At 63.5% G+C, this 57671-nt stretch carries 46 protein-coding genes (1 of these 46 running past the window's edge); 28 read left to right on the forward strand and 18 right to left on the reverse strand.

Annotated features, from left to right (window positions below; all coding sequences use genetic code 11):
• From STE01S_RS15915 to STE01S_RS15930, 4 genes are all read right to left on the reverse strand, one after another.
• Positions 1-708 (reverse strand): ArdC family protein (locus tag STE01S_RS15915; protein WP_062769628.1); only part of this gene is annotated, 708 nt, incomplete at its 3' end.
• Between the two features lie 127 nt (positions 709-835).
• Positions 836-2935, reverse strand: a complete 2100-nt coding sequence (locus STE01S_RS15920; RefSeq protein ID WP_120694209.1) for a ParB/RepB/Spo0J family partition protein — start codon at positions 2933-2935, stop codon at positions 836-838.
• 140 nt (positions 2936-3075) lie between these two features.
• Positions 3076-7299, reverse strand: coding sequence for a strawberry notch family protein (locus STE01S_RS15925; RefSeq protein ID WP_062769524.1), 4224 nt, complete (start codon positions 7297-7299; stop codon positions 3076-3078).
• 78 nt (positions 7300-7377) lie between these two features.
• Entirely contained in the window at positions 7378-8232 is an 855-nt protein-coding gene (locus STE01S_RS15930) for a DUF7146 domain-containing protein (RefSeq protein ID WP_062769527.1), read from the reverse strand.
• 578 nt (positions 8233-8810) lie between these two features.
• On the opposite strand from STE01S_RS15930, the gene STE01S_RS15935 reads away from it, so the two are divergent.
• The 3 genes from STE01S_RS15935 to STE01S_RS15945 all read left to right on the forward strand — a co-directional run bounded on the left by STE01S_RS15935 (position 8811) and on the right by STE01S_RS15945 (position 12504).
• Entirely contained in the window at positions 8811-10037 is a 1227-nt protein-coding gene (locus STE01S_RS15935; RefSeq protein ID WP_174531847.1) for a replication initiation protein, read from the forward strand.
• Positions 10038-10202: 165 nt separating this feature from the next.
• The gene (locus STE01S_RS15940) at positions 10203-11408 is read left to right on the forward strand and encodes an AAA family ATPase (protein ID WP_062769530.1); all 1206 of its coding nucleotides are present in this window, start codon (positions 10203-10205) and stop codon (positions 11406-11408) included.
• Between the two features lie 79 nt (positions 11409-11487).
• Positions 11488-12504: a ParB/RepB/Spo0J family partition protein gene (locus STE01S_RS15945; RefSeq protein ID WP_062769533.1), complete on the forward strand. Its 1017-nt coding sequence runs from the start codon at positions 11488-11490 to the stop codon at positions 12502-12504.
• 2 nt (positions 12505-12506) lie between these two features.
• Here STE01S_RS15945 and STE01S_RS15950 read toward each other — a convergent pair whose 3' ends face one another.
• Positions 12507-13322, reverse strand: a complete 816-nt coding sequence (locus tag STE01S_RS15950; RefSeq protein ID WP_255265980.1) for a hypothetical protein — start codon at positions 13320-13322, stop codon at positions 12507-12509.
• Between the two features lie 330 nt (positions 13323-13652).
• Here STE01S_RS15950 and STE01S_RS15955 point away from each other — a divergent pair, with 330 nt between their 5' ends.
• The 9 genes from STE01S_RS15955 (at position 13653) to STE01S_RS15995 (ending at position 24637) form a co-directional block, all read left to right on the forward strand.
• Positions 13653-14813, forward strand: coding sequence for a site-specific integrase (locus tag STE01S_RS15955; RefSeq protein ID WP_255265992.1), 1161 nt, complete (start codon positions 13653-13655; stop codon positions 14811-14813).
• Positions 14814-15247: 434 nt separating this feature from the next.
• The gene (locus STE01S_RS15960) at positions 15248-15748 is read left to right on the forward strand and encodes a sigma-70 family RNA polymerase sigma factor (protein ID WP_255265981.1); all 501 of its coding nucleotides are present in this window, start codon (positions 15248-15250) and stop codon (positions 15746-15748) included.
• A 104-nt stretch (positions 15749-15852) separates the two neighbouring features.
• Positions 15853-16824, forward strand: a complete 972-nt coding sequence (locus STE01S_RS15965; protein WP_255265982.1) for a FecR family protein — start codon at positions 15853-15855, stop codon at positions 16822-16824.
• Positions 16825-16957: 133 nt separating this feature from the next.
• Positions 16958-20092: a TonB-dependent receptor gene (locus STE01S_RS15970; RefSeq protein ID WP_255265983.1), complete on the forward strand. Its 3135-nt coding sequence runs from the start codon at positions 16958-16960 to the stop codon at positions 20090-20092.
• Positions 20093-20204: 112 nt separating this feature from the next.
• Positions 20205-20984 (forward strand): Slam-dependent surface lipoprotein, encoded by a 780-nt coding sequence (locus STE01S_RS15975; protein WP_255265984.1) that lies wholly within the window; start codon positions 20205-20207, stop codon positions 20982-20984.
• Between the two features lie 146 nt (positions 20985-21130).
• The gene (locus tag STE01S_RS15980) at positions 21131-22564 is read left to right on the forward strand and encodes a surface lipoprotein assembly modifier (RefSeq protein ID WP_255265985.1); all 1434 of its coding nucleotides are present in this window, start codon (positions 21131-21133) and stop codon (positions 22562-22564) included.
• Between the two features lie 27 nt (positions 22565-22591).
• On the forward strand, positions 22592-23362 hold the full coding sequence (locus STE01S_RS15985; RefSeq protein ID WP_255265986.1) for a biliverdin-producing heme oxygenase: 771 nt from the start codon (positions 22592-22594) through the stop codon (positions 23360-23362).
• On the forward strand, positions 23340-23768 hold the full coding sequence (locus STE01S_RS15990) for a YbaN family protein (protein ID WP_082813377.1): 429 nt from the start codon (positions 23340-23342) through the stop codon (positions 23766-23768). Before STE01S_RS15985 ends, STE01S_RS15990 begins: the two co-directional genes overlap by 23 nt.
• Positions 23765-24637, forward strand: coding sequence for an energy transducer TonB family protein (locus tag STE01S_RS15995; protein ID WP_255265987.1), 873 nt, complete (start codon positions 23765-23767; stop codon positions 24635-24637). Before STE01S_RS15990 ends, STE01S_RS15995 begins: the two co-directional genes overlap by 4 nt.
• Before the next feature lie 377 nt (positions 24638-25014).
• Here STE01S_RS15995 and STE01S_RS16000 read toward each other — a convergent pair whose 3' ends face one another.
• Positions 25015-26811, reverse strand: a complete 1797-nt coding sequence (locus STE01S_RS16000; protein WP_062769550.1) for an ABC transporter ATP-binding protein — start codon at positions 26809-26811, stop codon at positions 25015-25017.
• Positions 26801-28306, reverse strand: coding sequence for an MFS transporter (locus STE01S_RS16005; RefSeq protein ID WP_062769553.1), 1506 nt, complete (start codon positions 28304-28306; stop codon positions 26801-26803). The genes STE01S_RS16000 and STE01S_RS16005 overlap by 11 nt, the downstream gene beginning before the upstream one ends.
• Positions 28307-28738: 432 nt before the next feature.
• Between STE01S_RS16005 and STE01S_RS16010 the strand changes: the two genes are divergently transcribed.
• The gene (locus STE01S_RS16010) at positions 28739-29140 is read left to right on the forward strand and encodes a hypothetical protein (RefSeq protein WP_062769556.1); all 402 of its coding nucleotides are present in this window, start codon (positions 28739-28741) and stop codon (positions 29138-29140) included.
• On the forward strand, positions 29137-30150 hold the full coding sequence (locus STE01S_RS16015) for a pyridoxamine 5'-phosphate oxidase family protein (protein WP_062769559.1): 1014 nt from the start codon (positions 29137-29139) through the stop codon (positions 30148-30150). Before STE01S_RS16010 ends, STE01S_RS16015 begins: the two co-directional genes overlap by 4 nt.
• A gap of 53 nt (positions 30151-30203) precedes the next feature.
• Here the strand turns inward: STE01S_RS16015 and STE01S_RS16020 are convergent, their stop codons facing one another.
• On the reverse strand, positions 30204-30479 hold the full coding sequence (locus tag STE01S_RS16020) for an HU family DNA-binding protein (RefSeq protein ID WP_062769562.1): 276 nt from the start codon (positions 30477-30479) through the stop codon (positions 30204-30206).
• On the reverse strand, positions 30479-30718 hold the full coding sequence (locus STE01S_RS20855) for a hypothetical protein (protein ID WP_255265994.1): 240 nt from the start codon (positions 30716-30718) through the stop codon (positions 30479-30481). Before STE01S_RS20855 ends, STE01S_RS16020 begins: the two co-directional genes overlap by 1 nt.
• Here STE01S_RS20855 and STE01S_RS20860 point away from each other — a divergent pair.
• The 3 genes from STE01S_RS20860 to STE01S_RS16030 all read left to right on the forward strand — a co-directional run bounded on the left by STE01S_RS20860 (position 30650) and on the right by STE01S_RS16030 (position 34052).
• Complete coding sequence (locus STE01S_RS20860) at positions 30650-30790, forward strand: energy transducer TonB (RefSeq protein WP_082813378.1); 141 nt, start codon at positions 30650-30652, stop codon at positions 30788-30790. The two genes, STE01S_RS20855 and STE01S_RS20860, sit on opposite strands and share 69 nt — an antisense overlap.
• 308 nt (positions 30791-31098) lie before the next feature.
• Positions 31099-33267: a TonB-dependent siderophore receptor gene (locus STE01S_RS16025; protein ID WP_062769565.1), complete on the forward strand. Its 2169-nt coding sequence runs from the start codon at positions 31099-31101 to the stop codon at positions 33265-33267.
• A gap of 143 nt (positions 33268-33410) precedes the next feature.
• Positions 33411-34052, forward strand: coding sequence for a DUF4198 domain-containing protein (locus STE01S_RS16030; RefSeq protein ID WP_255265988.1), 642 nt, complete (start codon positions 33411-33413; stop codon positions 34050-34052).
• 168 nt (positions 34053-34220) lie between these two features.
• Here the strand turns inward: STE01S_RS16030 and STE01S_RS20465 are convergent, their stop codons facing one another.
• From STE01S_RS20465 to STE01S_RS16055, 5 genes are all read right to left on the reverse strand, one after another.
• Positions 34221-34577 (reverse strand): hypothetical protein, encoded by a 357-nt coding sequence (locus STE01S_RS20465; RefSeq protein ID WP_162928302.1) that lies wholly within the window; start codon positions 34575-34577, stop codon positions 34221-34223.
• Between the two features lie 144 nt (positions 34578-34721).
• Positions 34722-35051 (reverse strand): SMR family transporter, encoded by a 330-nt coding sequence (locus STE01S_RS16040; protein WP_062769650.1) that lies wholly within the window; start codon positions 35049-35051, stop codon positions 34722-34724.
• Positions 35052-35082: 31 nt separating this feature from the next.
• Entirely contained in the window at positions 35083-36477 is a 1395-nt protein-coding gene (locus tag STE01S_RS16045; protein WP_062769571.1) for an efflux transporter outer membrane subunit, read from the reverse strand.
• Between the two features lie 2 nt (positions 36478-36479).
• The gene (locus STE01S_RS16050) at positions 36480-39608 is read right to left on the reverse strand and encodes a multidrug efflux RND transporter permease subunit (protein WP_062769574.1); all 3129 of its coding nucleotides are present in this window, start codon (positions 39606-39608) and stop codon (positions 36480-36482) included.
• A 15-nt stretch (positions 39609-39623) separates the two neighbouring features.
• Positions 39624-40679, reverse strand: coding sequence for an efflux RND transporter periplasmic adaptor subunit (locus STE01S_RS16055; RefSeq protein ID WP_082813379.1), 1056 nt, complete (start codon positions 40677-40679; stop codon positions 39624-39626).
• Positions 40680-40905: 226 nt separating this feature from the next.
• Between STE01S_RS16055 and STE01S_RS16060 the strand changes: the two genes are divergently transcribed.
• The 8 genes from STE01S_RS16060 to STE01S_RS16095 all read left to right on the forward strand — a co-directional run bounded on the left by STE01S_RS16060 (position 40906) and on the right by STE01S_RS16095 (position 49309).
• Positions 40906-41601, forward strand: a complete 696-nt coding sequence (locus STE01S_RS16060) for a response regulator (RefSeq protein ID WP_062769580.1) — start codon at positions 40906-40908, stop codon at positions 41599-41601.
• Positions 41598-42668, forward strand: a complete 1071-nt coding sequence (locus tag STE01S_RS16065) for an ATP-binding protein (RefSeq protein ID WP_062769583.1) — start codon at positions 41598-41600, stop codon at positions 42666-42668. Before STE01S_RS16060 ends, STE01S_RS16065 begins: the two co-directional genes overlap by 4 nt.
• A 113-nt stretch (positions 42669-42781) precedes the next feature.
• Entirely contained in the window at positions 42782-44902 is a 2121-nt protein-coding gene (locus STE01S_RS16070) for a TonB-dependent siderophore receptor (RefSeq protein ID WP_062769586.1), read from the forward strand.
• A gap of 10 nt (positions 44903-44912) precedes the next feature.
• Positions 44913-45191, forward strand: a complete 279-nt coding sequence (locus tag STE01S_RS16075; protein WP_062769589.1) for a hypothetical protein — start codon at positions 44913-44915, stop codon at positions 45189-45191.
• Between the two features lie 29 nt (positions 45192-45220).
• The gene (locus STE01S_RS16080; protein ID WP_062769592.1) at positions 45221-46720 is read left to right on the forward strand and encodes a PepSY-associated TM helix domain-containing protein; all 1500 of its coding nucleotides are present in this window, start codon (positions 45221-45223) and stop codon (positions 46718-46720) included.
• On the forward strand, positions 46717-47049 hold the full coding sequence (locus STE01S_RS16085; RefSeq protein WP_062769595.1) for a DUF3325 domain-containing protein: 333 nt from the start codon (positions 46717-46719) through the stop codon (positions 47047-47049). The genes STE01S_RS16080 and STE01S_RS16085 overlap by 4 nt, the downstream gene beginning before the upstream one ends.
• A 233-nt stretch (positions 47050-47282) precedes the next feature.
• Positions 47283-48434: an agmatine deiminase family protein gene (locus tag STE01S_RS16090; RefSeq protein ID WP_218016998.1), complete on the forward strand. Its 1152-nt coding sequence runs from the start codon at positions 47283-47285 to the stop codon at positions 48432-48434.
• Positions 48435-48949: 515 nt separating this feature from the next.
• Positions 48950-49309: a bleomycin resistance protein gene (locus STE01S_RS16095; protein WP_062769598.1), complete on the forward strand. Its 360-nt coding sequence runs from the start codon at positions 48950-48952 to the stop codon at positions 49307-49309.
• 308 nt (positions 49310-49617) lie between these two features.
• Here the strand turns inward: STE01S_RS16095 and STE01S_RS16100 are convergent, their stop codons facing one another.
• Complete coding sequence (locus STE01S_RS16100; RefSeq protein WP_062769601.1) at positions 49618-50799, reverse strand: DUF418 domain-containing protein; 1182 nt, start codon at positions 50797-50799, stop codon at positions 49618-49620.
• 305 nt (positions 50800-51104) lie between these two features.
• On the opposite strand from STE01S_RS16100, the gene STE01S_RS16105 reads away from it, so the two are divergent.
• Positions 51105-53039: an FTR1 family protein gene (locus STE01S_RS16105; RefSeq protein WP_409371993.1), complete on the forward strand. Its 1935-nt coding sequence runs from the start codon at positions 51105-51107 to the stop codon at positions 53037-53039.
• 54 nt (positions 53040-53093) lie between these two features.
• Positions 53094-53816, forward strand: coding sequence for an SIMPL domain-containing protein (locus STE01S_RS16110; RefSeq protein ID WP_062769604.1), 723 nt, complete (start codon positions 53094-53096; stop codon positions 53814-53816).
• A gap of 236 nt (positions 53817-54052) precedes the next feature.
• On the opposite strand, the gene STE01S_RS16115 is transcribed toward STE01S_RS16110, so the two are convergent.
• The gene (locus tag STE01S_RS16115) at positions 54053-54679 is read right to left on the reverse strand and encodes a TetR/AcrR family transcriptional regulator C-terminal domain-containing protein (RefSeq protein ID WP_062769607.1); all 627 of its coding nucleotides are present in this window, start codon (positions 54677-54679) and stop codon (positions 54053-54055) included.
• A gap of 56 nt (positions 54680-54735) precedes the next feature.
• Here STE01S_RS16115 and STE01S_RS16120 point away from each other — a divergent pair, with 56 nt between their 5' ends.
• Complete coding sequence (locus tag STE01S_RS16120) at positions 54736-56208, forward strand: FAD-dependent oxidoreductase (protein ID WP_062769610.1); 1473 nt, start codon at positions 54736-54738, stop codon at positions 56206-56208.
• A 220-nt stretch (positions 56209-56428) separates the two neighbouring features.
• Here STE01S_RS16120 and STE01S_RS16125 read toward each other — a convergent pair whose 3' ends face one another.
• On the reverse strand, positions 56429-57661 hold the full coding sequence (locus tag STE01S_RS16125) for a glycosyltransferase family 4 protein (protein ID WP_082813381.1): 1233 nt from the start codon (positions 57659-57661) through the stop codon (positions 56429-56431).
• 2 nt (positions 57662-57663) lie between these two features.
• Positions 57664-57671, reverse strand: partial view of a glycine zipper domain-containing protein gene (locus STE01S_RS16130; protein WP_082813382.1) — the end only. The gene runs 424 nt beyond the window's last position; only the last 8 of its 432 coding nucleotides appear in the window; the start codon falls outside the window, past its right edge; it ends in the stop codon at positions 57664-57666.

Genomic DNA, 57671 nt, shown 5'->3' on the forward strand with positions numbered 1-57671 from the left:
GACCAGCTCCTCGAAGCTGTAGGCCCTGTCTCCGAACCGCTTTCCGAAGGTCCGGGCCAGACGGGCCGTCCCGCCCGACCAGTGGACGGTCTCATGTGCCCGGGTCGAGGCGTAGTGGTCCATTGTCTTGAACGACCGTTGATGCGGCATCTGGATAAAGTCGAAGGTGGGGTGAAAGAATGCCCGGTCTCCGCCATGGCGCACGTCCGCAGGGATCGCGTGGAAGAAGTCATCGATCTCAGCCTGGCGGGCAGAAGGACCGATCGGTGCCGGATCTTCGTCAGCGGGATAGAAATAGGCCGGCAGACCGTCGATCTGATCGGCGTTGAAGACGATGTAATGGCGCAGGAAGCGGATGCTCCGCTCGGTCTCGGCGCCAGTGATGGGGTCAGCTTCGGTCTTCTTGAAGCTGGAATAGTAGACCGAGAGGGAGCCTTGCTCGCCTCGACGGACGTTTCCGCCCAAGGTTTCCGCCTGGCGATATGTCATCCAGTAGCGCGAGCGGTATCCCTGCGCGTCCGCAATCGCCCAGAGATAGAGGACATTGATGCCGGTGTAGGGCGTGCCGCAATGACGGAGCGGGCGGTCGCCGGCGCCGCTCACCCGCCACGGGCGGCTCCAAGGTGCAACGCCCTCTTCGAGCTTGCGGATGATCAGGTTGGTGATTTCGGCCGCGACATCGCGGCTCGGCTTCTGCTTCGTGGGCATGTCGGTCGATCCCATGGCTGGAAAGGGAGACCGCCGATGCTGGGGAGCACCGGCGGTCTGTCACTCGGTGGCGAAATGGCCGGCGGCGAAGCCGGGCGGCCTGCCGGGTCGGCGCCGTGATCGCGGATCAGGCGGCCACGGATTCCCCGAGCTCTTCGTCGGCGATGGGCGCCACCTCGTCACTGGCCACCTCGTCCTCGTCCTCGGCCTCGGGAGCCTCGTCAGCTCGTTCTCCGGTCGGATCGACGGGAGTTTCCGACGTCCGATCGAGGAACATCATCGCATTGGGCACCCAGGCAAGAGCGGCTTCCTTGACCTCGGGCTCGACGATCACCTCACCGGCGAACAGCTTCTGACAGCTCTCCGAGATCTCGGTCTTCTTGAGAGAGGCGTGACGAACGGTCAGCGCTGGACCGCCGATCTCCGTGAGCAGGCTGAGGATGCTGCCCTTGTTGACCCGGTCGAAGAAGTTCTCCGAGGTCGGCCGCCACCAGCTCGCGACGTCAATCTCGAGGATCGAAGCGAGGCGGTTGTGCAGCGCGATCTGCTCGTTCGAGTAACCTGGTTTTGCCTCGAGCGAGAGCGCGACGATGTAGGCGAGCCAATTAGCCTTGCTGTCATCGTCGAGCGCCCGGAATGCCTCGAACCGGTCGACCTCGCACTCGGGCTCCGTCCAGGCCGCGTCCAGCCCGTCCCGAGCCTCGGCGAGATAGTCGCGGGCGCGGGACGCCGGCAGGTCGCCCGAGACCGGATCCTGAGGGCTGCTCGCGCGGATGGTGGTCCCATATTTGACCGAGCTGAGATAGCGCGACGCCGAGTTCGTTCGCGCGTCGACCATGACGAACAGCGCATAGTCGAGCGCGAGCGCCGGTTGGGCGAGGATACAGGACGCGAGGATGTCGCGGCGCTGGACCGAGAGCTCGTCGTAGAGCCGGGCGCTGAGCGGCTTGCCACCGGGCGCGACAGCCTCGGGTCGGTATTTCGGCTCGGAGCTGCTGTTGCCCCGCTCGCGGGCGCCCTCGCCCCCACCGTCCCCCTGATCGTCGCCGTCCTCGCCGTCAGGTTCGTCGATCACCAGCTCCTGCTCGCTGTAATACTGGGTATCCAACCGCATTTCGCCCTGCGGCGTGAGGAGCAGGAAGGCGCCGACATGGCCCTTCATGGCTTCGGGAAGGACCGGAGGACGGTTTTCGATCGTCTCGGCCTCGACGATGAGGCGATCATCTTCCTGATCCAACAGCTTGAACGCCTCGTCGGAGAGGTCGCCCTCCTCCATCTCGGCTTCGAGCATGGTGCGCCGCTCCTCGATCTCGGCCAGGCGCGCGGCCTGCTCCTCCGTAAGGGGAGGCTGCTGCAAGATCGCTCGGTACAGCCCATGTGCGGCGTTGTGGGCATAGTTGCTGGCGATGGGCCGGATCCAGGCGAGACCGGTCTCCTCGCCGATACGCTTCGCTTCGGCTTCCATGATCTCGCCGGCGAGACGATGCGCGATCTCCGGATCAATCCAGCGGTCGTTGCCGTCGGTGAACAGATCGCCATCGATCTTGCCGCCGGCTTCCCGATAGCGCGCCTCGCCGACCAGGACTGCGATCGGATCGCTGGCCTTCATCGTCTCGTTCGCGATGACGCGGCGGATCGTGTCGGCCGTGACATAGTTCGTCTGATACCCATTCCAGACGAGGAGCTGCTTCTCCTGGTTCTCCGTCGAAGCATAGGCCTTGGCGATGTCGAGGGTGATCTCGCCGCGGCTGAGCGCTTCAAAGATCGGCTCGGCGAGCGACGCCAGACGCAAGCGACCCTCGACGAACCGACGCGTGACGCCGAAGCGCTTGGCGACGGCATCGAGATCACCGGTCGCCCCGATGAAATGTTGGAACGCACGGCATTCCTCGGCAGGCGTCATCTTGAGCTGGTGGAAGTTGGTCGCGGTCGACTTCTCGGAGAGCTCCGCGTCGTTGCCCGTCAGCACCATGACGGGGACGTCAAAGTCGGCGTCCGAAATCGTGCCGCGATCGGCAAGGAGGCGCAGAGCCCGCCACCGGCGGCCGCCGTCGAACACCTCGAACATGCCGCGCGGCTTTTTGGCCGGCGTGATGAGAAGGTTCTGCAGAACGCCCTCGGCTTCGATGCTCGCCGCCATCGGTTCGATCTGAAGCTGCTCGTCCGGCGCGGTGCGGACGTTGACGGGCGAAAGACGCAGTTTGTTGAGCTTGATAGTCCGGATCACTGGGGTCACTCCTTCTAGCGTCCGGCAAATCCCGGACACCATCCCAGCTCCCCCTTCCCTCTCTCTCTCAGGCATGCCTGAGGACGATGATGCTCACGCCCCGCGTGGGGCGGCTCGAACCGTCAAACCAGGGGACCGGACTAGCCGGCCCCGGCAATAAGCCGCTCGACGATGTCGGCCGCGCTCGGGACGGGCAGGAATACCCGCGTGCGATACTGGATCACCTCGGTGAAACAGCCGAGCGACTTGAGCCAAGCAAGCTGACTGGGCGGCGCGCCGACCAGTTCGATGCGCGACGACCCATTCACGAGCGCACGCTTGATGGTCATCGGGAACGGGCGCGTGAGATCGACGCTTCGACCAGACATTGCCGATTTGACGATATTGGGTGCCGGCAGGGTCTCGGCCTGACCGATGCCGAGTTTCGTGAAGAGCTGAACGACGTGCTCGTCGAAGACGAGGCGGCCAAGCCAGGAATTACCAGCCTTGTCGGCGATCCTGTTGACCACGAGATGATCGCTCGGAAGCGCGGACCAGATCGGAAGGAGAAGACCGGTAGCAAGGCGGATGGTTTCGGTGTCGACCTTGTTCGCGGCCTCCTCAGCTTCTTCGAGCCACTTCGCACAGAAGGCCTCGCGGTCGATCGGCGCCCAGGCGCTCTCATAGAGGTCGTCCTCGCGCATATATTCCCGGCGGGTCGGACGCGTGAGCTCGATGCGCGGAATGGGCGTGCCCTCCTTCTCTTCCATGAGCGCGCGGGCCCGCGTTTGAAGTGCCACCTTTCCGGATTTGGCGTTGACCATGAACTCTGCCGTGCCGTCGCAGTCTCCGATCCTGAGTATCCGCTCCAGTGAAACGGGCGTCCGGCGCCGGGCGATCTCGATCGTAAGGAGATGGGAAGTCGCGCCGCTCACCGGATCGGTCCGCAGCAAGGTGTCGTCGGTCAGGGTTGCCGTGTCGACGAGGATGGTCTCGACGCCGACATCCAGGCGACCGGCCTCGCGCGCGGCGGAGACACGGGTCTCGACGAGCGAGAGGAACTCGTCGAAGATCTTGTTCTGCAAAGCGATCGGCAGCGCGAGTATCCGGTTGAGCCACCGCTGGATGGGCGGGAGATCGTCCTTCATGACGCCATCCATGTCGCAGAGCTCAAGGCCGGTGCGACGCTCGAACTCGGCGTGGGAGATGCTAGTCAGCTTTCCACCGACAAGCAGATGGAACCAGCTCACCAAGGCCGCGCAGGCATATTCGCTTTCAAGGTTGTCGGCGGGGTCGAAGAGGTTCTGACCGCCGGTCTGGCGCTGCCCGCGCGTCAATGCGCCCAAGCTGTCGAGGCGGCGGGCGATCGTGCTTGTGAATCGCAGCTCACCCTTGCAGTCGGTGGTCACCGGCCTGAACAGCGGTGTGCTCGCCTGGTGGGTGCGATGGGTACGCCCCAGGCCCTGGATCGCGCGATCGGCACGCCACCCCGGCTCGAGCAGCAGATGAACACGCTGCTCCTGATTGGGGACATCGCGCGAGGCGTGATATGAGCGCCCCGTCCCACCGGCATCCGAAAAGACGAGGATCCGCTTGCGGCCCTGCATGAACGCGGCAGCCTCGGCCTGGCTGGTCCTGGCTGAGCGGTTTTCGAGCTTCTGCCGCCCGTCAGCGGTCGAAACGAGGCGCTTGGTTCGTCCAGTCACCTCGGCGACGTCGTCGGGTCCGAACTGCTCGAGGATGCCATCGAGCGCGGAGGTAATCGGCGGCAAAGCGCAGAGATGTTCGATAAGGCGAGCCCGCGCGGCCTCGGCCTCGGGATTGTAGACAGGATTGCCCGCGTCATCCTCCATCGGAAGCGAGCGCTGCGCGCCGGTATCGTCCGTGAAGACCCGCATCTGCCGTGTCGGAAAGGCGCGTTCGAGATAGTCGATCACATATTCGCGGGGAGACAGATCGATCTCCAGTTCGGCTCGTTCATCTGGACTGAGCGCACCCAGGCGCCGGTCGAGGATGGATTCGGCGGTGGTGACGAGTTGCATCACGACCGACTGGTTCGCCTTGAGGTGCTCCCGGACGGCGGCGATCACGGTTGGCAGCTTCATCGAGAGGAGCACTTGGCCGAAGAAGCGCTGCTTGGTGGATTCGAAGCGCGAGCGGGCGGAGGCTTTGGCCCCGCTATTGAGTGTCGCATTTTCGAGTCCGTCGACCACGCCCGTCAGTTCGAGCGCCCGCTCCATGTTCTGATGGATGATCGACCAGGCGTCGGCGTAGGTGTCGTAGATCTCGATCTGGGCGGGGGTCAGCTCGTGCCGCAGGATCTCATACTCGACGCCAGCGAAGCTGAGGGCCCGGGCCACATAGAGACCCGTCGCCTTGAGGTCGCGCGCGACAAGCTCCATCGCTGCGATACCGCCCTTGCTGATCCCGCTGATGAATTGCTCGCGATCGGGAAAGGCCGTGCCCGGTCCCCAAAGCCCGAGCCGCACGGCATAAGCGAGATTGTTGACGACTGACGCGCCGGTGGCCGAGGCATAGAGAATCCGTGCCGCCGGTAGATGGTTCTGTAGCAGCACCCCGCAGATGCCCTGCTGGGATCCGTCCTTGGCGCCAAGAGCCCCCTCCCCGCCTGCGACGCCGCCCATCTCATGAGCTTCGTCGAAAGCGATGACACCCTCGAAGTCAGCACCGGCCCAATCGATGATCTGCTTCAACCGCGTCGAATCGCCCCGCATGGAGCGCAGAGTCGGATAGCTTACGAACAACACACCCTGATCGAGGGCGATCGGCTCATCGATTTTCCAGTTGGAAAGTGGCTGAATGTCACCGCTGAGACCGCCCAACGCCGTCCAATCGCGGCGCGCATCTTCGAGGAGAGGGGCGTTCTTGGAGATCCAGATATTGCGGCGACGGCCCTGCAGCCAGTTGTCGAGTATGCAGGCCGCAATCTGGCGTCCCTTGCCGGCGCCGGTGCCGTCGCCAAGAAAGAAGCCTTTGCGATAGGTATGACCGTCCTCGGCGAGGATCAGGCCGACGCCCTCTTTGTCGGGTTTGAAGTTTCCGGGGATCCATTGAGCCCAGGCGTGACCGGCATAGACAACGGTCTCGAGCTGCGAGGCCGATAGGAGACGTTCGCTGACGGTCCGTTCGGGGAGAGATGGCACGTAGTCCGGGATCGGTGCCGGGATCGACCCCATCGCAACGGATTCGACGAGGGCTGTCGGATGCTCGCCAGCCTTGGCGAAGCTAATGCGGCTCGGGCGGTAGGGCAGATAGACGCCGGTCTGCTCGAGCAGCGGAGCAGCAACCTCGAGCTTCGAATATTCGACCGGCAGGACGTTGTTGCGTGTCGGGGCGTGATAGGCACGAGGCGCTGGTCGGCTGCTCTTGACCGCGCGGAAGAGGGACACCCCCGTCGATCGCTTCGGAGCGGGCACCACCACATTGGGCCGTGCGGACGATCGTTCGGGAATGACGAGGACATCGATGAGATCGGCGATCGACCCGCGCTGGATGACCGCGGGCGGCGATTTGCCCGGGACCTTGTCGATGACGAAGATGCGAACCGCGATCGAGGTCCCGTGCTTCTGGTAGCATTTTTCCAGGCGGATGGCGGTTCGGACGGTCACGTCGCGCAAAACGGTTTCGTACTGGTCGCGCATCCGGGCGCCCGGGCCAAACCAGTCGGGCATGATTGCAACCAGTCGGCCACCCGGGACCAGGCGACGCAGTGCCGCCTGCAGATGGCGAACAGCGGCATAGTCGTCAGCTCCGCGGCCGATGGACCGTGAGAATGGCGGATTCATCAGGATCAGCGTGGGCCGATCAAGCGAAGCGAGTGTCGAGTTGATCGTCGCGCCATCGTGCGCGGTGACGATCGCCGCAGGGAAAGCCGCGTGAAGCCGCCCCCGACGGAGCGAGTCCAGTTCGTTGAGATGGAGCGCCTTGTGGGTCGGGAGCTGCGCGACCAGGAGCCCGTTACCGGCACTCGGTTCGAGGATGACATCCTCCGGCTGCACGTCAGCTAGCAAGGTGAGGATGGCCGCGATATCGATGGGGGTCGAGAATTGCTGCCATTCGATCTGATCTTCGCTGCGGACGGTCTGGGTCGGCAGGCGCTCGGAGAGGGCGATCAGGGGACGGACATCCGCCATCCCGGAGAGAATTGACCCGCTTGCCTGCAGATGGATGGAAAGCGCGTGCTCGAGGAGTTCAAAGCTACCGTGCTGGGTCCAGTGACCATCGGCATCGGACCCACCGAAAGCCGCCGACATCGCCTGGTTTAGTACGCGGCGGTGGACGGGAGCGCCGGACTGGAGATGAGGAAGGAGGAGGCGGACAGCCTCGCGATCAGCCTGGGCGGCCGCGTCGAAGAGATTGGACATTTTTGGGGGCTCCTGCGTGGCTGCACCTTCGGCAGCGACACATTCCCGGCCCCCCTCCCCTTTTTCGGCGCTCGGCGCCTAGATGCGGCGAAGCCGCTCGTGAGCATCAAGTGCCTGGGCCCAATCCTTGTAGATGGAGGGCGGCGGCACACGTTCGATCGAGAGACCTGGCCGGATGTAGCACTGTTGAGCGTTGGCCGCGGCTCGCCGTCCCTCCAGATCGTTGTCTTCGGCAATCAGGAGCGTGGTGACGCCGGGAGGAATGATCAGTTGGTCGAGGCGGCGGGCCCCGAGCGATGCCCAGCACGGGATGTCGTGCATTCGGGTGAAGGCGTCCGCCGTTTCGAAGCCCTCGGCGATGGCCAGGACCGAACTCCCTGCCCTACCCCGCCATGCGCCGCTGCCCGGGACGCCAAGCATGACCTTGCGCACATAGTCGGCGGACGCGGGGTCGAGGAAGATCCGCTGAATGGCGACGAGCTGGCTGATTTCGCGCACCGCGACGAGCAGAGCCGGTTGATAGACCGTTCTCGGCTTCGGCATATAGGGGCATTGCGGGTGATAGCGGACGTCGGGCGGCGCTGGGAGCAGATTGCGTCGATCCAGATAGCGCTCAGCAAGCGTTCCGGTAATCTCGATAGCCTGGTCCCAGATGTGCGCGCCGGTTGAGGGTCGGTGGTACTGGCCTTCATCGGGAATCGGATAGTGATGGCCTGATCGTACACGCCTGAGTTCGCGGAGCACATCTTCACGGGCGCAGCCTGCGAAGCAGGTCACGAGGATTCCGCGATCTCCCTGTCTGATCGAGAGGCTTGGGTCGCTGTCGTTATGCGCGGGGCATTTGCACATCGCAACATAGCCGGACCATTTGCCGCCGAGGGTTCCGACAATGTCGACGAGTTCCTGGGTCGGGCGCTTTGCTGTGAGGGGCATGGTTCATCCTCCTTGCTCGCCCACGGCAGCCCCCCTCATCTCTTCCATCTGGAGCCATGGGGTCGTCTTGGCCTATCCTGAGGCGCTCGTGGAGGTGGAGCGAGTCGGGCGAGGCATTCGCCGACTCACTTCTTTCAAATCACATTTTGAAAAACGCCCGGCGCGCCAGCGGCGGGGTGATTCTCAGATTCTAATGATTCATAGATTCAGGGAGGGCAACTGATTGTATTTGTTCAGAGATTTGACGTCATTCCTGACCTGATGGGGGCATATAACTGTCTTCTTGGGGGCTTTATCCTGCCTGCGCGGGGGACTTATCCTGACCCCTTGGGGTCTAGCCTGTCCTTTTGGGGGAGGGCTCCCCAGGCACGGTAATGTGGGCGTTTTCTAGCTGTTTGACCTGTCCAATTGGGGCGGGCCCTTCGGATTGTGCGACTCAGCAGAATTGCTGGAATTTTGGCCGAGTCACACGGCGATTCTATCCTGACCTCCTGGGGGCGGTTTCCGCCAATTAGCCTGTCCTGACTTGACGAGAGAGGTCAGGACAGGCAACTTTCCCGCAGATTGGGGTGACTCGCATGGGAGAACCAGCGGAAAACGAGCAAGACGTTGGCGGCGATGAAGTCTCGACCGCCCGGTCTATGCGCGTGGCCGCTGCCCTCGCCCGCAAAGGCGGCGACGAGTTTGTCAAACCCGGTAGGCTCGTCGAGGTTCGATTCGTCAAGGGCCAGTCTCTCAGTCTCACCTCCTCACGCCTGCTGGCACTGATGATCCTGACCGCGGGCGGCGATGCGTGGCAAGACATAACCCACCGGATGCGAAAGGCGGATATCCGCCGCGGCCACAAGGGCAACGAACGCATTGGCGATATGCTTGAGGAGCTTCATCGCACGCTGTTCGCCGAGGACGACAAGTCCTGGCGCGGGAAGCGAACAACCAAGCGTTTCAACCTAATCCAGGCTTCCTGGGAGGAAGTCGAGGAGGTCGGAGACGGCGGTAAGGAGACGGGCTGGATCGAGTGGCAGTTCACGCCGGATGCTCGCCGCCTGATCCAGGAGTCCGAAACCTATGCCGTGATGAACCGTCAGGCCGTCCTGGGTTTCCGGTCTGCTTATGCGCTCAAGCTCTACGAGGAGGGTGCGCTTCGTCTGCATCGGCGTCAGCCGGTGTGGAAGGTCGATATGGTCGGCCTGCGTGCGGCGCTTGGGATTGATCCGGATAAATACGGCGACTTCGCCCAGTTACGGCGAAAGGTCCTGACCGTTGCCAAGGCAGAAATCGATCAGCTCGCCCATTACACGGTTGAGTGGCAGGAGATCCGACGCGGCCGCGCGGTAACCGAGATCGAGTTCCGTTTTGCGCCGAAGGACGCGCCTGCGCAGATCGCGACGGTCGATGAACTTGGTCGGCACTCAACCGGGCGGAAGGCGCGCCGGGAGGATGCGGTCGAGGAAGTCGTTGCCATTGAGAGCGCCCTCCCTCGCAGCGACGCAGTCGATAGTGCGGCGGTGGCTGACGTCCTCAAGCGCGTGACGGCGTCTCTTGCCACCCCGGAAAGTTCCTCTGGGGTGAACGCTGAGCCATGGGCGCGTTTCCCGCGGGGGAAGCTGCACTTTGGCGTGACCGAGGATGCGGCGCGTGGGATCGGGTTGCGCCACGGTGGTGGATGGGACGTCGATCTGATCGCAGACGCATACCGTGAGCATATGGGGGATCGTCTCAATACGCTCTCAGGGTCTAAACTCGAGAAGTCCTGGAAGGGATTCTGCGAAGCCTTCCTTACGCGCCGGGGACGGCCGGGCTAGAAAATTGCACGCGTGCAATTTTCCGCAGCCCCCACCGAGTCAGGATAGGACCGCAGAAGCGCAGAAAGCACGCCGCGAGCGGATGCGCACTTTCGCAATTTGTGATGTTCTTGACCGAAAAGCGCAAGTTGAAGTACCACCTGCTTGATTGCGAAAGGTGGGCATGTGTCTAACGGACTCGATATTGAGGAAGCCGAACGTCTCGTCTCGGTTGCGACGCTTGCCGCGCGAACGTCGTCGGTGCTGGAAAAGCTGAGGGATTCTGCGCGTAGCGCACGAGCTGATGACCGCCGCGAGCCGACTTTCACGATCAGCAAGGCTGCGGAATTGGTGAACCGCACACCGGCTGCGATTCGCGACGCGGAGAAGGATGGCCGCCTGCCAGAGCCCTCGCGAGGCGATAATAACCGACGTGAACGCTATACGCTGGCGCAGCTCAATGACATGCGGGGTGTCTTCGGAACACGGCCATATCGGGCACCGGGAGACCCGCCCTGCGTCATTGCGGTTCAGAACTTTAAGGGCGGCGTGGGGAAATCGACCGTTGCTGTCCATCTCGCCCAGTATCTCGCCATCAGAGGCTATCGGGTGGCGCTCGTCGACTGTGACAGCCAGGCCTCCGCGACGACGTTGTTCGGCTATGTGCCTGACCTCGACTTGACCGAGGACGACACGCTCTATCCGTTCCTCCGGGAGGATGAACGGACCTCACTCGATTACGCGCTCCGCAAGACTCACTTTGACGGTCTGGAGCTGATCCCGGCCAATCTGCGGCTGTTCAATTCGGAGTATGAGCTGGCCGCGCGGATGGCGAGGGGAGGGTTCGATGCGCTGTTGAACCGCCTCAAGGTCGGTATCGACAGCATTGCCGATCGCTTCGATGTCATCGTGATGGACCCGCCGCCCGCGCTCGGGGCGATTTCCCTGTCGGTGCTTCGTGCCGCGAACGCGCTGGTGGTGCCGGTCCCGCCGACGGTCATGGACTTCTCCTCGACTGCCGCCTTCCTTTCGATGCTCGACGAGACGATCGAACAGCTTGCAGAGCGAGGTATGGCGCCGCAGCTACAGTTCCTCCGATTTGTGGCCTCGAAGGTCGACGAAAACAAGTCGATGCAGAAGGAGCTGTTGCAGTTGATGCGGACCTTGTTCGGCCACGCGATGGTCCGCACGCCGCTCAAGGATTCGGCCGAGATTGACAATGCGACCGCACGGCTCATGACTGTTTATGAGCTCGATGGACCGGCCACCAGTTCGGCGGTTCGCAACCGATGCTTGGGTTATCTCGACGGCGTAAACAGTGAAATCGAGGTCGATATTCGGTCGATGTGGCCGAGCCACCAACCGGCTCTGCGAAAGGCTGCGCTGGCATGAAAATACCGAATTGCACGCGTGCAAGATCGGAAGAACGAAGAAAATTGCACGCGTGCAATTTCGGTGAAGGGAGGCTCGCATGAGCAGGAAAAACAGTGGCTTTGCGGCCGATCTGGCGGCAGGGATCGATCTGTCGGATGAACCTGCGCCGCAGCGCCGAACCGGGATCGCATCGAACGTCCTGACCGGCCGATCGAACCGGCTGTCTGACCTCGCGTCGGGAGCCATCGTTACCCGGACCCATGAGCTGGTGGACCCGGCTCGCTGCCGCATGTGGGCCGGCCACAACCGCGATTACGCTTTGCTCACCGAAGAGCGCTGCGCCGATCTCATTGAGAGTATGAAGGCCCAAGGGCGCCAGGAGATGCCCGCAATCGTCCGGCGCGTGTCGGGCGACGCTGACTTTGATTTTGAGGTGATCTGCGGTGCGAGGCGGCATTGGACGATAAGCTGGCTGCGCTCGCACAATTATCCTGATTTCAAGTTCCTCGTCGACGTCAGGGAGATCGGCGATGAGGAGGCATTCCGGCTTGCCGACATTGAGAACAGAGCCCGCGATGATCTGACCGATCTCGAGCGGGCAAGGGACTACCTCCGGGCGCTGGATCTCTATTATGACGGGCGACAGCGGACGATGGCCGAACGCCTGAATGTGAGCGAGAGCTGGCTCACGCGGTATCTCGATCTCGCGCGTCTGCCGGCCGAGCTGACGCGGGCCTTTGCCAATCCCCAAGAGCTGGGCGTCCGCAATGCCATAGCGCTCAAGGCGCTGTTGAAGCCGGATGACCGCAAGGCGAGGGCCTTCGCGGAAGCGGCGCGGATTGCGGAAGCGCGGGACGCTGGCGCAGAGGCTCAATCGATCCTGGAAGTCATCAAGACGCTAAGCCTCGCGGTCGATGCCCCCAAGAAGACAGGATCCCCCAAGAAGACAGGAAAAGCCGAGACGGTATCGAGTGCCGGCGGAAAGCCCGTGCTCAGGATCGAGGGCGCTGATCGCAAGGGGATCCGCTTGACGCTGCTCAACAAGGGTGGGGCGACACGCCAAGATGCGGAGCAGGCGATCCGGGCGCTCCTGGACCAGCATTGGCCTCAGTGATCCTATGCGGCCGCCAATTTGGCCTGGGCAGCAAGCTTCGCCGCGCCTTGCGGCGATATGTCGAGCAACCGGGCGATCGCGGGCACCCGCAGTCCAGGGTAGGCCAATTCTAGGCGAATGAGCGTTGGCAACTTGCTCCGGCGAGTAACGCCAAGGTCCGAGGACAGGGCGGCGACCGCGCGTTCGAGCTTGTCGAGTTCAGCGAGACCCGACCAGGCGGTACGACCGAGCGCAGTCTCGATCTCCCCGGCGAGTTCGGCGGCGCTCCCGGTCAGGAACTTCGGAAGCCACACCAAGGAGGGGATCTGCTGTATCGTCACGCCCGCCGCAGCCAAGGCCTTGGGCAGCATGCAGGCGAGCAGCCACACGATCCCGAAGCTTCTCGGATCGACGTTGAGGAGGCGTCCATCGATGGTCGTGACGCGGCGGCCCTCCGTCGGATTGATCTCCAGCTCTCTATGGATCGCCTGGAGGCGCTCTGCGACTGCTAGAAGGGTAGGGGAGGGGTACGGGGCGCCGAGCCTTGCCCGGGCCTCCCTGAAGGCCCGGCCGAAGCGCACAAGGTCATCGCGGCCCCACATCTCGGCTTGCGTGCGATCGTCGAGCAACGTGCGCAGTGTATTGAGCGAAGCGCGGGCAAGGGAGTCGGGGCCATCCTCCCCCAGGAGCAGGAAGTGCATGATTGCGGCGACCGACAGCGGATCGTTGAGGCCCTCGCTGTGGCGAGGCGGCGGGGTGCGTCCGCAAATCCAGTCAAGGATGGAGTCCGGGTCGACCGGAACGCCGGCGATACCGGCGACAGTCGCTGCGGCTTTCACGCGAGCGCGGGCAAGCCAGATATCTCGCGCCGGGCTTCCAAAGAGACGGCCATCAAGTCGACCGATCGACAAGAGGGGAGGGGCCGGGCGAGGCATTGTAGGAGCCTATCTCCTATCTCAACCAAAGTCACCCTTTGGTTGTTGTCTCTTAGACTGACGCAAGATGAACCTGTGATAATTGCAGTTATCACATAAGCGGATTTGACGCTTCTCTATACGTGCGCTACATCGCCATCGATGGAGGCGAGTGGAACAGACAAGGTGGAAAGCCCAGAAAACGGCGACTCTGCCGTTCCGACCGGGGCGCTCGTCGCCGCGCCGGCCGTGCCAATGCCTGAGATCGCCTGGACCGTAACGCAGATGCGCGCCGGCGAGCGAATCGTCATCAACCCAGAGCTGATCGCGGCATATCAGGCTGCAAGTTCGCCGCATTCGGTCCGTGCGCTCAAATCCGACCTCGAGGCGTTCGATCTGTGGTGCCGCCGGACGAACCGGGTCGCGCTGCCGGCGACGCCCAAAATCGTCGCCGACTATCTCGACGCGCGGGCGGGGCAGGGGGCCAAGCCCGCTTCACTCGGCCGCTACAAGGCATCGATCGCCAAGATCCACCAGCTGCTCGACCTCAAGGATCCGACCCAGGCCGAGTTGATCAAGCTGCGTCTCCGCGCCATCCGCCGCGAGAAGGGGACTTCGCAGCGCCAGGCGCGGCCGCTGCGGTTCAAGGGGCCAGTCAAGGACGTCGAGAGGGACAAACCCCGTGGGATCAACGTCAGGGCGCTCCTGGAGGCTTGTGCGGACGATTTGCCGGGGCTCCGCGATCGCGCCCTCCTGTCGGTTGCCTACGATAGCGGCCTGCGGGCGTCCGAGCTGGTGGCCGTGTGCGTGGAGCATATCATTGAGGCACTCGACCCTGAGGCGCGGCTGCTTGCCATCCCGCGCAGCAAGGGCGACCAGGAAGGGGAGGGGGCAACCGCATTCCTGTCGCCGCGGTCGGTGCGCGCGATCGCAGCCTGGACCGATGCCGCAAGTATCAGGAGCGGACCGCTTTTCCGACGCGTGCAGGTGCGGCGCTACACGGCGCGCGCGGCGGTGCAGGGCAGGCCGATCGACAGCATCTCCGCGCGCGAGATCTGGGATTTACGCAAGACGCTCTCGAGGCCGGCGGTGCCGGCGCGGGTGGAGTATGATCTTGGGTCGGCAGCGCTGCACCCCGGGTCTATCGGACCGATCTTTCGGGCGATCGTCCAGCGAGCGTTCGACCGCGGCGCCCTGGACGATCTTACCAGCGACGACCTCGCTCGGTTGCTCAAGGGGATCAGTGCTCACTCGACGCGAGTTGGGCTCAACCAGGACCTGTTCGCGAGCGGCGAAGATCTTGCCGGCATCATGGACGCTCTTCGCTGGAAGAGCCCGCGCATGCCGCTCGCCTACAATCGCAACCTAGCGGCAGAACAGGGTGCGGCGGGCCGCCTGATGGCGAAGATTAGCTAGTCAAATCGCGAACGATTTGGGTGAGCAAAGCCAACTGGATACACACCTGCGGGAATAGCTTTCGGAAGCAGCACATATATCCCCGGTGAATATCGTGCGTGGACGTGCTGGCAATCAGCGGGGGACAGCCGGGGAGCGGGGGCAATACGATGGAATGGAATGGAATTGGTTCTGGATCGGAACAGTTCCGCCAACCTCAAGCCACGTAATCCAGCGGCTGTCCGGCTCATATGCACGAACAACGCAGTGTGGGGAACGGAGCCCTCTACGGCGTCAGTGCGGGTGAACGCGCCCCGGTAGCCGAAATTGCCCGGTGCAATTTGGTGCACCGCAGATCGCGGCGGGAGTTTGCGATTGGTTCGCAATAGAGAAAATGCTACCCGATCCGCTCCTAATTCACTGGCAGAAAGAGGTTGCCGTAGCGGGTGTCAAAAATGGAGAGTCTTGATGTCTTCCTTGCGGCGAAGGCGGACCTGCTTCGTTATGCGACGAGGATTACGGGCGATCCTAACGAGGCCGAGGACGTGGTGCAGGATGCGTGGCTGCGGTTCCGCGCGGTCGCCACCACGAGCGTGCTTGAGGAGCCCAGCGGTTACCTGTTTCGGATCGTCCATAATCTTGCTTTGGACCGACACCGACACCAGACACGACAAAACCGGGTTTTCGTGGGCGGCGCCGATCGCGCGACGACGCAAGTGCCGAGCAATGAGCCCTCGCAGCATTCGCGCGCCGAGGCTAGGGACGAGCTTGCCATGTTGCATAAGGCCGTGGCGCAGCTACCGAAACGCACCCGCCGGGCTTTCGAAATGCATCGCTTTGATGGAATGAAACTGGTGGAGATCGCGGAAGAGTTGGGAATATCGAAAAGCTTGGCGCAGGAACTTGTTATGGATGGGGTAGAGTGTTGCAAGCGGGCGCTACGGCAGCGCCAATGAGCCGCCTCTGCAGAATTTCCCGGAATTATGTGCGTGCCGTTCGTTGAATGGGTAACAGCCTTAGAGGGCCATGCCACCGGCGCGTTCATCAATATGGAAACAGAATGAGTGGGAGATCGGAGGAGCGGACGCCGGGCGAAATAAGCCGCCGGGCTACTGCTTGGATGTTGCAGCTTGACGATGAGCCGGATGACGAGGCGTTGCGCGCGGAATTCGAGAATTGGCTCACGTCTCATCCAGCGCATCTCGCGGCCTGGGAGGAAACCGAGCACGTTTCTGACTTGATTTCCGCCGCCGGGCCGTTGTCTCAGAACAGGCCACCACCGGGATCGGCGCACCCAATTTCGTTCTCCAAGTTCATGTCCGCCAGGGCGTTTGTCTCGCTTGCGGTGGCGGCGTGCCTTGCTTGGATCGTTGTACCCAGTATTGCACTTCAGCTTCGAGCGGATGAGGTCTCGCGAGCTGGGGAACCGCGCATTGTTAGCCTCGATGATGGCAGCACCGTCCATCTCGCGCCGGCGACGGCGATAGCCTTCACCACTGGCGCGAAGGGGAGGTATCTGGAACTTCTGCAAGGCGAAGCATGGTTCGACGTGGCACATGATGAGGCGCGGCCATTCCGGGTCATGGCGGGTGATAGCATCGTGACCGTTCTCGGCACCGCCTTTTCCGTTCGGAAGACGGACACCGGAACCGACGTCGCCGTTCAGCGCGGTCGCGTCGCGGTGGCAACGAATGATGCTGCCCCGCCTGCCCGTGTAGAGTTGGTTGCTGGCCAGTCACTCTCATTGAGCAAGGGGGCGTCAACGCTCGCTGAGATACGCCCCGAAAACGTCGCGAGCTGGCGTGAGGGGGTTGCTATCGTCAGCGATCAATCAATCGGCGAAGTGATCGAACGCCTCCGCCCCTGGTATAAGGGCTTTATTGTCGCGAGGGGACCGGGCCTGATGCGTCGCCGTGTCAGTGGGATTTATGATCTGCGCGACCCCGATCTGGCACTCGAGGCGATTGCGCGAGCGCATAGGGTGAAGGTTTCCCGGGTCTCGCCGTGGCTGCGCATCGTGACCGTTGGCTAGAACCGCGAGCTTTTTTCCTGTCATCGACATTTTTTTCCGGAATTCCTGAACGCTCGAACGTCTAAGATATGCGACTGCTTCGCATTAGCGATGCAGATTGAGCATTAAACTTAGGTCGAGAGGTACGGGCGAAGTGCGTTCGGGGGGTATTTTCAAAAGTCATGGTGGCCGCCGGCTTCTGGCGAGTGCGCTGCTCGCTTCGGCATCGTTCAGCGGGCTGCTCGTTCCGGGAGCTGTGCACGCGCAGGTAGTGGAGGCCGAGGCGCGGCGATTCAACATCTCGGCGCAGTCGATGGCCAGCGCGCTGGCGGATTTTGGTCGGCAGTCGGGGCTTCAGGTGAGCATGGACGCCGATCAGGTCCGCGGCCTTTCTACGCAGGGCGTCCACGGCACAATGACGCCTTCGCAGGCGCTCGATCGCTTGCTTGCCTCCAGCGGCCTTGAAGCGCGTATCGAAGGAAGGATCGTGTCCTTGCGCCAAGTGCAGCCTGCGCGAGGTGATCAGCTCCGGCCGGATACGGTCGTCCTGGATTCCCTTCGGGTCGAAGGCGATGAAACCGCCCGGGCGAACGAGACCGGCATAGAGCGCGACGCTCGCCGGAAAAATGAAGTCTACGATCAGGATGTTTCCACCACCTTTGCAAGCCGGGAGGAAGTCGAGCGCTACAGGGGCACCAACACCGCCGATGTGCTCAAGGGCATGGTCAATGTGTTCAGCGGCGATGCGCGCAACGGCGGGGCGCTCGATCCCAGCATTCGCGGCATCCAGGGGCCGGGCCGTGTTCCGGTCATCATCGACGGCACCGAACAGGCGCTAACCGTCTGGAAGGGCTATAATGGCGCTGGCAATCGCAGCTATATCGATCCGAGCCTGATTTCAGGCATACAGGTCCTCAAGGGACCGGTTTCAACGCGCGGGGTCAATGGCTCGACCGGCGGCGCCGTGATCGTCAACACGCTTGACGCCGCTGACATCCTCCAGCCCGGTCAGACCTTCGGCATCGAAGCGAAGTTGGAAGGCGGCAACAATTCGACCAAGCCGCGCTGGCCGACGCTGCTGACGGGGCAGGACCATCGCGCTGTGCCCGGCTTTCCAACGAGCTGGTTGGCTAGCTTCCCCTATGGCGATCCTTCGCTGCGGGTGAATTTACGCACCAAGGACGACAACGAGGCCTTTTCTTTCGGTGATCGCGCGATCCGGATCGCGGCAGCGGGGCGCGTCGGCGATTTCGAGCTGTTCGGTGCTTATGCCTTTCGTGAGCGCGGCAACTATTTTGCCGGCAAGCATGGGGCCGATTATTACCAGCAGGCCCAACTGGAGCTCAACGCGGCCAACTACGTGCGCGTGCTCGGCCTCCATTACAAGCCGGGCAACGAGGTGCCGAACACGTCGAGCGCGATGGACTCCATCATGCTCAAGGGCACCTGGCACATCGCCGACGACCAGGCGCTGCAAATCGGCTTTCGCGATACCCGCTCGAGATTCGGTGAGATCATGCCCTCTCGCATCATGACGATGGGCAAGGGCTATACCTTCGGCAATATCCAGTGGCCCGAGAGCAAGGTCCACGCCCAAGCATATAATGCCGAGTATAAATGGCAGCCGGACAGCCGCTTCATAGACTTCAAGGCCACGGCCTGGCTGACCAACACGGTGAGCGACACCTATAGCGCCGGCGGCTTTCCCAATGTTGCCTCGCCTTCAGCGCCTATCATCGTCAACAGCGCAATCGCGAATTCCCAGAATCATCGCTTCGGCTTCAGTGCGAGCAACCAGTTCAACCTGTCTTCAACGCTGAGCTTCCTGCTCGAAGGCAACTGGCAGCATGAGAAGCTCAGTTCGGACGACGATTATGCGGTCACACGAACGTTCCCCGGCGTGCGTGCCTATCCCCGCGCTGGCCGCCGTGAGGAGTATCGCATCAATCTAAGCGGGGAATGGAAACCGTTCAGCTTCCTGAAGTTCAATGCTGGCCTGGCCTATACCGGCTATTGGGCAAAGGATGATTTCCTGCCGAAGTTGATCGCAGCCAGCGGCGGGTCAGTGCCTGTTTATACCGCCAGAAGCAGTATGACCGACTACCAGACGCTGGAAACCTCGGTCGAGGCCTATGCGGCGTCTCGCCGGGAATATTGGGCCGACGACAAGAATAACTGGGGCGCGACGCCAGCCGAACAGGAAGCTGTCATAGCCCGGGAAGTGGCCGAGTTTGCCGCCAATCCTTACACCTTCACCTGGACCCACGCTGGCCCTGACTGGGTACCGGATGCGAACGGCAAATACCGGCGTGCCGACAACATTTGCATAAACGGGTTTCTCGATAAGGTACCTAACTATATTCAAGGGACCTGCAATGCAGGCGGCAGAAACATCGTCGTCGATGTCACCGAAGCAAAACGTAAATCCGGACATGGGTGGGTTCCCAGCGCATCGGCGACGCTCTCTTTTAGCGACAGCAGCCGGGCATATGTCCGTTACGCCGAAGCCCTGCGCTGGCCGAGCCTGTTTGAAAGCACGATTGGCTTCTCCGCTTCGATCGATCCGCTGCGCGATTTGAAGCCGGAGCGCATGAAGTCATGGGAAGCCGCTTTCATCCAGGATTTGCGGCCGCTTTTCGGGTTGCGCGGCGACGGCCAGCATGCCGATGTCAAGCTGACCTGGTATCACAACACCACGCACAACGTGATCGAGCGCAACAGCAGTTTGTTCTTCAGCAATCTCGATCAGCAGACCATCGCTGGGTTTGAGCTTCAGGCGCGCTTCGACAATGGCCGCTTCTTCACCGACCTCAGCGCCGGTCATATGACCAAGAATCAGGTGTGCGATGAAAGCACGGCCGTCGGAATAGATGCCGCCCGGGGTTATCGTGTGCCCGATTGCGTCAAATATGGCTTCGTCAGCAGCTTCCTGCTGACTCAGGCCACGCCGGAGACGAGCGTCAACTGGAACGTCGGCGGCCGCTTTTTCGACCGGCGTCTCGAGGTGGGCGGGCGACTGATCTGGTACAGCGCCTATGACAATCCAGACCCGATCGGGGAATGGACCACCGGCGAGACCTGCGTCGGCGGCTGCTCTCTCAACATCCCCTACACCTGGGGCGAGATCATTACGTTCGATGCCTATGCGCGCTTCCGGATCAACGAGCGGTTCAGCGCCGAGCTGGCCGGCACGAACCTCAATGACCGCTATTATATGGACCCGCTTTCACGCTCGATGATGCCCGCTCCGGGACGGACGGTGCGCTTCAGCCTGACAGGAAGGTTCTGACAGAGGTTCAGGGCCGCCACCGCATCCATCATTTTGAGCAAAGCGGGATGACGGCGACGACCCTGGATGAAGGCACCTGAACGTCAGGTGTTTCGATCGCAGGAGAAGTAGTATGAAATTCGCACATCTCAAAGCCGTCGTTGGGGCCATGGCGCTCTCCATTGCCATGGCAGGCACCGCACAGGCCCAGATAACGTCGGGTACGAGCGACAACACCAGGGTCCGGATCGGCACGAGCACTGTGGTCGGGGGGCCGCACTCCGCCGGCAAGGTCGGCATTTGGGTGCCCAATCTGCCGACTATGCCGGTTCGATGGTTTGTCGACTTCGAAGGCTTGCAGGCTGTTTCCCCGCCGGTGGGTGCCGGTCCCGGCGTGACAACCGTCAATAATCCTTCGGGGACAATCTCCGATCACTCGAAATATGGCCGTTTCGACTTCTCAAAGGTCGATGGCCACAATGTCTATTATGGCGAGTGGAGCCAAACCGGTTCGGCCTCCGCCGGCGACCACACCGTCTATTTTGGCGGCACCGGCGCCACGGCCGCCGGCAGCATCCCGACCAGCGGTACGGCCAGCTATAATGTCTACGGACTGAGCAACTACGCCGGTAACGGCCAACTATCCGGGACGTTCAATGCCAATTTCGGCACAAAGACGCTGACCGGCTCGATCTCGTCGGCGACTTACGCCCTGAATATCGGCACCGCTACCATTGCCGCCGGCGGTTTCACAGGGTCCGGGGCCACCGCCTCCAATCCGGCCACGAGCACGACGCTGGCGACGGGCGGCAGTGTGAGCGGCAAGTTCTTCGGCTCTGCCGCGCAGGCGCTCGCCGGGATCGCGACGTTCAGCAATCGCCAGTACAACGCCGCTTTCGGCGGTAAGCAGTAATCGCGCATTCGAACAGGATCAGGGCCGGATTTTCCGGCCCTGATCCTTCTTAGGTGAATGCCCCGCGGAAGCCGAAACCACGCATGCCGACTCTGAACAACTCCAGCTTGGCCCGGACTTTATGTGCCTGTGTTGTGTGCCTTCCCTTGCCGGCTCTCGCGCAGAACGCTGGCGAGCAAGATACAAGACTGCGCCTCGACCAGGAAATACAACGGCAGCAGCGGAAGGCGGAATCGCAGATTCTTGACGGCGCCGATGCGCTGGATGGGCCGCCAACTTCTCTGGAGATCGACGGCAATAGCTATTCCGTCGGCGATAATGTCGATGAGATGGGGCAGGCCCTCTATATCTCCGTCAGGCGGCAGCAATGGGCCGACGTGCGCCGGTTCCTTATTGCCTATGAGCGTTATCCCGATCGTGATCCGAAGCTCCTCCTATTTGCGAGGGGCGCGCTTGCGCGCCAGACCGGCAAGCTGAGCGAGGCCGAGCGCTATTACCGCGAACTGGTGGAGCTCGATCCCGGCCTACTGTCCGGGCAACTCGAACTGGCGCGCGTGCTGTTCGAGAACCGGAAGGATCGTGAGGCGCGGGGTGCATTCGAGCACGTGCGCGTCCAGCTCGTCGCCGAGGGCGACAAGTCGGTAGGGGTCGTCCGCAGCGTGGACGCCTTCCTTGCTGCCCTGAAGCAACGGCGAGGCTGGCGGGGCACCATCGCCATAGGCCCCGGCTACAGCACCAATCTCAACCAGTCTTCGGCCAGCTATACTTGCCTTCTCGCGAGCGAGGACGGCACCTGCCTCATCGACCGGAAGGTGCCCGATCCGATCAAGGCCGCCGGCATCAATTTCGAAGGTACCCTGGGACGTAGCATTCCGATGTCCGGACATCATGGCGTACGCGCCAGCGCGCTTCTGTTCGGCGACATCTATCCGGACGAAAACGCCTATTCGCAGGCGACCCTCATCACGCGGGCGGGCTATCAGTATCAGTCCGCTCGCAACAGCCTTTCGCTGTCGCCCTCGTTCGAGGCCAGCACCTTTGGTCCCTCGGTGCTCTACACCGCCTGGGGCGCCAATCTGGATTGGTCACATACAGCCGCGCACAACATCCTATTCCGGGCGGAAGCAAACTATCGTGATTTTCACTATCGCCAACGCGCCTTCGCCTCACAGGACGGGCCCCAAACAGACGTCAGCCTGACGGCCTTTTACCTCGCTTCCCCAAGCTGGACCCTGTTTGGCGGACCGGATTTTATCACCAAGGATGCCCAGGCGGCCGAGGACGCCTATCGGCAATGGGGTGCGCGCGTCGGCATAAGCAAATCGTTCGGCACTCGCGCGAGCCTGCTCGTGATCGGTTCATACCGCCGCCGCGACCATCGCGCTTATAGCGAGCTATTCGAAGCCAGGCGCAGAGACGACCAATACAACATCACGGCGATCGCACGCTTCCCGGTGCTGAAGTTAGCGGGCCTTACACCCGAGTTCGTGATTCAGGACAATCGGGTCGAGAGCAACATCGACTGGCTGTATTCCTACAAGCGTACGACCGCCAGCGTAAGGCTGAGCCATGTCTTCTAGACCGTTCAGTCAGCATTTGCGACCGCCATGGAAGCCGTTTCGCAGACCCATGCGACGCGAGCCCATTCACCGACTTCGTCCCCCAGGCCGAGCTTCACTCCCTCCCTGGGCGACGATCCAAAGGGGGTGGCGGCCCAAAGCCCGCCACCCCCGAACACTTCCATTCGACAAACAAGCGGAAAGGGATTGTCCATGAACGTAACCACCTCCGAACGGTCCATTGAGGCGCAAAGCCGCGCGAAGCGCCTCAAGGCGTTGACCAGCACTGTCCATGAGGGCGTCGACCGTTCGATCATGTCGGCATCGTCCTTCGCCACGATCGACCGCTACAAGCGGTTCCTGGCGATTCAGTATCTCTTCCACCGCGACGTGGCAGCCCTCTATGCGGAATCGCGCTTGCAAGCCGCCTTCCCGGATCTCGTCCACCGGTGCCGGCTACCGCTCGTGATCGCCGATATGGAGGATCTCGGCGTCGCAACGCCGGATGCAGGATCGCCGATTTTCATTGCCGGGGGCCCGGTGGACATGGGCACCGCGCTGGGCTGGCTCTATGTCGCCGAAGGATCCAACATGGGCGCGGCCGTGTTGCGCAAGGAAGCGCACAAGCTTGGTCTGACCGATGATGTCGGTGCCCGCCATCTGGCGCCTGCGCTCGAAGGCCCGGCTCCCCACTGGCGCGCATTCACCGCCGCGCTCGATGCGGTCGAACTAAGCGATGATGAAGAAACGCGCGCCAGAGAAGGCGCGCTGGAAGCCTTCGCGCAGGTCCAGGCCCATGTCGATGCGCGGCTTGACTGAAACTTCGAAGGCCGGCCTGCTCCGGCGGGGCCGAACGGCGCGCGCCGGTTGGCTCGTCCTCGGCCTGATGCTGGTTGCGATCGGCATCGTCGGCATTTTCGTGCCGTTGTTGCCGACCACATCCCTTATGGTGCTGGCGATGCCCTGCTTTGCGCGCTCATCCCCCAGACTGGAAGCATGGCTGCTCGATCATCCTCGCTTCGGACCGGGCGTGCGTGCGTGGCGCGCGGAGGGCGCCGTGCCCCGCCATGCCAAGATCGCGGCATGCATCGGCATGGCGGCGGGGTTTGGGCTGTTCTGGCTCCACGTCCGGCCCGGCGCGCTGCTGACCTGCGCGGGAGCGGGGTTCATGCTGTTCTGGGCGGTATGGATCGTACGCCGGCCCGAGCCGGGGGTATCACAATGAAACCGGGAAACTACCGCGGGGCGCAGCTCGCCGCTGCGAATGATGGAGCCACCCTCTTCGAGGACCATGTCGTCTTCCGAACCTGTTGTCCTGACAGTCCGCTGCAGCGGGGGAACACGTCGCCCGTGCCTGTGGCGAGCCCGCAACTTGCCGAGTTCTCGCGCAGCTACAGCCGTTATTGTGATCAGCCGATGGACTGGCGCACACGCCTTTTCGGCATTGCCGGCACTGCCGCGGTTATAGGGCTGGTCCTTGCTGCCGCCCTGTTCACGTGGACGACAGTTTACCAGCCTGTGCGGGCCACCTCGCCGCCGCTGACGGTGGTAGAGCTACAACCGCTGGCGGCACCCCCAGAACCGGTCCGCAACGTGGCGCCGGGGCGGGAACAAGTGGAAAAGCAGGAAGCCGAGCTTGAGCCGGTCACCGAGCCGATCCCAATCCCGCTCGTCCAGATCGCGGCACCGACCATGTCGGCGCGGGACTTGCGTGCGCCGGTAAAGATCGTTGATCCCGGCCCTGCCGTGCCGGAAACGACCGCGCCCAAAAGCGTCGCCGCTCCGACCGCCGACCGATTGTCCAATGACGTACGGCCAGATTGGGAAGGATTGATCCTCGCCCGACTGGAGCGCTACCGGCGTTATCCAGCCAGAGCACGCGCCGCACGCCAGCAAGGCACCGTCTATGTTCGTTTCAAGATGAACCGGTCGGGGATGGTGCTGTCGTCTGCCATCGTTAAGAAGTCGGGCTCCTACGACCTCGACCAAGCCGCGCTCCAAACCCTCGACCGCGCTCAGCCGCTTCCCGCAATTCCCGCGGACAGGCCTGATGTCGTCGAGTTGACCATCCCTGTCGAGTTCTTCCTGCGTTGAGCAGGGTACCCAGTCCCGAACCTAAATTTGCCGACGCCAAGTCCACCATGCTGGTGCCGATACTGTTGTCCTCGCAGTGAAAACACGGCCAGTGGTTTGCTCCACAGCTGGTTACCACGCCTATTTAGCCGTTCCAGCGCTGCGCCGAACGATACGCTCGACGATGCTGGCGTCGAACTCGGGCTAGTGATCGCAAGAAGCATCACGCAAGCGCGCGATGGAGCCCTCACGCCCGGCAGGCGGGCTTTGCGTCATGGCGCGCGCGGCCGCCGCGGCTTTTCACGTTCCGGATGGGAGCGCGTTCCAAGTCGCGAAGTATCGGGAGAGCGGCCCGACGAGCCTGCATGGCGCTGCTTGAATGAGCGGCGAAGGCAACTTCAGTGCGTCGACCGCACCAGCTCTGCGTACACGCCGCCAATCTTGAGCAACGCATCATGATCGCCGCTCTCGACCACGCGCCCCTTCTGCATGACGATGATCTGGTTGGCGTGCCGGACGGTCGAAAGCCGATGCGCAATGGTGATGGTGGTGCGATCCCTGGCCAGGGTTTCGAGCGCCTGCGACATCGCTCGCTCGGTCGTGGGGTCGAGGGCGCTGGTCGCCTCGTCCAACAAAAGGACATGCGGATTGCGCAGGATCGTCCGCGCCAGCGCGAGGCGCTGCTTCTCACCGCCGGAAAAGCGATAGCCGCGTTCTCCGACCAAAGTGCCATAGCCCTCCGGAAGCGAGGCGATCATGTCGTCGATTTGCGCGATCCTGGCGGCCGCGATCAACTCTTCATCGGTCGCGTCCGGTTTGGCGAAGCGCAGATTTTCGGCGATGGTCGCGTTGAACAGGTAAGGATCCTGCGTGACCACGCCGAGCGAGTCGTTCAAGGACTCAAAGCTCAGATCGCGGACATCGACGCCGTCATAGCTGATCGAGCCTGAATCCACATCGTACAGCCGTGCAAGGAGATAGCCGAGCGTGGTCTTCCCCGAGCCGGTGGCGCCGACGATCGCGGTGTGCGACCCGGCTGGGATGTCAATCGAGACGCCGTCGATCGTCGGCGGCTCAGATTTGTCATAGGCGAAGGTGACATCGTGGACGCGCACGGCGCCACGTATCCCGTCGCGGTCGAGAACGACCGGGTCCGACCGCTCGCGGATCTCGACCGGCCGGTCGAGATATTCGAAGATGCGCGCGAACAGGGCCCGGGTCGTTCTCATCTCGACGCCGGATTCCAGCACTTCTTCGAGCGGCCAGAGAAGCTGCTCCTGGAGCGCGATCATGGCGACCAGCGTGCCGATCGTCACTGCGGTGGCGCCCTGGCTCATCAACAGGCCGCCGAGCAAAAGGGTGAGCGCCGGCAGCGCCTGAAGCACCAGGTCGATAATCGCCCATTGCCATTGGCCCGCGGTATGCGATCGCGTCTCGAGGTCTGCGACGCCTTGCGAGGTGTGAATGAACCGCCGCGTCAGATGTCCGGTGCGGCCCATGGTGCGCGCCAGGATGATGCCGGATATCGACAGCGATTCCTGCACCGCCGAGGACATGTCGGCGATCCGCAGCTGCTGCTCGTAGGTGAGTTCTTCACGCAACTGCCCGACGCGATGACTGATCCAGACGGCGAGCGGCAGGACGAGGAAGGAGAACAGCGCCAGCCGCCATTCCAGCGCCAGCATGGCGATGATGGTCATCACCACCACACTGACGTTGCGCGTCAGTTCGCTGGCGGTGTGGGTGACGAGCGCCTGCAGTCCGCCGATGTCGCTGGCGATACGGGACTGGACCTCACCCGTCCGGGCCGTGGTGAAGAAGCCGAGGGAGAGGGATTGCAGATGTGCGTACACCCGCACCCTGAGATCGTGCATGATCGACTGGCCGACCTTCGAGGTGATCAGCACCTGGAGGACGCCGACGGCGGTGCCGACGCAGGAAATCGCGATCAGACCGCCGGCCAGCAGCGCCAGCAGGTTCAGATCGCCGGCGGGAAGCGCCTCGTCGATGATGGCGCGCAGCAGGAAGGGCGCGGCGATCCCCACTGCCGATGACAAGAGGATGAGGGCGAGGATGACGGCCAGGCGGCCGCGATAGGCTTTGAACAGCCCGAGCACGCGCCGCAGCGACACATGCTTCGCCGCTAGCGCGTCATAATCAAGGTCGTCGTCCTGTTCGTGGTTCTCATTTGTCATGTTTCATCTCCCGCCCGGCGGTGATCCGACCTGTGTTCAGCCGGATGAGGAGGGCCGTTGCGATAAGGATTGCCGCCGCAACGCCGATTACGACGACGAACGCTTCGTCGAACGCGGCGCGCGCGAGCGTCCGGAGGTCGTCTGCCGAGGCGCCATCCAATCGTTCGGCGACCATCAGCGCCTGATCGAGCCCGTCATAAGCGAGGTCGGGCGCTCCCAACGACACAGGCAGGACGAGCGAAGCCGAATAGACCGCCGACAGCAGGCTGCCGAGGATGGCGATGCCGAACGTCCCGCCCAGCTCATAGGACACTTCCTCGACGGACGCCGCCATTCCGGCGCGATCCGACGGCGCCGACAGCATGATCATGCTCGATGCGGCGGTCATCGCGGTGCCGGCTCCCATCCCCAGTGCCGCAAGGCTCGCGATCTGGTAGATCGCGGCTGCCTCGAACAGAAAGAAATATCCCCCAAGCCCGATGGCGGCCAACAGCATGGCGCGCCAGAGGATGACCGCGCCACCCCAGCGCGGCAGCAGGATACCAGCCAGCGGACCGCCGACGAACGCGCCAAGCGGAACCGGCAGGATGAAGAGACCGGCCTGGAGCGGCGACAGCTCGAGAACGAGCTGGAGCCGCTGGCTGACCACGAGCTCGACCCCGATGATCGCGAGCGAAGCGATCAGCGCCGTCGCAACGCCCGCCGAGAAGCCGCCGTCGCGGAACAGTTTGAAATCGATCAGCGGATGCGCGGAGCGGTTCTGCCGGCGAACGAACAGGATGAGCGCCAGAACGCCGATGAACGCGGCCGTCCCCATCGCCGCATAGGACGGGGCGGGTTTTGCGAGTTCCTTGATCGCGTAGGCGACCCCGACCAGGCCCGTCATGATCTGGACCGAGGCGATCAGATCCCAGGGGCGATTGCTACGTGCCGATGCGGCCGGGATGACGGCCACGCCGAGCACAAGAGCGATGATCACGATCGGCAGGTTGATCAGGAAGACCGATCCCCACCAGAAATATTCAAGCAGCAAACCGCCAACGATGGGACCGAACGCCGCGCCGCCGGAGGCGACCGCCGCCCAGATCCCGATCGCCAGCGAACGCTCGCGTTCGTCGTGAAAGGTCAGCCGGATTATCGAGAGAGTCGCCGGCATCATCATCGCCGCACCGATCGCAAGCAGGACCCGCGCCGCGATCAAAACAGACGGCGCCCATGCATAAGCGGCGGCCAGCGACGCGAGCCCGAAGACCACGAGTCCGCCGATGAAGAGCTTCTTATGGCCAAGCCGGTCGCCGAGCGTGCCGAGCCCAGGTACGAGCCCCGCGACCACGAGCGGATAGGCGTTGACGATCCAGAGCTTTTCCGCCGCGGACGCGCCGAGGTCCCGCGTAAGGCTGGGCAGCGCCGTATAGAGCACCGTCATGTCGATGACGATCAGGAACAAAGCTAAGGATACGATGGCCAGAACTAGCCACCGGTTCGCGGATGCCATGAAAATCACCGAATTTCTCGTTGCTGGGTCCACGGGCCAACGCGGTAGGTTCATCTTGGCGTCCCTCTAGATGCACTTCTTTCGCGGAGGGTTCGTGGAGCAAGTATGGCGATTGCGTGGAGATCTTGCGGGTCCGCATCGGTTAGGTTTGAGCATTCATACCGCTGCTAGCGACACTGACTGGTCTCCGTGAGAGGCCCGGCTTTCTCCAAAATGATAAGGAAATCGAGGCGCCGCACGTTCGGAGCACCTGGTACTCGTTTGCGCGTGAGTCGGTCCTCGCGGTTGCTGGTGCCCTACGCTCGATTTGCTCTAGCCATTGCTTGTCCGGTTGAAGCCTTCATTCCGACTTGTCGAAGTCATCATCGAGAGCTAGTAGTTGCGAGTAATTCGCAATAAGCGATGAGAGGGGCAGCGTAGGAAGGACAAAGCATGGCCCGCAATTTCCCGGCACACGCGTTCGAGACGAGGGGCGTTCCAGCGATTCTGATCGACGCCGCGCGGTGCTGGCGGGAAGCGCGCGACAACGGGCGATCGGTCCAGCCTTGCCTGAGCCGGACACTCGACCGGCACGAATGCGCGATTCTTGCGCCGGTGCTCGACAGCCTCTGTCTATTTTATGAAGCGGCGCTCGGTCGGCCGATGGCGGTCGGTGAGGCGCTGACGTTGTCCGACGACGAGCATCTTCTGCTCGGCTTGGTGAACGGCTCCATACCCCGCCAATGCCTGAACTGTCCGAGAAGACGAGCGGCGACGCTCGACTGCGCGCTTTGCTCGGCACGGATCATGGTGGCGCTCACGCTCGGCCAGCCTGCGTCAGGGACGCTGCAATGAGCGGGGCCGCGATCAGCACGGTCGAGGCACTGGAAAGCGTGATCGGCAAGACTCCACCGCCAATGCACCTCAAGGTCATCGATCATCTTGACGCCGGTGCGCTCCGCTGGATCAGTCAGTCGCCCGTCATGTTCGCTGCAGTCGGTGGCGGATCCGGCGTCGGCGTCACGCTGGCCGGCGGCATCCCTGGTTTCGCCGTCGGCGATGCACGAGAACTGCAGCTGCCGATCGCGCTTCTCGACGATCCCACGCTCGCGCGGTCGGGCGCCGGGTTCGGTTCGCTGTTCCTACTGCCCGGCATCGGCGAGACATTGCGCGTCAACGGTCGGGTGACCGGCGTCGACGCCGAGAAAATCCGCATCACGGTGGAGGAGTGTTACGGCCATTGCGCCAAGGCGCTGATCCGCTCCGAGCTGTGGTCGGCGCAACCGATCGCGGGCACGCAGGACGACATAGCGGCCTTTGTCGCGCGAAGCCGGTTCCTGGCGCTGGCGACAATCGGCGCGGAGGGTCACGCCGACCTCAGCCCGAAAGGGGATCCTGCCGGCTGCCTGGCGCAACTCGACGGCGACACCCTCTGGTTCGCCGATCGTCCGGGCAACCGCCGTGTCGACAGTTTTCGCAATATCCTCGACAGAGCGCATGTCGCGCTCGCGCTCCTTATCCCAGGCTCCTCGCACGTCGCCGTACTACGCGGCGAGGCCCGGCTGACGACCGACGAAGCCGCTCGCGCGCGCCTCACCGTGCAGGACAAGACGCCGCAGCTCGCAATTCGAGTGGACATCAGCTGTATTGAGATGTGCGCGAGTCCCGCGCTGGAGCGCGCGAACCTGTGGCCGGCCGATGCCGAAAGCGACATCGATCCGGCCACATTGTTCGTCGAGCATATCAAGCTCAACAAGGTCAGGGGCATCGGCCCCACCTTGGCCCGCGCCAGCCTCTCGGTACCCGGGGTCACCGGGCTCCTGAAGAAAGGCCTGGAAAAGGACTATAAGGACAACCTCTACTAGGCTCGGCTGAGACTCACGCCTAGCCCGACGGGAGGGCCTCTCCCATGCGCACCTCAGCCGTTCAGCTTGTCCTTGATTGCCTTGGCTGGCGCGAATGCGAGTTTCTTCGAGGCCTTGATCGTCATGGCCTCACCGGTGGCGGGATTACGGCCCTCGCGCGCCGGGCTGTCCTTCACCTTGAACTTTCCGAATCCATTGAGCGCGATTTCGTCGCCCTTGGCGGCGGCATCGCCGATCGCAGTGAAGATCGCGTCGACGAACCTGCGGGCGTCCGCTTTGGCGACGCCATGGTCGGCGGCCAGCTTATCGGCGAGTTCACTGTTGTTCATTACTTCACCACTTCCTTGATGTTGATTCGCTCGCGAGGTTTATCCGCAACCGTGGTCGTCGTCACCGCTGGTGCGCCAGTGCGACGGCGATTCGAGCAAAGCATCACACCGATCAGCGCGAATGGCTCAGCGCCGCACGCCAGCAAGGCACCGTCTATGTTCGTTTCAAGATGAACCGGTCGGGGATGGTGCTGTCGTCTGCCATCGTTAAGAAGTCCGGCTCTTACGACCTCGATCAAGCTGCGCTCGATAGGCTCAACCGCTTCCTGGATCTCAATTTGTCAACGACAAGTCCACCATGCGGATGCTGATCGTAGATGTTGCGGAGGGGGCGGCGTACACTGGGTTGAAGGAGACGACGGCCCCTTTGGGCTCAAGATCCTCGAATCGGATGCCTGTTTGCACCTTCTAATCGCGACGTTTTTCTCGGGACATGAACGAAGGTAAGTTAGTGATGCGGTGCGGGTGTCGCGCCTCCCACTGAAGGCTCTGCTCGCTCCACGGAACCTACACACCCCCGCCACAAAAGTCTTAGGTGCGCTATTGCGAATCAATAGCAGCGAGGAGATACTCGTTCCGCCGAGACTGGCGTTCATCTATTGGAACGTGGGGACATAAATTGAGACTTAAGACAGCGCTAATCCTCGGACCCGCGTTCGTAGTATCGGCGCTTCCAGCGGTCGCGCAGACTACAGAGGAAGAAAAGACTCGAAACACGACGGAAGGGCACGCAGACGTCGATATCGTCGTTACGGGACGCTACACTCTGCCTGACAAGATCGACACGGCCACAGGCCTCGGTCTGACGGTACGTGAGACCCCGCAGTCGGTCACGATTGTTACCGCGCAGCGCATTCTCGACCAGAATCTGATCACCGCCGCGGACGTACTGGCCAATGGCGTAGGTATCTCCGTTAACCAGCTCGACGACATTCGTAACCAGTTTTACGCGCGCGGTTTCGAAATCCGCAATTTCCAATATGACGGCATTCCACTCGCCTGGACGCTCGCCGGTGGCGCGGGAGAGACGAGCGCCGACGTCTCGATCTATGATCGCGTTGAAATCGTGCGCGGCGCGACCGGCCTTTTGACCGGCGCCGGCGATCCCTCCGCTTCGGTGAACTTCGTCCGGAAGCATGCCACAAGCAAGGACCTGGCCGGCTACGTCAACGGCAGCTACGGCAGCTGGAGCACGTGGCGCGGGTCGGCCGACATTGGCGGCGCGGTGACGTCCGATGGGCGCGTGCGTGTCCGTGCGGTCGGCCGCTATGAACAAGGTGACAGCTTCATCGACCTCTTTCACAACAAGAAGTACGTGCTGTACGGCACAGTAGACGCCGATCTGACCGATAGTACATTGCTCCGTGCTGGCATCAGCCACCAGCAAACCGACAAGGACGCTCCGTCCTGGGGGAATCTCCCGACCTTCTATAGCGACGGGACGTTCGCGGTGTGGCCGAGGTCGAAAAGTCCGACTGCGGATTGGACCTACTGGGACACCACCAATCAGAACATCTTCGCCAGCATCAAGCAGGATCTCGGCGACCGCTGGAGCATCGTCGCCAACTACAACCGCCTCAAGAACGCGCAGCAAACCGAAATTCTCTATCTGTTTGGCCATGTCGATAAGGCGACCGGGACGATCCAAGGCAGTAACGCCTATAGTGACGACGGGGTTAGCTTACAGAACAGCTTCGACGCACAGTTGAAAGGCGCCGTGAGCCTGTTCGGACGCGACCACGAACTGGTTCTGGGCGGTTTGACGAGCCTTCAGAAGCGTCGCACCGATACGTTCGCGGCGCCCGCCGAGGCGTCCCGACAGAACGTCCAGTTCGCAAACGCGACCAGCCGGACATTTCCCCGCCCCAACTTTTCGACCACGCCATTCCGTGCGGTCGAAGAGCGGATCAAGCAGACCGGTCTGTACGGCGCGCTACGCATCAATCTGGCCGACAGCCTCAAGGTGATCGGCGGCGGACGCTTGGCCAGCTGGAAGCAGCAGGGCATCAGCTATGGCGTCGCCAGCGATTACGGCGACGACAATGTTTTTATCCCTTATCTCGGCGCGCTGTACGACGTCGCGCCAAACCATCGCCTTTATGCGAGCTATACGAAAATCTTCCAGCCCCAGGGCGCGCTCGATCGCAATTTCCGGCAGCTCGATCCGCTCGAGGGGAACGCTTATGAAATTGGGTTGAAGAGCGCCTTTTTTGGCGAGAGATTGCAAACATCGGTTGCACTCTTCCAGATAGAGCAAGACAATTTGGCCGTCATCGACGGCGCACCCGTTTCGCCTCCCGGTGGCGGACTGCCGCAACAGCTCTATCGCGCCGCCCAAGGAACGAAGAGCAAAGGCTTCGAAGTCGAGATCAACGGCAGCCCGCTCGAGAACTGGAACGTCAACTTCGGCTACAGCCAGTTCACCGCCAAGGATGCGGCCGGCAATGCGATCGCCGTGGAACAGCCGCGCAAGCTGATGAAGCTGTTCACCACTTACACGCTACCCGACGTGCTGCATGGACTGACCTTTGGCGGCGGGGTGAATTACCGCAGCAAGGCCTATTCGGTCGGCAGCAACCCGGTGACGAACGCGCCGTTCCGCTTCCAGCAGGACGGCTACGCGTTGGTGAGCTTGATGGGTCGCCTGGCGGTGAACGAAACGTTCTCGGTCCAGGCCAATCTCGAGAACCTGTTCGACAAAACCTATTACGCTCAGATCGGATTCTACAGCCAGTATCGCTATGGCGCGCCGCGGAACTTCACCCTCAGCGCCAATTACAAATTCTAATCTGGTTGGGCGTGATGCGTCGAACCGGAAGTTAGAATCTATCGCAATCCGCCAACTCCCGCGGCCCGGCCACCTGACTGGACTGCCGCGCTAGTCGTTGTCGAGCCGGCATTAACGTGACGCAAAACTAGAAATGGAGCCAGATGATGAAGAGTACGAGCTACCTGTTTGCTCTGGTCGTAGCACTCGCGGGCAACCCCGCAGCTGCGCATGAAGTTTGGATCGAGCGCAATGCGACGGGGCCTGCGCGCATCTATTTGGGCGAGCCGGCGGAGGTGATGCCGGACGCCGGCGACCCCGAATTTCATCACCTGCAGAGGCCGCAGTTCGTCGGAAGCTCCAGCAGGCCGGTCCCGCTGATTCGCCGATCCAATCATATCGAGGCGGAAGTGGGTCCCGGCGACGTCCGCGTCCGTGACGATGCTGTCTTCGCGCCCTGGAAGTCGGGGGAAACTATGCAGGGCGCCATTTTCTACGCGCGCAGCGGTCTCGCCGAGACAAACGCGGCACTGGATTTGGAACTGGTTCCTGTGACCGCTGGAGCGAAGCGGCTCGTAGTGATGTTCCGGGGCAAGCCTCTGCCCGGCGCGAAGGTTACGGTCATCACACCGGATCGCTGGCAAAAAGCCTTCGTATCCGATGACAAGGGCGAATTTGAGGTGCCGCAGCAGGGTGTTGGCCGCTATCTCGTCAGCACGTCGCATACCGAGGAAAAGGCGGCGAAGCTGGGCGGGCAGGATGTAGCAAGCGTCATTCATACCTCAACGTTGACATTCGCGGACTAGGTAAGGGACGCAGAAGACAGAATAACGATCTGAATTCTTCGGCACTGGGCTGGCGGAGTTTCGGGGGAGCACGTCACTGGACGCAAAGAGCTTTTGTCTCTGGCTCGGCTCTCAACCCTAAGGCTGTGCGTAATTCAGCCGGTCTTTTTCGACAATAGTTTGTGCTCGTTATTCCATCTTGGCGTGCGCCGAGCGCCGATAAAGGGTGTAGGCTCCAGGAATGGCGGCAATGCCCGCGGCCCACGCCTCCAATGGCGCGACAGGCAGGCAAACATGCAGCAGCGCGAGCAAATCGATCCAGATCGGATCATTCTCGCCGACGATCAGGCTGCGCTCGCCATCTTCTCCGTCAATGCCGATCGCAACGAACACCAGGTTGCCATCCCGCTTCGATGCTCCTGCCGCAATACTGGAAACCTTCGCCCAAGTGATGGAATGGCGCTTACCATTGATTCGCACCGACAGGCCGCTTTCAGAGACGCTGACAAGGTATGTTCCGTTCTGTTCCTGCGGTGCTTCTGACATTACTCGCTGCCTTCGCTTCTCGACTACGCGGTTCTCGCGAAACATAGCACCCCGACAGCCAAGTATCAGGTTCTCTTCGATCGACCCTGCCGGCTTAGCATGGCCTCGCCATCGATCCGGTGAGTGCGGCCCGCCGAGCGTTCGTCAGTGGGGCACGACGCGCGAAAAGACGTTCAGCACGACCACGCCGGCGAGGATGAGAGCCATGCCCAGCATCGCGGGGAGGTCCAACCGCTGGCCTTGGAATATCCAGGCGATCGCCGCGATCAGCACGATCCCGGCGCCCGACCAGATCGCATAGACCACGCCAGTCGGCATCGTCCTCAAGGTCAGCGACAGAAGATAGAAGGCCACCGCGTAGCCGCAAAGCACGATGAGCGTGGGCAGGGGCTTCGTGAACCCGTCGGACAGTCTCAGAAAGGACGTAGCGATGACCTCGGCGGCGATCGCTATTGTGAGATAAACATAATGCACGTCCTGCTCCTTCGTGATCGTGCGACCTCGTTCAACGATCGCCCCCGCCAAGAGCGCGATAAAGTCCGCTCGCGGATAACAGCTCCTCGCGCTTGAGATCGAGCAGCGTCCGGCGCGCGGCATATTCGCTGCGCTGTGCGTCCAGGAGTTCCAGGCGGCTGTCGACGCCGGCCCGATAGCGCAGGTTCGCCAGCGATGTTCTTCGCCCCGCCGCATCGACGGCGGCGCTTTGGGCCTGCGACTGGCGGGCATAGGTCGCGCGGCCTGCGAGCCCGTCGGAGACTTCGCGAAAGGCCGCCTGGATCGCGCGTTCATATTGCGCGACCGCTATCGACTTGCGAACCCTGGACAGTCGCAGTTCACCACGCAGGGCACCGCCGCGGAAGATCGGGTTGGTGATCTGGGGTACGAACGACCAGCTGCCGCCCGCGCCTTCGAACAGCCCGTCAAACGTGGGGCTCGCCATCCCCAGCAACCCCGTGATCGACAGACGCGGAAAGAAAGCCGCGCGCGCAGCGCCCACGTCGGCATTGGCGGCGATCAGCTCATGCTCGGCCTGGCGGATGTCCGGCCGGTTCGCGAGCAGCTCGGACGGGAGCCCGGCGGGCAGCGTAGTCAGGATTGGTTGCCCCATCAGAGGGATTGGCGGTGGGAGCTCGGGGGGAAGAGGGGCGCCGACGAGAAACTGGAGCTGGTTCACCGCCTGTGCCCGTCCGCGGGTCCGCGCCTCGCGGTCCGCTTCGGCCTGCCGCACCAGCCCCTCTGCCTCGCTCACCTCAAGACCGCTGGTCTGATCGGCGGCTCTGAGGCGGCGCGTGATGGCGAGGGAGCCGCGCCAGGCGACGAGCGTGCGCTCCGTCAAGGCCAGCTGCTCCTCCGCCAGGCGCTCGTCGAGATAGGCATCGACCACGCCGCCGATGAGCGCGATCCTGGCGGCGCGGCGTCCTTCCGCGGAGGCGAGGTAGCGCTCGAACGCCGCCTCGCTCTGCGAGCGCAAGCGGCCGAACAGGTCGATCTCGAAACTGGTCAATGCCACCTGGGCCCTGAACTGACCGAACTCGCTGCGACCGGTCCGTCCGGCTGCGCCGGCGTTCGTCTCGATCGGCATTCGCTCCCGCGTATAATTGCCCGCCGCGTCAAAAACCGGGAGCTGGGCGCCGCGCGCGATCCGGGATTGCGCACGCGCGGCTTCAACGTTGAGCGCGGCGATCCGCAGGTCGCGATTATTGTCGAGCGCGAGCGCGATCAGCCGCTGAAGGCGCGGATCGCGAAACATGTCCCGCCACTCGATCGCCGCCGCGCTCGCTGGTTCATTCGTCGCGGCGCCCGAGAAGGTAGGCGCGACGGGAAGTGCGGGACGCTCGAGCTTCGGGTTCATCGAGCAAGCGGCGATGAGCAGAATGGCGGGCAGAGCGAATGCACGCATCGTCAGTCTTCCCTGTCCGCGGCCAGACCGTCGCCACGCCTCGGCCGAACGAGCCGCTCGACGAGACCGAGAACCACGACGAAGAACACCGGCACGAAGAAGATGGCGAGAACGGTGGCGCTGATCATGCCGCCGAACACGCCGGTCCCGATCGCCTGCTGCGTCTCCTTGCTTGCCCCGCCGGCGATCATCAGCGGCACCACGCCGAGCGTGAAGGCGAGGCTGGTCATCAGGATCGGGCGCAGCCGCAGGCGAGCCGCCTCGATCACGGCCTGTGCCGTCGTCTTGCCCTGCATCCGTGCGGTCCTGGCGAACTCGACGATGAGGACTGCATTCTTGGCGCTGAGGCCGATGATGGTGATCAGGCCGACCTTGAAGAACACGTCGTTGGGAAGCCCACGCAGCATGACCGCGGCGACGGCTCCGATCAGCCCCAGGGGCACGACCAGCATGACCGACAAGGGAATCGACCAGCTTTCGTAAAGAGCCGCGAGGACGAGGAATACGACCAGCATCGATAGGGCCAGCAGCATCGGGGCCTGTGCGCCCGCCTCCTTCTCTTGGAGCGACTGGCCGGTCCACTCGATCGCGAAGCCGGGGGGAAGCTGGGCAGCTAGGCGTTCCATCTCGCGCATCGCCGCACCGCTCGACCGGCCTTCCGCTGCCGAACCGGAGATGCGGGTGGCAGGGTAGCCGTTGTAGCGCGTCAGCTGGAGCGGCGTTCGTTCCCAGCGCGGCGTGATCAGCTCGGACAAGGGCACCATGTTGCCGGCGGTATTGCGGACGTGGAGGTTCAGCACGTCGTCGAGCTTCATCCGCGACGCCGCGTCGGCTTGGACGATCACCTGCTGGACGCGGCCCTGGTTCGGATAATCATTGACGTAGGACGATCCGATCGCACCGGACAGCGTATCGGCGATCGCAGCGAACGGAACGCCCATCGCCCGAGCCTTCTGCCGGTCGATGACGAGCCTGATGCTGCTGCCGGGCGGCAAGCCGTCGGGATAGACGCCGGTCACTACCTCGCTTCGGGCGGCGAGCGCCAGCAGCCGGTCTTGTGCCGCCATGAGCGCCGCGCTGCCGCGTCCCGCCCGATCCTCGAGCCTGAGCGCGAAGCCGGACGTGGTGCCGAGCTCGTCGATCGAGGGGGGCAGCAGATTGGTGACCGTGCCTTCCAGGATCGTCGCGGCCGCGCGGTTGGCCCTTGCCGCTTCATCGGCGGCGGTGGCGTCGCCCCGCTCGCCCCAGTCCTTGAGGACCACATACATCAAGGCCGCATTGGGGCCGCTGCCGGAAAAGCTGAACCCTTGCATGCTCTCACTCGACTGGATGGCGGGGCGGCCGGCGTTGTGACGCTCGAGCACGCCGATCGCCTCCCAGGTGCGGCTGGCCGTCGCGTCCGCGGGGAGCTGGATTGAGGTCAAGAAATAGCCTTGATCCTCTTCGGGCAGAAATGCGGAGGGCAGCTTCACAAAGGCGAAGCCGAGCAGGCCGACGACGACCGCGAACGCGGCCATCATTCTGCCCGACCGTTTGATCAGCCGAGCGACCCAACCCTGATACCCGTCCGCCAGCCGGTCGAAGGAGCGGTCGAACCAGGCGAAGAACCGGTTCTTCCCCCCATACCCGGCAACCGGCTTGAGCAAGGTCGCACACAGCGCCGGCGTGAGCGTCAGCGCCAGGAAGGCGGAGAAAAGGATCGAGATCGTCATCGCGAGCGCGAACTGGCGGTAGATCGCGCCCACGGAGCCGCTCGCCATCGCCATGGGGAGGAACACCGCCGAGAGCACGAGCGTGATGCCGATCACCGCGCCCGTGATCTCCTGCATGGCCTTGGCGGTGGCCTCCCGCGGCGCAAGCCCTTCCTCGGCCATGATCCGCTCGACATTCTCGACGACCACGATGGCGTCATCGACGATGATGCCGATCGCCAGCACCATGCCAAACATGGTGAGCACATTGATCGAGAAGCCGGCCGCCAGCATCACGGTGAACGTGCCGAGGAGCGCGATCGGGGCGACGATCGCCGGGATGAGCGTGTAGCGGATCTTCTGGAGGAACAGGAACATGACGAGGAACACCAGCACCATCGCCTCGGCCAAGGTCTGCACCACTTTCTCAATCGAGATGCGGACGAACGGTGCCGTGTCGAACGGCGCCGACCAGGTCATGCCCGTCGGCATCGAGCGGGCAAGCTCCGTCATCCTCGCCTGAACAGCGGCCGATGTCGCGACGGCATTCGCTCCTGGCGAGAGCTGGACCGCGAGCGTGGCGACAGGACGGCCGTTCGACTTAGCCGAATAGGCGAAGTTCTGCGGTCCTGATTCCACGCGCGCGACGTCACCGAGCAGCACGCTCGATCCGTCGGGGTTGGCGCGCAGAACGATCTGCCGGAACTCCTCGGGGGTCTGCAGCTGGCCCTCGGCGGTGAGCGGCACCGTGACCCGTTGCTGCCCCACGGTCGGTTCGGACCCGATTGCGCCCGGAGCGATCTGGACGTTCTGGGCGGCGATGGCGGCCGTGATGTCGCCCATCGCGAGGCCGTAGGAAATCAGTTGCGCAGGATCGACCCAGATCCGCATCGCCCGCTCGGTGGCGAACACCTGGATCCGCGCGACACCGGGCAATCGCTTGAGCTCGTCCGCCACGTTGCGCACGGCGTAGTCGCCCAGTGTCACCTCGTCATACTGGCCGCCCTGCGACCCGATATTGACGAGCATGAGGAAGCCCGCCGAAGCTGCTTCCACGAAAAGCCCCGTTTGACGGACAACCTGCGGCAGGCGGGGCTCGACCGCCTTCAGACGATTCTGGACGTCGACCTGGGCAAGCTCGGGGTCCGTGCCGGGCTTGAACGTCGCGGTGATCGAGGCCGAGCCCGATGCGTCGGCCGAGCTCTCGAAATAGAGCAGATTGCGAACGCTCGACAGTTCACGTTCGATGAGGCCCACGACGCTGTCATTGAGCGTCTGCGGGGTGGCGCCGGGATAGGTCACGTAGATGCTGATGCTGGGCGGCGCGATCTGAGGATAGCGCTCGGTCGCGAGGCGCGGGATCGCGAGGATGCCGCCAAGCGCGATGACGATCGCGATCACCCAGGCGAAGATCGGCCGATCGATGAAGAAGCGAGGCATGGCGATCCTTCGCGTTCAGCGCCGGCCGGGGCCGGGACGCTCGCCGCGCCACGGCATCGCCCTCACCGCGGCGCCGGGCTGAACCCGATCCTGCCCTTCGACAATCACCGACTCGCCGGGTTTCAAACCCTGCTCGACGATCACCCGCCCGTCGATCTCGGCGCCCGTTTTCACGCTGCGGCGCGCGGCCTTCTTGCGGGCGTCGACAATATCGATCCACGCCCCACCATTGCCGTCACGCTGCACTGCCTGGAGCGGGACCAGCAAGGCGTTCGACCGCGTCTCGCGCGGCAGTCGGGCGCGCACGAACATGCCGGGAAGCAGCACCCGCCCGGTGTTTTGAACCTCCACGCGTACCACCGACGCGCCGGTGCCGGGATCGACGCTGATGCCCGAGAAGAGCAGTGTGCCCCTGATCGGATGGGCGCTTCCCTCCGGGGGCAGGATCTCGACGGACGCGCCCTGGCCGGTCCCGTTTCGCGCCAGCGCGCGGAGTCTAGTGAGCCTCGAAGCGGGCTGGCGCACATCGATATAGACGCGGTCGATCTGCTGCACGGTCGCTAGCGGGCTCGCGTCACCGACGCCGACCAGCGCGCCCTCGGTCAGCACCGCCTGATCGATGCGCCCGCTGATCGGCGAGCGGATGGTGGCGAAGCCGAGGTCGAGCTGCCGCCGTTCAAGCATGGCCCGGCCTTGGGCCACGTCGGCCGCCGCTTGATCGCGCGCCGTCACGGCATCGTCATAGGCCTGCCGGCTGATGGCGTCGGCGCCGAGCAGCGGCTCGAGGCGCCGCGTCTGGACGCGGGCGCGGCCCAAGGCCGCCTGCGAGCGCTGCAGGGTCGCCGCCGCGATGTTCGCCTCTGCCCGGAACGGGGCGGGGTTGATCTGGAAGAGCGCCTGGCCGGCACGCACCTCGCTGCCCTGTTCGAACAGGCGGCGCTGGACGATGCCTCCGACCTGCGCCCTGATCTCCGCGATGCGGTAGGCGACAACGCGACCGGGAAGTTCGTCCACCACCGTGACCGGTTCCGGCGCGACCTGGACAACGGAGACGACAGCCGGGGCCACCATATCCGATTGCTGCTCGGCGCCGCACGCCGACAGGGTCAGGGCGCCTGCGAACAGGAAGCAACTCGTCAGCGCACGTGAAATGACCGGAAGCTCCGTCTGGGTTCGACAAGCGGCGGCTATGAACGGTCGCGGTGGGCGTAGCGTGTCGGTAGTGTGGAGGTATTGTGCAGACCGCTGGTAATCACCGGTCCAGCGAGCCTACATTGCGCAATTAGCGAGGCAGACAATGGACATTGACAATCCTCTCGTCCTGATCGCCGAGGACGAAACGGAAATCGCCGACATCATCTCGGCCTATCTCGAACGCGAAGGCATGCGCACCGTGCGGGCGGCCGACGGCCGCAGCGCGCTCGATCTCCATCTCCTGCTGAAGCCGGACCTCATCATGCTCGACGTCCTGATGCCGAAACTCGATGGCTGGCAGGTGCTGTCGGAAGTGCGCAGCCGGGGCGGGACGCCGGTCATCATGTTGACCGCGCTCGACCAGGACATCGACAAACTGCAGGCCCTGCGGATCGGCGCCGACGATTATGTCGTGAAGCCCTTCAATCCCGTCGAAGTGGCCGCGCGGGCGCGCGCCGTGCTGCGCCGGAGCGGCGGAACCGCCAGCCATATGCTCCGCGTCGGTTCGATCGAAATCGATCTCGACAGCCATCTGGCCACGGTCCTGACCGAGGCCGGTCCGGTCCATCCGGCGCTCACATTGACCGAGTTCCGTCTGCTCTCGCACATGGCGCGCGCGCCGTCGCGGGTGTTCAGCCGGGGCGATCTGATCGACGCCTGCCTCCCTGGCGGCGAAGCGCTCGAGCGGACCGTGGACAGCCATTTGAGCAAGCTGCGCCGTAAGCTCGAAGAGGCCGGCGCGCCGGGCCTGGTCAACAATGTCCGCAGTGTCGGCTATCGACTGGCGGACGTGCGATGACAGCGGTCCGCGGGCTGGGCCGGCAGATCCTCTTGTCGATGCTGGCGACCACGCTGGGCGGCGTGGTGGCGAGTGTCGTCGGTCTCTACGGCTTCTATGCGGTGGTCCTGAGCGTGGCGCCGCAACTCATGCCCGACGATGATAGCTGGTGGCCGAGCAACCCCGAGTGGCTGGCGATCGGGGCGATCAGCTTGGTCGGAGCGGCGGTCGCGGCGCGCGCTGCCGTCCGGCTGACGCGACAAATCCTCACGCCCCTGAACTCTGTCGCCACCAGCGCGCGCGAGATCGCGCATGGCCATCTGGCGGCGCGGGCAGTTGCGGGCGAGCGAACGCTCGGCGAGGCGGCCGCCCTGATCGGGGACTTCAACCGGATGGCCGCCAATCTCGAGAAGGCTTCGGCCGGCGTGGCGCACTGGAACGCGATGATCGCCCACGAACTGCGGACGCCCGTGACCATCTTGCGCGGGCGCCTCCAGGGGCTCGCCGACGGTGTCTTCGAACCCGATCCTGCGCTCTTCCGGTCGCTTCAACTCCAGGCGGAGGGGCTCGCCCGGCTGGTCGAGGACCTGCGGACCGTCAGCCTTGTCGATAGCGGCCGGCTGGAGCTGATACGTAGCGACATCGACATGGCCGAGGAGCTCGGCGCCGTCCTCGACCTGATGCGCCCTGGACTCGAAGCGGCCGGGTTTTCGCTTGCTGCCGAGCTGGAACCCGGCATCTTCCACGCCGATCCCGTGCGGATCAGGCAGGCCTTGATGGCGCTGCTCGACAATGCCGAACGCCACGCGACACCCGGAAGGCTGCGGGTCATCCTGTCCCTCAATCATCGGCGCGCCCTGATCGAGGTTGTCGACGAGGGGCCCGGCCTCTCCCCGGAGCTTGCGGAGGAAGCGTTCACACCCTTCCGCCGCTATCCGAGGCCCGACTCTCCCCACATGGGAAGCGGCCTGGGGCTGGCGGTCGTAAGGGCGATCGCGCGCGCGCATGGCGGTGATGCGACCTACAAGGCCCGTAACGGGGGAGCCTGCTTCTGTCTCGAATTGCCGCGGCATCAGGCAGCGGTTTAGGCGCTCTCCACGGAGTCTACACCAACTCTCCAACCTTTTCTCCAGACGGCAGCTATAGCTCTTGCGAATCGTTCGCATTCGCAACATTGCACGCGACTGGAGAAAGACGTCGAATGAACAGCTTCAATCGCCCCGTGTTTACAGCCGCGCTCATCGTCAGCGCCGTGGCATCCCAGGCGCACGCCCAGGTCGCCAATTCGTCCGAGAAGGACGCCAGCGACATCGTCGTGACGGCGACGCGCGCCACGACCGCGACCAAGACCGATACAGCCATCCTCGAGATCCCGCAGGCGATCGGCGTCGTAACCGCTGAGCAGATCAAGAGCCGGGGTGCCATTGGCCTTCAGGAGGCATTGCGCTATTCGGCCGGGCTGCGCACCGAGCCCAACGGATCGGACTTCCGCTTCGACTATGTGACCGCGCGGGGAGGGTTCAACGCCGCGCGTTATGTCGACGGCATGCGGATGCCGGACTCTTCATTCGTTCCGCGAACCGAGATCTACAATCTTGAGCGGATCGAGGTGCTGCGGGGGCCATCGTCCGTCCTCTACGGGCAGGGCGCGCCCGGCGGCATCGTCAACAGTTTGACCAAACGGCCCGATTTCACCAACCGGGGCGAGATCGGCGTGGAATATGGCAGCTTCGACCGCAAGCAGATCGAAGGCGACATCACCGGCGCGCTTAATGCGGATGGAACGGGCGCCGCACGGCTGGTCGGGCTGTTCCGCGACGCCGGCACCCCGATCGATTTCGGCAAGGACAACCGGCTGATGCTGGCGCCTTCGGTTCGCTTCAGGCCAGGCGAAGGGACGGACATCGTCCTGCAGGGCCTCTACCAGCGCGACCGCGCCGCCTCGATCTCGACCTTCCTGCCGATCAGCGCCACGTTGCTGGCGCCGAAAGGGCGCGAACTGCCCCGCGGGGTGTACCTTGGGGAACCAAGCCACAATTTCTACAACAGCGAACAGCTGGCTGGCACCTTGTCGGTGACGCACCGCTTCTCCGACGCGCTGACCTATAGCGGTACGCTGCGTTACAGCCATTCGACCGCGCATAATGGCGCGATCGAGGCAACTGTGTTCAGCGGTCTCGTCAACCCGTTTCTCGATCCCGACAAGCGCGTGATCGGCCGCAGCCGTTACGATTCCCGCGGCACCGCCAATATGTTCACAACCGACAACAACCTGCGCGCCGATTTCTCCACGGGTCCGTTTCGCCACAAACTGTTGCTCGGCGTCGATTACCTGCGCTCGCGATTGAGCAGCGCCACGATCAGTGTTCCGGCGGGGCCGATCGACATTTACGCACCCGCCTATAATCCGGCGAATGTGCCCGCCGCGGACTTCGTGGATGATCCCCGGGCGCTCAACACCCAGCTCGGCTTCTATCTTCAGGACCAGATCGACTTCCGCGAGGCCGCGACGTTGCTGCTGGGCGTACGCCGCGATCGCGCGGTCAGCGATGTCGCCGGAACTCCGCGACAGGTCGACAAGGCGACCACCTTCCGCGCCGGTCTCGTCCTGCACCCGCTGCCGGGGCTAGCGCCTTATGTCAGCTATTCGGAATCCTTTCTCCCGACCATCGGCCGGAATTTCTACGGCGTGCCATTCGTGCCGCAGAAGGGCGCGCAATATGAAGCGGGGATCAAATGGCAACCCGACCGGGAGACCCTGGTGGCGGTGAGCGCGTTCACGATCGAGGGCACCAACCGGATCGAGACCGATCCGATGAACGGCAACAACCAGATCCAGCAAGGCGTGGTGAAGTCTCGCGGGGTCGAGGTCGAGGCCAGCCGCACGGTGGCGCGCAACTTCACCGTGTTGGCTTCCTATTCCTATGTCCACGTCCGCACCGGGCGCAGCCCGGACACGCTTGGGGAGGCGCTGCCGATTTCGGGGGTTCCGACACACCAGGCGTCGGTCTTCGGCGAAAAGACCTTCGTCCTGCCGCATGACCTCCTCCTTCGCGTCGGTGGCGGCGTTCGCTACGTCGGCAAGTCCGCCGATGCGGCCGTGTTCCGCGACATCGTTTTGACTGGGGCCGTGGAGCGGCTGGTCACGCCGGGGTTCACCCTGGCGGACGCGCTGATCGCGCTGGAGCGGGATCGCTGGACCCTGTCGATCAACGCGACCAACCTGTTCGACAAGCATTATTATGCGAGCTGCTCGCCGCGCTCCGCATGCGGGCCGGGCTATAAGCGTAACATCGTCGCCAGCCTCGGCTATCGCTTCTGACGCGCCGGCGATGCGGCTTGCAAAGCGTTTCGATATCGCCGCGCGCACGCTGGGCGCGACGGTTGGCGCCTATGCCTTGGCCGCGCTTGTTGCGTACGCTTTGGCGCGGCTGTGGCCGGGCAGCGACGCCGAGGCCGTCGTGACCGGCACCATCGTGGGCGTGCTCGCCATGCCGGCGGCCGCAATCTGGATGTTCGGCGCGTCGAGCATCCGCCGCGCCTGGGGCGGGCTCGCGCTCGCCGGAGGCGTAGCGACCATCATTACCTGGGCTGCCGGGCTGCCCACGTGACGGCCCAACCTGCGAGTTTTCGCCAATCGATGGCTTGGTTGCACGGCTGGGCGGGCCTTGCGCTTGGCTGGCTCGTCTACGCGATCGCACTCTCCGGAACAGCCACCGTGTTCAAGGGCGAACTCGGCGACTGGATGCGGCCGGAAATCGTGGGCCGCGCCGGTCAGGTGGAAGCCGTGGCCGCCGCGCTCGACTATCTGGCGAAGGCAGCGCCGGCGTCGCCCGACTGGTATCTGAGCGCCCCCAACGCCCGCTCATCGGCCACGATCGCGAGCTACGAAGCGCCCCGCGCTGACGGCGGCCGGAACTACCGCCTCGTGGCGCTCGATCCGATCACCGGGCGGCCCGACGGGATCCGCGATACGCTCGGCGGCGAGTTCCTCTACCGGTTTCACTTCGAGCTGCAGCTGCCCTATCCCTGGGGGCGGTTGCTGGCGTCGGCGGCCGGGATGATGCTGTTGGTCACGCTGATCTCCGGGATCGTCACGCATCGGCGGATATTCGCGGACTTCTTCACCTTGCGCCCAGGCAAGGGCAAGCGCTCATGGCTCGACGCGCACAATGTCCTGGGCGTCGTCGCGATGCCGTTCCATCTGATGATCGCCCTGACCGGCGTCCTCTCTCTGGTGGCGCTCACTCTGCCCTGGGCCGCGTCAGCGCGCTACGGCGACGATATGGCGCGGTATGTGGCGGAGGCGGCGCCCGGTCTCGTCGCGCCGGCTGCGACCGGTCGGGCCGCACCGCCGGCCGACGTTCGGATGATGCTTCGCGATGCGGTCTCGCGGTTCGACGGGGGGACGATCGGGCAGGTCGCGGTGATCCATCCGGGCGACGCCGCTGCCGTCCTGCGGGTGACGCGCAGCGATGGCGACCAGCTGGCCTATGGCGCGGCAACCTCGACATATGCGATGGCGACCGGCCGGCTGGTCAGCTTCTATGCCGAGGACCGCCCGGCCAAGCGCACCTACGACATCCTCTACGGACTCCACATGGGCCGCTTTACGCCCGTCCTAGCCCATTGGCTCTATTTCCTCAGCGGCCTCGCGCTCAGCGCGACGATCGCGACCGGCCTGATCCTGTGGACGCAGAGCCGGGACCCGGCCCGGACCGGTCATCGGTTTGTCTCGCGGATCACGGTCGGGATCGTCGCCGGCATGCCGCTCGCAATCGCTGCCTTCTTGTGGGCGAACCGGCTGCTTTCACCGACGCTGGCGGGACGCGCCGAGGCGGAGGTGAGCCTGTTCTTCCTCGTTCTGGCTGCGGCCGTTCTTTATGCGGTGGCGATGCCGCCCCGACGCGGCTGGGCCTGGTTGATGGTGCTGTGTGGTGCCACGTGGCTCATGCTGCCGCTGGCATCGGCAATCGCGACGGGCCGCGGGTTGTTCGCCGGCGGCGCCTTGGGCGGCGACCGGCTGTTCGTGGCAGCGGACCTTTTGTTCTTGGTGCTTGGCGGGGCCGGCATCGCGATCGCGGTGGTCACCGCCCGGCACAAGCCCCCGGCTCCCCGGCGCAGGCGGGCCGCCGCATGATCGCCTCGTCCCTGCTTCTGGCATCGGCCGGGCTCGCGCTACTGGCGCTGTCCATGCAGCGGCATGCGGCACAGGCCGGATGGCCCCGCACCGCGCCGGGCCGCGCCGCGTGCCGCATCGGCGGCTGGGGCGCCCTGGCGGGCTCGGCGGCGCTGCGCATAGCGGGCGGCGATTGGCCGATCGCGCTCGTCGAATGGACCGGAATCGTCGGCCTGGCTGCCGCACTTGTGACGCTGACGCTGACTTACCGCCCTACGTTTGCGCGCACGGCGCTGGCACCTCTCTTCATCCTCGCCGCGCTCCTTGCCGCGCTCCTTGCCGCGGTGTGAGAGGTGCCTTCACGCCGACCTCCTACGCCCTCCACGAAATCGCCATCGTTCCTCCACGAACGCTCCGCGAAAAGGGTGCATCCGCAACCGCTTGAAGAGCATGGGTCGATGACGCCACCTCATATGTCGCTCGTCTTCGATAAGGCAGTCACTTGCAGCGTCGCTCGTACCCATGGGGCGGCCAGCCGTGCTGGTCTCGACCACTTCTTCATGGCCCCCGATCATCGACCGCAATGGGTGACAAGAACATGCGCCTGACCCGCCGCATGCTGTTGAATGTCGCCTCGTCCCTGTCAGTCTTCGGTGCTGCCCGCCAGGCCGCAGCTGAGCGGCCGCTGGCATTCCCGGCGAAGGAACTCCCGCCGAATGGAAAGGCTGCGGCGGCTCGTCGAGTGCCGGGCAAGTTCGAACCCCATGCGCGAACCTGGATGCAATGGCCTGCACGAGCCGACATCTGGGGCGACGAAGGCTTGGCGGCAGTGCGGCCAGTGTTGGCGAGGGTGGCTCAGACTGTGGCCCGCTTCGAGGATGTGATCATGCTGGCCCGCCCGGAGCAAGCTGTCGAGGCGGAACAACTCTGCGGTCCCGCAGTCAAGGTCCATCCGATGGCCGTCGACGATCTCTGGGCAGCGGATTCAGGCCCCGTTTTTGTCCTGGACCAGCGAGGGCAGATGGCAGTCGCCGACCTCGGGTTCAACGGCTGGGGAAACAAGCAGATCCACGAGGCCGACGCAGGGATCGCCAGACGCGTTGCTGCAGTGTGCGGTGTTCGTCATTTCTATACCGGGTTTGTGGCCGATGGTGGCGCCATCGAGGTGGATGGCGAAGGCACCCTCATCACGACGGAAAGCACGCTCCTTATCGAGAATCGCAATCCGGGGCTCGGGAGAGCAGAACTCGAAAATCGGCTGAGGGCGGCGCTCGGCATCGAGAAGGTCATCTGGATCCCGGGGCTTCGCGGTGAGGATATCACGGACGCGCATCCGGATGCGTTTGTGCGCTGGGTTCGGCCGGGCGTCGTCGTCGCTGAGCTCCCATCAGAGGACGACGGTTTGTGGTTCGGCGCAGCGGAGGAAGCGATCGCCATCCTCAAGGCCGCCACCGACGCACGCGGGCGACGTTTGGAGGTGGTCATCGTGCACGGACCGGGGGCGCTTCGCTCGGACGTCAAAGTCGATGAGTTCGCTGCGAGCTACATTGGCTATCATGCCTGTAACGGCGGATTAGTCATGCCCGAGTTCGGCGACGCGGCTGCCGATCAGAAGGCATTCGAAATCCTCTCTCGCCTCCATCCCGGACGAGAAGTGGTGCAGCTCAACGTGGATCGCATCTGCGAAGGCGGAGGCAGCATTCACTGCGTGACGCGTCAGCAGCCAGCTGCGTGATATGAAAAGCAATCCGGCGAGCATCGACACACCTCTGGGTTTTATCATCCAGGAACCGAGGTCTCACCTCTCGCGCGCACTTAAGTTTGTCTGACTAGGAGCATACATCGAAGGTGGTCCGTCCCAAAGTTGCATGAATAAGACCAGTTCCCCTTCCGCCGGAATCCTTATGCCGCAGACTTGCTATCCGTCTTATGCACTCGCCCCGATGTCCTGCTGACGCTTGCGCGCATCTGGAGAACGCTTGTCGGGGAGATTTCGCGCCCAAGGACGTTGCCGCCCAATGGCCCATACCCCTCCGGCCTGATAAGCTGCAGGATGGCTGGCCAGTACGCGCGAAGCGTATCTGCGACGGAAGGCCGATGATTGGTCCGCTCAACGGCGAGAGGCCCGACATGTGGCCGATGGATTGGGCGGACGCGTAGCAGCTCTCTGGTCGTAGAAATCCTATACTTCGCTACCTCTTAAGTTTTGAGAATTTCGCGACATGCTCAATCTCATATGGAGATAAGAAGATGGCCGATCACGCGACGCCAAATCTACCCAGCCGAAACTTTGAAACTTCATCGTGCTTCTACCAAAGGCTCGGTTTCAAAGAAGCCTGGCGCGACGATGAGTGGATGATCCTTCGCCGTGGTAACATTCAGCTGGAGTTTTTTCCCCACCCTGAGCTTGATCCGGCTACAAGCTGGTTTAGCTGCTGTATCCGGCTCGAGAATCTCGCTGGGTTCTATAAGATCTGCAAAGATGCAGACTTGCCGGAGACAAGCGAAGGATGGCCCCGTCTGCACGCTCCGAAGAAGGAACCGAGCGGGCTTACGGTTGGCGCGCTGATCGATCCGGACGGAACGTTAATAAGGCTGATCCAAAATTAGGAAAACGCGCTTGCCTATTCTGTGTGCTCATCTGCCATGAACGGCCGCGCGGGAGGCAAAACCTGAAAGCTGGTATTCGCGTGAGCCAGGCGTTGACACGGCGCTACCGCCCCAGTTTCGGTCCTGCGGTTCGCCGTTGCGTGCCGTAAGCGGAAAATAGATTTAGGGGCACTCGGTTGATGGATGTAGTAGGTCGCAGCCGGCGTTCGCGGGACATCGCACGGCGGGAGTGATCCCACCGTCACTTTCATCGATGAGTTCAGCTCTCCCCCGTCGTCCGGATCGCCGCGCGAGGCGGACCAGCGGGGTCAAACCGGCAGGGCCGCGCGAGGCTGTGTACTGTCGTGCCAGCCACATTTGACCAACGAGCGCCAGAGCCACTCGAGCGGGCCGCTTTCGAACCGGAGAAGCCACAGGTTGGCGACCAACAGCTGTAAGCTCGCGACGACCGCCGCGACAGCAGCCAGACCGGCAGGACCGAGGCTGCCCCCGTCCAGGACGCCCCAAGGGGCAAAAAGCACCCAGATGCCGATGATGCTCTGCATCACGTAGAGCGAAAAGGCAGTGCGTCCGGCGGCGGCAAACGCTCCGAGCAGGCGACGGCCAACCCCGCTGCTCCACGCCAGATTGATCAACGCGACATGGCCGACGGTTACGGCGATCCTGCCTAGTTCGCTCATATCCAGCCCTGCCGGGACGTTGCCCTCGACCTCGGACATGCTCCAAAGCCGCATTGCGAAACCCGCGCCATAGGCCATGACGGCCAGCACCAGATAGAAGGCGCGCGAGCGCAGGCACTGGATGATGCCCCATTTAAAGAGCGCGACGCCGATCAGCATGGTGCTCACGGCCTCGACGATGCCGTTCCATGAGCCGACATCGTCGATGTCCCACATCCCCGGGGCGGGGTCGATCTTTGCCGGCGCGGCCTCTTGGGCCAACCAGGCACCGGACGTAAGATCGCCATCGTAGCCGCTAAAGGCACCAACAGCCCCGTCGACCACGGTGAACAGGGCATAGCCCAGGCCGAGGGCCAAAGCCCACGAGGGGGTCAAACGACGGAACGGGAACAGAAACAAGGCGGCGATGGCGTAGATGTGAAGGATGTCGTCCGGCCACCTCACCAGATACAGGTGCAACAGACCGAAGCCGAGCAGCCAGAGATTGCGACGGAAGTAGGTGTCGGCGACGCCGATCGGTCCGTCGTCGCGCATGGCCCTGGCGGTCAGGAGCATCATCCCCGCGCCGAACAGCATCTCCAGCATGCCGCGCTGGGTCCCTTCCAGGATCAGACCGTCGATCCAGCCGACGGCCTGATCGAGTCCAGTTGCCGAGGCCGCCGCCTCACCACTGCTCAGCCACAACTGCGCCATGGTGGGAATGTTGAGGAAAAAGATGCCGAGGATCGCGATCCCGCGCAGGACATCCAGGATTTCGATACGCGCGCGGGCATCGGAATGCGCAACGGGCAGGATCGCGGCTTCACTCATGACTTTAGGACGACGCTCTCAAAAATCGCATGGACGACGAGCGAAGCGGTGCAAGCCTTCGCGCGGGATGGTCACGTCTGTCAGGCTAAGGTGGGCTTTGCGTCGAGAGGCAGTGGAGGAGATGTGGAGCACTCCACCTCCACACACTCTTCATAGATGACCAACAATCCTCGAGGTTTGTTGTTGCGAATACGTCGCAGGTAGAGAAGATCGTCGCTCTTCCATCTTGAGCACAAAGGTTCGCGATCGTGCCTACAGATTTTCGGCACGTCTCGGATGTGTCATCGTCCTTCTTCAATCGTCCGATCGCGGGGCATAACTGGATCTGGGGCTGCGCACTCGCCCTCCTTTGCGCGATCTGTCTCGCCGCGCCAGCGTCCGCAAAGCCTGCTCCCGTCCAGACAGTCTGGCGACTGCTCGACTATGTCGCCGTCGACTATCCCGAGGCGGTCGAGGCGGGGAGGGTAGTCAACCCCACGGAATATGCCGAAATGAAAGAGTTTTCGGCAACCGCGTCCAGGTTGATTGACGAACTTCCTTCATCTCCGGCCAAGGCCTATCTCGTGCGACAGGCGGCGGCGCTGGAACGGCACATCGCCGCCAAGGCGCCACCACAGGTCATCGCTGGCGCTGCACGCGGGCTCGCGGCCGAACTTATCAAGGCCTATCCGGTGCCGCTTGCGCCGACGGTCGCGCCAGATTTCGCGCGCGGCAGGACCCTCTACGCGCAGCATTGTGCGAGCTGCCATGGCGCGGCCGGGAAGGGCGATGGTCCGCAGTCCGCCGGTCTCGATCCGCCGCCCATCGCCTTCACCGATCCAGCGCGCGCCCGCGAACGCAGCATTTTCGCGCTTTTTCAGGTCATCGAACAGGGTCTGGAAGGCACCAGCATGGCAAGCTTCGCGCAGCTGCCGCCGCAGGATCGCTGGGCGCTCGCTCTCTACGCCGGATCGTTCGCCTATCCTGAGGGTCTGGCGCGTGAAGGCGAGGCGATCTGGCGCGGCGATCCTGCCCTGCGCAGCGCAACCGACCCGGAGACGCTGGTGGGGATGACGTCCGCCAGCCTTGCGGGCGACATCGGCGAGGACAAGGCGAACGCAGTCTTTGCCTATCTGCGCCGCCATCCCGAGGCAGCCTTCGCGGCGCCCGCCGCCGGTACGTTGACACTGGCGCGCACCCGGCTCGCAGACGCGCTGGCGGCCTATGCGCGGGGCCAGCGGAAGCTCGCGACCGAGCGCGCGCTTTCGGCCTATCTCGATGGGTTCGAGCCGGTCGAGGCGGTGCTGAGCGCACGGGATAAGGCGCTGATGATCCGAATCGAAGAGGCAATGGCGGAACTGCGGAGCGCCATTGGCAGAGGCGACTCACTCAAGGCTGTCAGAGAGCGCGCCGATGCGCTCGACGGCCTGTTCAGGGATGCCGAAGTCGCTCTGGGCTCAAATCAAGCTTCTACGACGTCCAGCTTCGTCGCCGCCTTCACCATACTCGTCCGGGAAGGGCTCGAGGCGCTCCTCATCGTAATCGCCATGATCACCTTTCTCGCCAAGTCTGGACGACGCGACGTCCTTCCCTATGTGCACGCGGGGTGGATCGCCGCGCTCGCCGCAGGTGCCGCGACATGGGCTGCGGCGATCTCGTTCATCACGATCAGCGGGGCCAGTCGCGAACTCACGGAAGGACTCGGCGGTGTGATAGCGGCGCTGGTTCTGCTCTGGGTCGGGATCTGGATGCACGGCAAGAGCCAGGCCGATGCGTGGCAGCACTACATTCGCGAGACGGTCGGTCGCGCCCTGAACCGCCGCTCTGCATGGCTGCTCTTCGGGCTCTCCTTCATCGCGGTCTACCGCGAGGTGTTCGAAACGATACTGTTCTATGCGGCGATCTGGGCGCAGGGACAGGGGAGCGCCGTCCTGACGGGCGCTGGCGCGGCACTTCTCGTGCTCGCGTTGATCGCGCTTGCGATGCTCCGGTACAGCCGCTCACTGCCGGTCGGCACGTTCTTCGCCTACAGTTCGGTCCTCGTCGCCGGGCTAGCGGTCGTGCTGATCGGCAAGGGCAGCGGCGCACTCCAGGAAGCCGGCTATCTTCCCATAACATCATGGCCGGGTGTCCCCCGCAGCGAACTGCTGGGAGTATACCCAACGCGTGAGACGTTTCTCGCCCAACTCGTCATGATCCTGCTGCTTGCCGCAGGCTTCCTCTGGAACCGGGCGCGTGCCCATGGCTGGCGGGCCGAATGACTCCGTACAGCCGCGGTCCCTTTGACCGCCTATTCTCCAACAAAAGGAACTGAAATGCGCCTTACAGGAACTTTGCTCGCCCTGACGATCGCCACGGCGATCTGCCCTGTCGCCGCGACTGCCCAGATGGCGGCGGCACCCACGCTCATTGACGGAACGGTGCTGGAACTGGTCTCGGAGGGCAAGGCGGAGCGCAATCCAAACCTGGTAACCGTCAACGCCGGGGTCGTCACCCAGGCGCCCACCGCTGCCGAAGCATTGAGCGCCAATGCCAGCCGGGTACGGCGCGTCGTCACGTCGCTGAAGGCGAGTGGGCTTGAGGATCGAGATCTTCGAACGGCGCAGATTTCGTTGCAACCGCAGTATATCTATGCAGAGAACAAGGCTCCGGTGATAACCGGCTATCAGGCGTCCAACAGCATCTCGGTCAGGTTCCGCGACGTCGCGCGTGCCGGATCTATCCTCGATCTGCTCGTGCGCGAAGGCGCGAACCAGATCGATGGCCCGACCTTCCTGACCGACAATCCGGAAGTGGCACTGGACGAAGCCCGCACCGACGCGCTTGCCAAGGCACGCGAGCGTGCTGCCCTTTACTCTCGCCTCTCAGGCTTGAACGTGGACCGCATTCTATCGATTTCCGAGAGCCCGGTTACGAATGTTCCGATGATCACAACGCGCGCGTACGCCGGAGCTGAAGCGGCCGCCGACTCAACGAAGCTGATGCCCGGGGTTCAGGAGGTCACGACCAACCTCGTGGTCCGTTTTCTGCTGAAATAAAGGACGGAGGGTAACCGGGTCGAGCCGTTCTTGAGCAAGGCCGGCGGGGTGGCAATATTCCGTATTAAACTGCTAGGGGACGTATAAATTCCACCCGGAGTTTACCGTGGTTCCTCTGGGAAAGAACGGCCGCTGGCCCTTCATCTGCTTCTCCCTCAGCCAAAACAGGTCACTTATCCCGGCCACTTCTCGGAGCCTGAATCCGATCGTGAGGCTCAGATCAATCTGCACTGACCCTAGCCTGGGGGCGTAAGTCCCGCGAGGTAAGCCGAAATACCTAGCTCGAATCTGGTCTCGAAGCTCCCCGACAAGATGGCGTCGAGGCATCGTGCGAGTGCGGGAAAGCGACCGGAAGCGGCATCCTGAAATTGCTGCCGAACCGACGCGTCGGCTGTCTCTTCGCGCCATCGCGCAGCGAAGCCTTGCTCCTCGATCGCAAAGCCAAGCACATAGTAGACGAGATTGAACATCGAGTCTGTCGCCAGGCGTTCATCCAAGCCTTTACGGAGCAGCGCACTCAGCGCGGCGTCGCCAACAGCGAGGACGTTATCGCCCATCACGTACGTACCGGCGTAGATTCGCGCGCCATCGCGCCGTGACAACAGGGCTGCACGAAGGGCCCCGGCTAGGGATCGGAGCACATCGTCCGGGTCGGCATCCACATCCACCGTGTCCAACACTGGTGCGATCAACGCATTGGCCATCTGGTCCAGCAGGTCCTGCTTGGACGGAAAATGCCAATAGAGCGTCGGCGCCTGCACGTTCAGCGCCTTCGCCAGCACCCTCATCGTCAGTCCGTCGCTGCCTACCTCGTCCAAGAGTGCGAGGGCCGTGCGCACAACCGCCTGTTTCTCGATCGCCATGGTTGACCCTCTAACACCGTTAGAGCAATCTAACAACGTTAGATTGGAGGCCCACGATGAAGAAGGTTGATGTGGTGGTGGTCGGTGGCGGCCCTGTAGGGCTGTGGACGGCATGCGAGCTGAAACTCGCCGGACTCGACGTTGCCGTGCTCGAGCGTCGTATCGCGCGGACAGATCAGTCGCGGGCGCTGACGATCCACGGCAGGACGGTCGAGCTGTTCGCGATGCGCGGAATCGCAGATCGCTTCCTTGCCGAGGGCAAGCCGATCCCGACCGGCCATTATGCGGCGCTGGATACGCGCCTCGATTTTTCGAGCTTCGACACGCAGTTTCCGTTCACCCTCTTCCTGGCGCAGAGCCGGACAGAGGCACTGATCGAAGATCATGCCCGTGAACTCGGTGTGGAGTTCCTGCGCGGACATATGGTCGAGAGCATCACCGGCGATGCAGCGGAAGGCTACCAATTATCCGCCCGACAGGAGTGCGGCGTGTCCGTCTTCGGTGCTCGGGCGGTGGTCGGAGCAGATGCACGACACAGCATCGTGCGGCGGACGGCGGGCATCGCCTTCGAGGGAAGCGATGCCACCGTGAGCATCATGATGGGCGATGTCCGCCTGAAAGGTGCGAACGGGCCGCCCGTGCGAACGGTCAGTAATGAGCGCGGAGGGGTGACGATCGTGCCAGTCGGCCCCGGTGGGGTGGCACGTGTGATCGTCATCGATCCTCGGCGCATGAGGATCCCTGTCGGCGAGCCGCTGTCGCTGGAGGAACTCGCGTCCTCGACACGCCAAGTCTTGGGTGAGGATGTGCAACTGAGCGATCCAACCTGGCTCAGCCGCTTCGGCGACGAGACCCGGCTTGCCGCGCGTTACCGCGAGGGCAACCTGTTCCTGGCCGGCGACGCCGCGCATCTCCATTTGCCGGCCGGAGGACAGGGCATGAATGTCGGCCTTCAGGACGCAATGAACCTGGGCTGGAAGCTAGCCGCAGTCTTGAACGGCGTAGCGCCCGATGCTCTTCTCGACAGTTATCAGAAGGAACGACGACCGGTTGGCGCGCAACTCGCCCGCAACACCCTGGCGCAAGGCGCTGTGATGACCGGGTTCGACCTCGCGCATCTGGCACTCCGAGCAGAGATGTCAGAGTTGCTCGAGTTGCCGGAGGTAAACCGTAGGCTGGCGGGCGTGCTGTCGGGGTTCGACCTGCGCTATCTGGGCGGTGATCTGTTCGGCGATGCGCTTGGCGTCGGGGAGCGCGTGGCCGACCGCGCCCTCAGGTTTGCCGATGGAACCTATACGAGCATTTATCGTCTGCTGTCGCGGGGCAAGTGGCTGCATCTGTCTTGCCAGAGCGGGATGCGGATGCCTCTGCCTGAATGGCTTCACCCACAGGCGGTGGACTTCGTTAGTGCCAGCTTTGCTGGGCTCGAAGTCCGTGACGACAGCGTGGCAGCCTGCCTAATCCGACCTGACGGCTATAACGCCGGGCATACAATCGCTTCTGGCGTAGCTGCCACAAACCCCGCGTAGCCCGGACCGGATTGCAATGATGGCGCACTCGACAGGATGGGATGCCGTCATGTTCAGCTAGCCGAAGTTGTTGAATTGTAGACTTGCCGGCACGCTTGTGTCGCGCCTGTGTGCCGCGCACTGAACGTGGCAAAGAAGGAGTTTGCGTCACTTTGCGCGTCGACTTCGGCGGTTCGAGCGATCAATAATCGATCACGAATGCCGTCGTTCGTGACATGCCTTAGCGAACTGGTGTCACGCTGGCGTTCCCATAAGCGCGAAGGACAGCGTTAAGTGTGCGGGACCAATTGAAGTTCATCGCGCTGGCGAGGGCACCGTCCGACAGTGTGCGGCGGAGGTCCGGCTCGGCGATCAGGCGCCGCACCCCTTCTGAGTAGGCGGGGACGAGACCTGGAGAGACGAGCAGTCCTGATCGGCCGCACTCGATCAGGACGCGATTCACCGGGACATCGGCCGCCACCACAGGAAGTCCCGAAGCCATGGCCTCGAGAGTGACGTTGCCGAACGTTTCAGTGAGACTCGGGTTGAGGAGGATGTCGGCGCTGGCCACGGCCCTTCCGAGCGCGAAGCCGGCAAGGTGACCGGTGAAGACAGCGTCAGGCAGCCGGCGCGCCAGGCGCAAGCGCTCCGGACCATCTCCGACGATCAGGGGGCGAACCGGAATGCCCGCATTGCGAAGCGCGGCGATCGTGGTGGCGAAGGCATCGCAACCCTTTTCCGCGACTAGCCGTCCGAAAAAGAGCAATGCCAGCTCGTGGTCGGCGATGCCGACGGAACGGCGCCAACCCATATCACGTAGCGAGGGATGAAATTCCTCGGGATCGATCCCGCGGCTCCAGATGTGAGTCGCCTCTATTCCGATCCCCGCGAGCTGCTTTGCCACCTCCATGCTTGGAACCAGCACGGCGTCGCACCGCCCGTAGAACCGGCGCAGCCAAGCCTCGGCCACGCCTCGCAGACGACGTAGCCCATAATATTCCAGATAAGTCTCGAACCGGGTGTGAACGCTCGCCACGACTGGGACGCCGATGGCCCGCGCGAGCCGGATCGCCGCTGCGCCGAGCCCGTCAGGTGCGGAGACATGCACAAGCGTGGGGGCAAAGCGACGCACATCGTGGGCGATCGCGCGCGGCAGGCCAGGGGCGTAGCGATATTCCGGCCGGAACGGGATCGGCCAGGACGGTACCGAGACGAGCGCGCCGGCCGGCGGGAACGCAGGTCGCGCGACGGTCGGCGAATAGACCCGCACCGCATGTCCTCGCTCAAGGGTGTGCGCCACCAGGCGGTTCAGCGCGCGATTGGCGCCGTCGCGCACGCAGTTGAAGTTCCCCGAAAACAGCGCCACCCGATGCGGTTCGCCCGCGTGCGGGCCCAGGTCAGCCGGGCACGCAGGCGCGGCGTTGCCGACCTGCCTGAACGGAGCGGAAGCGGCTGCTCTGGTCGCGACGTCCATGTTCAGCAGC

The sequence above is a fragment of the Sphingopyxis terrae subsp. terrae NBRC 15098 genome (genome assembly GCF_001598815.1).
Classification (GTDB): domain Bacteria; phylum Pseudomonadota; class Alphaproteobacteria; order Sphingomonadales; family Sphingomonadaceae; genus Sphingopyxis; species Sphingopyxis terrae.

Coding starts and splice junctions, on each gene's coding strand:
- STE01S_RS16070 (WP_062769586.1), top strand. CDS start 42,782: ATGAACAGCTTCAATCGCCCCGTGTTTACAGCCGCGCTCATCGTCAGC.
- STE01S_RS16045 (WP_062769571.1), bottom strand. CDS start 36,477: ATGCGTGCATTCGCTCTGCCCGCCATTCTGCTCATCGCCGCTTGCTCG.
- STE01S_RS16010 (WP_062769556.1), top strand. CDS start 28,739: ATGGCCCGCAATTTCCCGGCACACGCGTTCGAGACGAGGGGCGTTCCA.
- STE01S_RS15925 (WP_062769524.1), bottom strand. CDS start 7,299: ATGTCCAATCTCTTCGACGCGGCCGCCCAGGCTGATCGCGAGGCTGTC.
- STE01S_RS16055 (WP_082813379.1), bottom strand. CDS start 40,679: ATGGTGGCCCCGGCTGTCGTCTCCGTTGTCCAGGTCGCGCCGGAACCG.
- STE01S_RS16005 (WP_062769553.1), bottom strand. CDS start 28,306: ATGGCATCCGCGAACCGGTGGCTAGTTCTGGCCATCGTATCCTTAGCT.
- STE01S_RS16095 (WP_062769598.1), top strand. CDS start 48,950: ATGGCCGATCACGCGACGCCAAATCTACCCAGCCGAAACTTTGAAACT.
- STE01S_RS15990 (WP_082813377.1), top strand. CDS start 23,340: ATGTCGATGCGCGGCTTGACTGAAACTTCGAAGGCCGGCCTGCTCCGG.
- STE01S_RS16125 (WP_082813381.1), bottom strand. CDS start 57,661: ATGGACGTCGCGACCAGAGCAGCCGCTTCCGCTCCGTTCAGGCAGGTC.
- STE01S_RS16065 (WP_062769583.1), top strand. CDS start 41,598: ATGACAGCGGTCCGCGGGCTGGGCCGGCAGATCCTCTTGTCGATGCTG.
- STE01S_RS16110 (WP_062769604.1), top strand. CDS start 53,094: ATGCGCCTTACAGGAACTTTGCTCGCCCTGACGATCGCCACGGCGATC.
- STE01S_RS16115 (WP_062769607.1), bottom strand. CDS start 54,679: ATGGCGATCGAGAAACAGGCGGTTGTGCGCACGGCCCTCGCACTCTTG.
- STE01S_RS16120 (WP_062769610.1), top strand. CDS start 54,736: ATGAAGAAGGTTGATGTGGTGGTGGTCGGTGGCGGCCCTGTAGGGCTG.
- STE01S_RS15975 (WP_255265984.1), top strand. CDS start 20,205: ATGAAATTCGCACATCTCAAAGCCGTCGTTGGGGCCATGGCGCTCTCC.
- STE01S_RS16085 (WP_062769595.1), top strand. CDS start 46,717: ATGATCGCCTCGTCCCTGCTTCTGGCATCGGCCGGGCTCGCGCTACTG.
- STE01S_RS16015 (WP_062769559.1), top strand. CDS start 29,137: ATGAGCGGGGCCGCGATCAGCACGGTCGAGGCACTGGAAAGCGTGATC.
- STE01S_RS15955 (WP_255265992.1), top strand. CDS start 13,653: ATGCCTGAGATCGCCTGGACCGTAACGCAGATGCGCGCCGGCGAGCGA.
- STE01S_RS16090 (WP_218016998.1), top strand. CDS start 47,283: ATGGGTGACAAGAACATGCGCCTGACCCGCCGCATGCTGTTGAATGTC.
- STE01S_RS20465 (WP_162928302.1), bottom strand. CDS start 34,577: ATGTCAGAAGCACCGCAGGAACAGAACGGAACATACCTTGTCAGCGTC.
- STE01S_RS15960 (WP_255265981.1), top strand. CDS start 15,248: ATGGAGAGTCTTGATGTCTTCCTTGCGGCGAAGGCGGACCTGCTTCGT.
- STE01S_RS15935 (WP_174531847.1), top strand. CDS start 8,811: ATGGGAGAACCAGCGGAAAACGAGCAAGACGTTGGCGGCGATGAAGTC.
- STE01S_RS15930 (WP_062769527.1), bottom strand. CDS start 8,232: ATGCCCCTCACAGCAAAGCGCCCGACCCAGGAACTCGTCGACATTGTC.
- STE01S_RS16080 (WP_062769592.1), top strand. CDS start 45,221: ATGGCTTGGTTGCACGGCTGGGCGGGCCTTGCGCTTGGCTGGCTCGTC.
- STE01S_RS15965 (WP_255265982.1), top strand. CDS start 15,853: ATGAGTGGGAGATCGGAGGAGCGGACGCCGGGCGAAATAAGCCGCCGG.
- STE01S_RS16060 (WP_062769580.1), top strand. CDS start 40,906: ATGGACATTGACAATCCTCTCGTCCTGATCGCCGAGGACGAAACGGAA.
- STE01S_RS16030 (WP_255265988.1), top strand. CDS start 33,411: ATGATGAAGAGTACGAGCTACCTGTTTGCTCTGGTCGTAGCACTCGCG.
- STE01S_RS16050 (WP_062769574.1), bottom strand. CDS start 39,608: ATGCCTCGCTTCTTCATCGATCGGCCGATCTTCGCCTGGGTGATCGCG.
- STE01S_RS15995 (WP_255265987.1), top strand. CDS start 23,765: ATGAAACCGGGAAACTACCGCGGGGCGCAGCTCGCCGCTGCGAATGAT.
- STE01S_RS16075 (WP_062769589.1), top strand. CDS start 44,913: ATGCGGCTTGCAAAGCGTTTCGATATCGCCGCGCGCACGCTGGGCGCG.
- STE01S_RS16020 (WP_062769562.1), bottom strand. CDS start 30,479: ATGAACAACAGTGAACTCGCCGATAAGCTGGCCGCCGACCATGGCGTC.
- STE01S_RS15945 (WP_062769533.1), top strand. CDS start 11,488: ATGAGCAGGAAAAACAGTGGCTTTGCGGCCGATCTGGCGGCAGGGATC.
- STE01S_RS16100 (WP_062769601.1), bottom strand. CDS start 50,799: ATGAGTGAAGCCGCGATCCTGCCCGTTGCGCATTCCGATGCCCGCGCG.
- STE01S_RS16000 (WP_062769550.1), bottom strand. CDS start 26,811: ATGACAAATGAGAACCACGAACAGGACGACGACCTTGATTATGACGCG.
- STE01S_RS15985 (WP_255265986.1), top strand. CDS start 22,592: ATGGAAGCCGTTTCGCAGACCCATGCGACGCGAGCCCATTCACCGACT.
- STE01S_RS20860 (WP_082813378.1), top strand. CDS start 30,650: ATGAACCGGTCGGGGATGGTGCTGTCGTCTGCCATCGTTAAGAAGTCC.